Consider the following 57,250-nt stretch of genomic DNA (forward strand, 5'->3'; position numbering starts at 1 on the left):
TTGGACCAAAGAGCAAGGTCAATGGTTAATAATCAAGCAGCTTAAGGCAGCGCCATTGGGCTGTAAAGCCAACATTTCATTCTGGCAAGGAGTGTTGAGCTTCACAGCCCAACCAATAAAGTTTCAGGATCAATAGTACTACCCTGGATTTTCAGTGTCTTACGCCGGCTGCTTATCCCGCGAACCAATGTAACCTGTCGCACTGGTACCGCGAATAAACGAGCGATATATTGTTGCAGGGTTTCGTTTGCGCGGCCTTCAACAGGCGGCGCATTGAGTCGGATTTTTAACAAACCGTCATACAACCCAGTGATTTCGGTAGTTTTTGCTCCCGGCTGGACATAAACCTGTAATGTAATTAGCTCTTTATCATGTTGATACCACATTTACTTTCTGCCAGCCGTTTCCCTGATATATTGTAAATGCTGTCTGGCTGCTTCCTGCTCGGCTTTCCGGCGTGTCGCGCCTTGACCATATGTCGTTTTATTCAGGCTTTTTATCGTACAACTGACCCGGAAAATCTGCTCGTGCTCTTCACCGCTCACCTCAATGAGAATATATTCCGGTAAAGATTTTTTATTTGCCTGCAGATGTTCCTGTAATTGGGTTTTAGCATCTTTCAGATTATCCTGCAATTTAGTATCAGAAAGCCTTGTATGGTAAAGCTTGAGGATTAGCAGACGAGCCTGTTCGATATTGCTATCGAGGAACACAGCAGCGATAACAGCCTCTACCGCATCAGCAAGTATGGATGCACGACGGAAGCCGCCGCTTTTTAGTTCTCCTTGTCCCAGGAAAAGATAATCTCCCAATTGCAATTCCATGGCGATATCAGCCAGCATATCACCTTTTACCAGAAACGACCGCAAACGGCTTAACTGCCCTTCGCTCTCATTGGGAAATTGCTCAAACAGCGCATTAGCAATGACAAAACTCAGTATCGAATCACCTAAAAATTCAAAACGTTCATTATTGATATTACCGGCGCTGCGATGCGTCAGCGCCTGTTTCAGGAGCGATATATTATTAAATTCGTACCCCAGCCGCCGGCATAAACGCTTTAAATCAATTGGAACCAACTTTTACCTCTTGCAATTCATGAAAATCAAATTTCAGGCTTACGTTATAAACCAAAGGCTTAATCACAGTATAATTAAGTTCTATTTTATAACTGCCGTCATCCTGGGGTGTAATTCGGATCTGTTCGGGTTTCAATTCAATGCCATTGACATACAATTGATTCTCCAACTTATTCTTCAGTACCGAGGCATTAACCATACGGTCATCCGTAAAATTGGTTTGATCAAGTGATTGCAAAGCCTTGAGCGAACTTTTAACCTCAAAGTTCTGAATATAAACCGGCACAATCCTCAAAACAACAATAGCGATAATAATAACCGTAGCTGTTGTTAACAACATACCAATCAGAGTAATTCCTTTTTGCTTTCTCATTGTCATATCCTTATGTTACTGACTCATTAGATTTCCTAGTGAATAATCCGGCCTATACCAGACCATCTGACACTATCAGTCGCGCCATTCCAGCTCATCCACACCAGCAGCGCTTTACCACGCAGGTATTCATCATCTACGAACCCCCAATAGCGGCTATCGGCGCTGTCATCCCGGTTATCGCCCATCATAAAATATTTGCCGGCTGGCACTTCAAGATCAAAGTTTTCGGCAGGCAAATCAGGACGAATATAAATATCATGCTCGACACCATTGAGATTTTCCCGGTATTTGGCAACAGCTTTACCTGAACTTTCATCAGTGGTGTACTCAACAAAATTTTGTTTCATTTCCTTGCCATTAATGGTCAGGACTTTATTATGATAGCTGACTTTATCGCCAGGTACGCCGATAACCCGCTTGATATAATCATAAGAAGGATCGGGCGGCCAGCGGAAAATCGCAATCTCGCCAGTTTTTGGATCGCTTACCGGAATCACTTTCTTTTCCCACACAGGCAAACGTAATCCATAGGCAAATTTATTCACAGCCAGAAAGTCGCCGATAAGAAGCGTTGGCTCAAGCGAGCCAGAAGGAATGCGGAAAGGCTCAATCAAAAAAGAGCGCAACAATAACACAAAGAAAAATACCGGGAAAAATGAACGGGAATATTCAATAATTTTTCCAGGCCGTTGATCCTGACCACGCTTTTTCGACCAGAACAGCACATCCAGCAAGTAGATGATACCGCTTACCAGCGAAAGGATTACTAGCACTAAAGCAAAGTTCATATTAATTCCTGTCTGTTATCTTTCGGCTATTTTTTTCGATCGGTTTGAAACACCGCCATAAATGCTTCCTGTGGAATTTCCACATGCCCGACTTGTTTCATTCGTTTTTTACCTGCTTTTTGTTTTTCAAGTAATTTACGTTTGCGGGTGATGTCGCCGCCATAACATTTCGCCGTCACATTTTTACGCAGCGCTTTAACCGTCTGGCGTGCAATGATATGGCTACCCAATGCGGCCTGAATCGCCACATCAAACATCTGACGAGGTATCAATTCACGCAACTTGTCTGCCAACGCCTTACCGCGAGTATGAGCAGTACTGCGGTGGACAATCACGGCCAGGGCGTCAACTTTTTCACCGTTAATCAGTACGTCCATTTTTACCAGATCCGCTTCATCAAAACGCAGGAAGTTATAATCCAGTGAAGCATAACCACGGCTGACAGATTTCAAACGATCAAAGAAATCCGAAACTACTTCGCTCATCGGCAAATCATAGGTAACCGATACCTGCCGGCCGCTGTACATCATACTGACCTGAACGCCTCTGCGCTCGACGCAAAGCGTTATGACCTGACCTAAATAATCATTGGGTACAAGAATATTAGCCCGGACGATGGGTTCGAACATCTGTTTGATTTGCGGACTGGGCGGTAATTGTGACGGGTTATCGATCATTAAGGTTTCACCCTTGGTAGTCACAATTTTATAAACAACTGTCGGCGCTGTAGAAATCAAATCAAGATCGTATTCGCGCTCGAGCCGCTCCTGAATAATTTCCATATGCAGCATACCGAGAAAACCGCAACGGAAACCAAACCCCAGAGCCTCAGATGATTCTGGCTCGTAAAACAGGGATGCGTCATTAAGACTCAATTTGGCCAACGCTTCCCTGAATGCCTCGAAATCATCGGAACTAATCGGGAAAAGACCGGCATAAACTTGCGGTTTCACACGTTGGAAACCAGGTAGCTGAGTATCAGCAGGCGTACGGTCAAGCGTCAGAGTATCACCGACAGGCGCACCCTGAATATCTTTAATACCGGCGATAACATAACCGACTTCGCCTGCTTTAAGTTCGGCAAGACTGGTTCTCTTGGGCGTGAAAATACCAACCTGATCCACTTCATAGGCCCGGCCAGTAGACATTACGCGCATTTTGTCGCCTTTTCGCAGCGTTCCATTAACGATGCGAACCAGCGAGACAACCCCAAGATAGCTATCAAACCATGAATCAATGATAAGGGCTTGTAGCGGCGCAGTAGTATCGCCTGTAGGCGGTGGAATATATTCAACCAATGCCTCCAGCACATCCTGAACACCCAGGCCGCTTTTCGCGCTGGCATGAATGGCATGATGGGCTTCTACGCCGATAATATCCTCTATTTCAGCAACCACACGCTCCGGTTCTGCCTGTGGCAAATCAATTTTATTCAGTACGGGTAAAACTTCCAACCCTTGTTCAATAGCGGTATAACACACGGCTACCGTCTGAGCTTCCACTCCCTGGGCGGCATCCACGACCAGGATAGCGCCCTCGCAGGCAGCGAGTGAACGCGATACTTCGTAACTGAAGTCAACATGCCCCGGGGTATCAATAAAGTTCAGCAAATAGGTTTTGCCGTTTTTGGCTTTGTAATTCAGCGAAACGCTTTGCGCTTTGATGGTAATGCCGCGCTCGCGCTCGATATCCATGGAATCCAGTACCTGATCAGCCATTTCCCGGTCGGAAAGGCCGCCGCAGAATTGAATAAATCGATCAGCCAAAGTCGATTTACCATGATCAATATGGGCAATAATTGAAAAATTACGGATTAAACTTAAATCGCTCAACTTAAAAACCTGCTGGTAAAATTGGCTTATTCTAACGTATTAATCAAGTCACAGAAAGCCTCAATGAAGATTTACTATAGCAAACAATGTAAAGTCTGTACCCAAGCACAACCTGTTTTGCATTTTATGATCTGATTGATCCGTTTATTTTCAAATGAATTATTTTTATGATATAAGGATCCATTAATAATCAATTGTTATAATTAATTACCGAAGATAGATTAACAGGACTGTTGTATGCCAAACCTTACACGCTTTTACATTGGACAAAAAGAAAACTCTCATGCCCAAAGATTCAAAAAAGAACTCGAAGCTCGTGGATTAACCACGTCTGTAGATAAAGTAAACAATCTTATTTATATCGACTTGATTAACACGCCTTTTTCAGCGATCGCAAAGTTCGATAATTCGGAAGAACCTGATACAGGTTATCATGAGCTAAGTTATCAGGATTACGTAATTGCATCTATAAGAACGGGTTCGGATTCCCTTCCGGCAAAAGGGGCTTGCGTCTGTCTTAAAAATATTCAGTTATTACCCAAAAATCTCAAGGATAGCCAGGAAAAAGTTTGTTCGATACCGGCAGAAGAACCAGTAGCAATAAAGCCTGCCACAAAAGGAAGCCCTGGCCTGAGGCGTGCCGGCCTTTTCTTTAAGAGCTTAAAAACATTACCAGAAACAATTTGTAATTTTACGGTTAATATCCGCTAGAATACGTTTGCTGAGGGCTGCTTTTTTGACTACAATGAGGACTTTGTCAAACTACAGGATGCCGCCCCATGCGACGATTAATTACGCTTTGCCTTGCCTTTGCAACATTGCTTTCTGGTTATAATGCCAATGCTGATCAGAATTTTACCCAACGAAAAGATGTTCAGCAATTTATTAATTTTATGGTTACTAAACATGGTTTCCAACGCAAGGATCTGGTTAACACCTTTAATAATGTGCAAGTACAACCGCGGATTATTGAATCGATGGAAAAACCCTATGAAAAAAAAACCTGGGATGTCTATAAACAACTGTTTTTAACCCAGCAACGGGTTCAGGGTGGTATTGAATTCTGGCAGGCAAATCAGAAAGCGTTAATGCAGGCAGAAAAAAAATACCATGTTCCTGCCAATATCATTGTCGCTATTATTGGTGTTGAAACATTATATGGTAAAAATCAGGGGAATTACCGCGTGCTGGATGCGCTATCCACTCTGGCGTTCAATTATCCCAAGCGCGAAGAGTTTTTTAAAAAAGAATTGGCTGAATATCTGATCCTTTGCCGTGAACATAATGTTCAGCCTACGCAATACCTGGGTTCCTATGCCGGAGCAATGGGGAAACCGCAATTCATGCCTAGCAGTTACCGTTATTACGCAGCCGATTTTACCGGTAACCCGAAAAAAGATTTAATGAATGATGATAATGCAGTAATTGCCAGTGTAGCTAACTACTTTCATAAACATGGCTGGATGCCTAATCAGGGTGTTGCACAACCAGCACAGATTTATGGTAGCGGCTACAAAAAAATTAATACTACAAATAAAACAGCCGCTTATGACAAGAAACAATTGGCCGCTGCGGGTGTTAAACCCGTTACTGCTGCAGTTAATCCACCTGAAAAAGCCGGCTTGATTGAATTAATTAACCAGAGCGGTTCTGAATATTGGCTGGCTTATCCCAATTTTTATGTGATTACCCGTTACAACAGCAGCCCACAATATGCCATGGCCGTTTACCTTCTGTCGCAACAGTTGAAAACGCAATGGGCGAGTTCCACGCAAGGGAAAAAATTTGCCTACGCATAATAATTTTTCTCCTGAACCAGGGCCCGGTTCAGGAGCTCCTTCGCTATAATCTGGCTAAAAAGGACGACAGTGACAACTTGTTATATTTTTGCAAAATATCTTACCGAACATTCTTGTCAATGTATTGTTCTGGATAATCAAAATGCCGTAGAACTGACCTTAGCGGATAGGCATTTTGATGAAATCAGACAAATCCAGAACACGGCCCGCACTGTTATTGTCCTTTCTTGCGAACACTTCTCGATCCACAACCCTGAACTACCCTTACTCAATGATAAAAAAGCCGGTACCGTGTTGCCTTTTGCCTTAGAAGAAAACCTGGCGGAAAATCTCGATGACCTGCATTTTGCATTCAGTCGAAATCATTATAAACAGGGGCGTTATCAAGTTGCTGTGTGCAACAAAATTTTTCTGGCGGATATTATTAGTCGTCTGAAAGAAAATAATCTCCGGTTTGATTGCATCACTGTTGACTGGTTTGCACTGGCCGATGGGGAAGGCTGCCTGTCTGGTTCAGGATTACTGATAAATGATCAGACTGGTTTTTGCGGTTATCTAAACCAGGATTTTGTTCCTATCTATTTGAAGACCCGTCCGGAAGATTTAAAAATTTATTCATTTGCCGATACTGATCCTGCGCTGCAAACAACCGGTACAACATCTGAATCAGAAATGTCTGCCAGCTGGATTGCCAAGCGCTTACAATCCCGCCCGCTGCTCAATCTTTGCCGCGGCGAGTTTGCCCATGAGACGGCAACAGGGAATCAGAAAATCTGGTATTATGCCGCCGCCGGAATGATTGGATTATGGCTGCTTGCAGTCATTGCTGTTGATGCCATTAAAATTCATCAGTTGAATAATAAAATAGCTGCTGTTGATCAGCAGATAGCAACGATTTATTATAAATTCTTTCCTGAAGCCAAACAGGTAATCAGCCCGCGCTTTCGCATTGAGCAATTCCTGAAAACACATAACAGCGGCACTGATAACGCGCTCTGGTTGTTATTAAATCAATTATCAGCTGCAAACCAACAAACCCAGTCGGTCATTGAAAAATTACGGTTTCAAAACCAGATTCTGCAAGTCAGTTTAATCGCTAAAGATTTTAATACTCTGGAAACGCTGCAGACTGCCTTGCAAAAAGCACAACTTAAAGTTAAGCAATCACAGGCTGCTTCACGGGATCAGCAGGTAGCCGCAACACTGGAGCTTGGGTTATGATGCAGTATTGGGCAAATCTGAACGAACGTGACCGGGTTGCAGCCATTGTCGGTGTTGCTGTTTTGATTGCCTATTTATTCTATTTGCTAGTTTATTCACCATTAAATAACGCTGTTGCCAGTAAAACCAAAGAACTGCAGGAAAAACAGGTTACCTATAACTGGATGCAACAAGTAAGTACCAGCACAACAACATCCAGGTCATTGATTACAACTACTAATAACAAGCTGCTCACTGTTATCGCCAGTCAGTTGCAGGCTCCTGCTTTTCAGAAATTTCCCAATCAGCTGCAACAAACCAGCCAGGGGGATATTCAGCTTGGCTTTGAAACTGTACCTTATAATCAATTTTTGAAATGGTTATGGGCCTTGGGGAATCAATATGCAATTACGGTGAAAACGTTGGCGATCAATAATACTGGCACGCCGGGATTAGTGAAGGTCACTGCTGTTATTGGGTCATGATGCAGCAGTTTTAAGGAGTGTTGGGCTGCACTTCGTTTAACCCAACCTACCCTTATTATAACAGTGTAGGTTGGGCTGTAAAGCCCAACATTTCATTTATTCAACAATAGATATACTTTTTACAAGAGAGTTATTACACTGGCGCTTTTTTAAATCGGTGTAAAATAATAATGACAAAACCAAAAAAGTGGCTCTCGGATTTACATAATCACCTTAATGGAAGCGTTAGTTGGGATTTTTTAAGCAGAACAGCCACAAAAAATGCTCGCATGGATGAATATAACAAGTTGGTAAAGTTGAAAGAGGATTATCACAAGCTTGCCGCTGAACAACCCGAAGAAGGCTTTGCCAAAAACGTTATAACCCTTATATGGCAGCAATTCGAATTTATTCATCAAATTATTCAGGATTTAAGCGATATCTATGAGGCGGTTTTAGATGTTGTTGAAAATACTGTTGCGGAATACATTGAAATCAGAACAACGCCCAAAAAGCTTAAGGGCGAGTCGAGAGACAAATATATTGATACGTTTGTGGCGGCATTAAATAAAGCAAATGAAACAATAAAAGATAAACAAGCCTTTGGTTTGTTAAGCCTGGACAGAACAGTACATACCCTGGCTGATGCAGAACAATTTATTCACAGAATCCGCGAAAACCGTGCTGTATTACATGGACTGGACATTTCCGGCAACCCGGCTGCTGCAAGAACACTGACCGGAGATCAACTTCACGATGTTGTTCTTCTGGCGCTAAATAGTGATATTCCAATCGCCGTTCATATGGCAGAAACCAAAAGTAAAATAGAAGAAGACGATACGGATTGTGTTTTAATGGCCTTGGAACAATGGAAATTAAAACAACCGGCACAAGTGAAAAACCTGTTCGAAGGTAAAGTCAGATTAGGTCATTGCATTTATTTAACAGAGCAGCAACAAAAGAAAATTGCCGAACTCCAGATTCCAATTGAGATATGCCCTACTTGCCATAGCCGATTAAATTGGCATTTGGAAAAAGACCCCCATCCAGTCAGAGGGGTTTATGATGATATCAGTGATCCTGTTACTATTGGAACCGATGATGAAACGCTATTTTCTGCCACCGCGGAAACCGAAGTAAGGCATGGGATTGGCTTTTTTCATAACAGGAAAGGATTAACTGAAGAGCAGATAATGGTGCATCAAGCAAAATATCGGTTTTGATTTCCAGTGTTAAAAAATAAATTAAGGAGTTTTGGGCTGCACTTATATGACAGTGTAGGTTGGGTCGTTTTGACCCAACATTTCCTTACTCACCAGCTTTTGTTGGGTCAAACGACCCAACCTACCTATTCACTAACATTAGTCTGTACATTTCCCCAGTTCTTAACGCCTGCCCCCTGTTTAATATCATCCGGCAGTGAATTCAGCGCTTCCTGCGCCTCTTCTTTTGAGTTATAGCTGCCATAGAGGCCTTTATAATGCGCCTTACCATTACGGTTATATTTAATTTCAGCCATGCGATCTTTTTTCGGAGCTTTGTAGAGCTGTTTGGCTACATGGGAGGCTTTTTCACTATCGGCAATTTCTATGGTATAACCTTGTGGATTCTGGCTATTAACCCACTGCCGGTCTACATCTTTGGCGGGAGTCGGTGAATGATAGGCGCCGACATGATAGGAATCGGGCACTTTAGCGTTTCGGCCGTATTCCGGCTGCGTCTGATTCGTGTAATCAATGGTGACATTATAGTTTTGGTACTGCATGTCATTATAGTTATAAGGCTGATAAGCAGGATAATTACTACCCATATTATCATCATCAACCATAGTACAACCTGCCATTAAACAAAGGCAAAGTCCAGAGATGAGTGTACGTGTTTTCATACCGTCCTTCCCTCTTTTTGTTTTTATTGGGATATTATAAGTGTAGACGGTTTGGGAATATTTTTTAATTTCTGATACCATCGGATTAATAGTTTTTCAGATCGGGCTTTACCATGTGGACTCATAGACGCTCAGGACAATCAAATCAGCGCGGTGCGCAAGACCATCGTGATCCTTATGAACGTGACAGAACACGGGTAATCCATTGCCCGGCATTCAGACGCTTGCAACGCAAAACCCAGATTCTTGGCACCGATGAAGGCGATTTTCATCGCACCCGGCTAACTCACTCGCTTGAAGTTGCTTCAATAGGCTGCAGCATTGTCCGTAATCTGGCTATTAATCATCAGGAAACTGTTCTTGCAAGCCTGCTGCCTAATGATGATTTAATCAGTGTTATCTGCCTGCTCCATGACATAGGCCACCCGCCCTTTGGACATGGCGGCGAAGTAGCGCTCAATTATATGATGCGTGATCATGGTGGTTTTGAAGGCAATGCCCAGACACTGAGACTGCTTACCAAGGTTGAAAACAGTTATGGCGATTTCGGGCTTGATCTTACTCGCCGCTCCCTGTTAGGGATCCTGAAATACCCGGTAAATCGCGATGCGGTTGTTGCCCCGCAACAATCAAAACCGCTTGATAATATGCACAAGACGATTCGAGTCAATGACTGGTTACCGCCGAAAGCGTATTTTGACAGCGAACAACCAGAAATTGACTGGCTGCTTGCGCCATTTCACGATGCCGATCGCCAGTTATTTCAATCACTTCAAAAACAGCCGGTTGATAAACAGCATGGCAAAGCGGCTTATCATGGTTTTGACTGCTCCATTATGGATGCCGCTGATGATATCGCTTATGGTGTCCATGATTTGGAAGATGCCATTCATTTACGGTTAATTAATCGCGATCAACTGGATAACCATGAATTCCGCCAACTGCTTGAAAACGCTGATTTTGGCAGTAGTCCTGATAAAATACTGAATGCCCTGTTTGCCTCCGAGGCTGGTAAATTGAAACAGGTTATCGGGGAGATGGTTAATTTTTTTATTACCGCGACCCAAATTTCAATTACCAATGAGCAGTTTGAAAACCCGTTACTGAAACATAATATCGTTTTGGAGCCAAGAGCAGCCCTGCTGCTGGATTACTTAAAAAACAGTATCTATAAACATGTTATTGATTCTCAGGAAGCAAGAACGTTTGAATATGGCGGGCAAACAGTGGTACTGCGGTTGTTTGAAGCTATCAGTTCTAATCCGTCAAGTCTGCTGGATAACAAAAACCGCGAATTATACAGCCGGGCCAAAGATGAAAATGCTGCTTTTCGTGTAGTATGTGATTATATTGCAAATATGACTGATGAATACGCATACCGGATGCATGAAAGATTATTTGGATTTAATACCAGAACTATTTTTGAGCGGCTTTGAAAAAAGCCGCCATCCGGTTATGGCGTCCCCAGGGGGATTCGAACCCCCGTTACCGCCGTGAAAGGGCGATGTCCTAGGCCTCTAGACGATGGGGACCTTGGGATGGTCTAACAACTACTACAAACAACACTAAAAAAATAGCCTGAAATGGCGTCCCCAGGGGGATTCGAACCCCCGTTACCGCCGTGAAAGGGCGATGTCCTAGGCCTCTAGACGATGGGGACCTGGAACTATTTTTCTTACCACCACAAAACATCAGTTTAATGGTGGTGGAGCTAGGCGGGATCGAACCGCCGACCTCTTGCATGCCATGCAAGCGCTCTCCCAGCTGAGCTATAGCCCCTCAAAGAGATTGGCAGTTTAATGACAGACCTGTTATCTGTCAAGCAATTTTTAAAAAAATAACACTTTACATGGAATGTCAGAATTTACAGCCTAAATTTTATTAAAATAACCGTAGGTTGAGCCGTTTGACCAACATTTCCTTTATTCACCATCTTTTTGTTGGGTCAAACGACCCAAACTACCGCCATTGATCAAACATCAGGAAATTAATAGCATAGACGATATGTTCAAATAATGTTATAATAGTACTTTATTATTACATATTATTAATTAATAACTTAAACAGAGTACGGTAATAAGTTTCTTTTAAAATTATCTAAGTTAACGAGAACTAGACAATGAAAATTACAGACTTAAAGACATTTTTCAATCTAATAGACCAAAATAGCCCCGAACTTCTTAAGCCCAATAATATACATTTATTTATACATGAAGGCTACGTATCTCCTGAAGATTGCAAAGGTATTACAAAGGCTTTAAGCGATTTTCCCAGCAACTCTTCCCTAGATTTACATTTGGATTTTTCGTATTATCCCGCTATTCAATCCATTGCTATTGCCATTGCAGCGGGGTTGGAAAAAGGTAAATATCCTGCAGGATTGAAGATTAATCTGGATAATGAATCGTGTAAAAACGCATGTGCAATTGCATTAGCACAAGCCTTAGAATCGGGAAATTGTCGGCTTCCTTTATCGATTTTTCTTAGGTACGTCTTTGATGAAGGCGTAAAAGCATTAGTAAAAGCATTAACTAGTGGAAAATGCCCAAATGGTTTACACCTTAATATAAGCGCTGGTATAGGGAAAGAAGATTTAAAAGAGCTTGTTGCTGCTATACAAAACCCGCAATGCCCACAAAATTTGAGCTTAAGGCTAAATTGTTCTCATGATGATGCGGCAAAAACACTAGCGTCTGCATTCCAAAGCGGAAAGTGTCAACGAGGCCTTCATGTCGAACTTATAAATTATCATAATACTGCTACAATCATGGCTGAAGTTTTTGAGAGTGGGCAATTACCGCCGGGGTTTCACTTCAAGTTTTCTAAGGAATCAAATGCAGGTGCAGCATTGCTTGCTAATACATTAGAGAAAGCCTTCATTGAAAAGAAGTTGCCTGCTGGTTTTGGGATTAGTTTTGATTCGCTACATTCTCCTCACATTGAAATAAGCAATCGTATCAAGAACGTGCTAAAAGCAAACGAAGCATGGCATGCTGCACAAGCTTGTATTACCCTTCAGCAAGGTTATAGACAAATTGAGTGCCTGCTTTTCATCTTAAATCAGGATGTTTTAAATACTATTTACTCCTATATTATTTTTTCAAGTATCCAACCATTTTTCGAACGTGAAGAAAAGAGAATAAGAACTAGCGAATGTTGTGTTGCGTATTCATATGAATTCCCTTATGAAAAAGTGGAGAAAGAACAAAAAATTTTTATTAACAAGCTTCAAACCTTATTTTTCAAACCGAAATTGCTTGAATCCGGACAAGATTCTCATTCACCTGATAAAGTTGAAAAAGGGCAACATGAGGAAAGACCGGAATGCTGATACAAAAAAATTACTTCCCTTTTTAAGTACTGAAACATCACATTTCGTGACTCCCCACGTCATCCCGAGTGCAGCGAGGGATCTCCCTTGCGCTGTTATCGCTTTCTTGCAACATTCGCAATATTTAACTCCTGCCTAAAGTGTTTCTATAATTTGTTCGTAGTCTTTCATGGGGCTATTTGATCATAAACACATAATTTTCAAGCGCTTTTTACATTAATTTAGTACGTGCCGTTTGTTGGAGATCCCTCGCTGCACTCGGGATGACGTGAATTAAAGCGTGTTAAGAGTAGTTCTTCTTTGTTGCACTTGAACAATCATTGATCTCAGTGAGCATATTTAATATAATGCAATCTATTAACTACTTATATAGAGAACTCATTATGGCTACCTGGAAGGGCGATCTTGATTCAACGTATTATCTATTCTATCAGGGCAAAAACACTTTTCAGACTCAGGCGGCAAACTATACCGGGAATCAGACTGTTATCACTACCACAGGAGAAGCTGTTCGTTATAACCAACCATCGATTTTAGCTTTTCCCCCCAACCGTTTGTGGCTTTATCCTGAAATCAACGAAATAAACAGAGAATCAAAGTTCAGCCTGACGCGGATTAAATTATGGCTTAAAAACATTCAAATAAGAAACCGCAAGCCTGATGATTACCAACCACCCTATCCAATTAATGAAAGCGGCCGTGTTAAAAATTTCAGCGTTAATCCTGCGCTGGCCTCTCTGGGTCAGAAGACTGATATCAGCAACCACGCCCGCAAAGCGAACGCTTTGTCCGCTGCAGTCGGACCAGATAAAAAAACTGTCTATTATGGTGTTTCACGCGGCGGCTCTACTACCTTTGTATCATTGGCCATGAATCGCTATCCGGCTGCGTTATGCGTTCTTGAAGGCGCGCCAGCATCGATTAGCGGATTGTTTAAAGTCTATTTCTCACGCTGGCTAGGCAAGCTTCTTTATAATAAATTCATTGCTTACCTTTTTCTGGGCAGACAACATGTAGCAGAAAAAAATCAACAGGCACGAGCGCAAGTAGAACAATTTCCGTTAGATGTACCATTAGTTATTGTATCCTCGCGTAACGATGGTATTGTTGCTCATAAAAGCAGCTTTAGTCTGGCGTTACGGGTAGCCAATCATCGGATTCAGGCGATTGAAAATGGCGCAACTAATGTTCAGCCAGTTTATTTTCTGCAACTGGATAAGGCAGGACATAATTCTTATTTTGATACCAGAACCTATGATGGTATTCGCTACCAGAACTTTTTACATGCGGTCTATAGAAAACATAATTTACCTTATGTTGAGGAGTATGCCGATCGGGGTGAATGCGAGTTTATAACGTCTGAGTTAACTCAGGGTGTTTTAAGGCCGCAAGTTATTCTACAAAGAGAGTTCTGGCAAAATCGGGAAGAGCGGAAAGCGACTCGTAACAAAGCGTATGACTCCCTCCATGCGAAAAATGTTACTCTCCCGCTTCGAGCCATCAGCATGGCTGCTGAAATGCCTTTATTCGCCAAACATCGAAGTTGTCTGTCGTTTTTTAATCGGACGGCGACGCAGAAAAACCTGGATAGGCTGGGCGAAAAGATGGCTGCGCTGCCACGATTAGGTTAAGGAGTTGTTGGGCTTTACAGCCCAACCTACAAAAATTATCCGGCATAAAGCTGGTTTTTAACCAGGCAGTTTCATTTCCGGATAGAAATTGCACCACATCCGCTCACAATAGCTATACAGATTTTTATGTTTTAATACAGAGGCCTTCAACTGATCTTCAAACGGCTGCCAGACAATATTAGCCAGGAATGCAAAAGCCGATGCATCAATACTGGTTGGCTCATCACCCATAAAATAGGATTGCTCGCCCAGAATGACAGCCAGTGCATCAACTGCCGCTGCAGTCATAGCAGCTATTTCTTCGGCAGTATGACGCCCTGTTCCCTGCACAAATAATGCTTGAAGCATTTTTTTACGGACTGCTTTCGGTACAAAAAGCTTCGCCAGCGCAGGCAATCTTGAAAAATAAGCTGGCTTTACGTAAGCCCATCCTGTTTCCGTATACCAGCGCGAGTAGAGAATCAGCCAGTATAACCGCTCGCTTAGCATAGCGTCCAACACCACTGCAGAGGCTTTCTGCTGTTCGGTTAAGCCTTTATCAAGGCTGTCGCCAAATTTCTGTTTCAAAAACTGAATAATTAATTCACTGTCAGCAACCGGCTGACCATCAATTTTAATATAAGGAAATTTACCCTTTGGACTTTTGCGCGGATCCATTACGTAACGGTTTTCATAGGGCAATTCGACCATTCGCAGGTAAGTTTCGATTTTCATGCAAAACGGGCTGGCATTGGGTAATCCCCACACACTGGGAAATTGATAGAGAGTGATCATGAAACGTTCCTTTGCGATCATACAAAAGGAGTAATTATACGAAAGGCAGGCATTTCTGCAATTGCCTTTTTCAATTACAACCATGCATCCTTTTAAAAAAAGCATTTGCATTTCTATATTGATTCTGTTTTAATCCGGCTCTGGATACGTAAGTCATCTTTTTTAACCAAAGTGACTACGGAAAAATAATACGTATCCCGGATTAAGCAAACAACAAAAAATGATATGGAAATGGATTATGTCTGACGATTTCGCGATATTTCTATCCAGGCAACTGCTTTGGCAGGCCCTGATTATTTCTTCACCGATAATTCTTTCTGCCTTGCTTTGCGGATTGTTGATTTCCATTCTTCAGGTTGTCACCCAAATTCAGGATTCGGCAATCAGCGCTATTCCCAAAATTACTGTCGTTATTTTAATGCTGATGCTTTGCGGCGGCTGGATGCTGCATTCGCTGATTGAGTTTGCCCGTACTGTTTTCTCAACCATTCCGGAGGCAGTGCGGTGATTAAACTGTCTGTGCCTATGCTGACTACGTTTTTTTTAATTGCTATCCGCACCAGTCCGTTGTTATTGTTCTCTCCCATTCAGGCATTTACAGCCTTGCCTGTCATGGTAAGGCTGTTATTACTGATGATTCTGAGCTTGTTTATCGCCCATAACAGCCCGCTGGCTGAACCGCTGGTTGAGCATACGGCTTTAATCATTGCAGGCATCATTGAGTTCTGCAATGGCTTACTGTTAACGCTTTGCTTGCATGCCGCTCTGGCAGTCTTCCAGATCGCTGGCCAGTTAATCGATGAGCAGATGGGCCTTAACGCACTGGCAATTTTAAATCCGGCTGACCACAGTTATGACTCAATAACCGGCAAATTGCTGCTCTTGTTAGCAACAATAATATTTTTTGCCAGCAATGGCCATCATCACATGTTAAAAACCGTTATGGCTTCGTTTCAAGCCATTCCACCCGGAACACTGGCTATGTTTAATGGCTTTAATGCCGTCATCAGGCAATTTGGTTTAATGTTTTATCTTGGTTTTTTACTGACCGTACCGTTATTTGCCAGCCTGGCAGTGATTGAACTTGCAGGCAGTATTCTGGCTCGCAGCGCTCCGCAATTAAGTGCATGGTTCCTGACTCTGCCCGTTAAAATCCTGTTTGGGTTTGTCGCTTTAAGTATAGTGCTCAGCAGTTTTAAACCATTTGCAGCCAAAGTCTTTTCGTTCTGTTATCAAAGCTGGCAAAGGATATTGTCATGAGCGAAAAAACAGAAAAAGCCACACCCTATAAATTAAAAAAGGCTAAGGAACAAGGCCAGGTAAGCAAAAGCCCCGAACTGACAGTCTGCCTGTTTTTATTGACATTGCTTATCGTTATGGCTGCGCTTTGGCCAGCCACATTGGAACAGGTAAAAAAACTTGCCAGTCAGCCGCTGTTACTGGCAGTCCAGATGAATTTTACTGCTGATAACATCAGTCATTTTTTCCAGTTTACCCTCAATCAGTTATTGGCGCTCTGGCTGCCGCTGGCGCTCATCGGCTTGCTGATTATTATCCTTGCAACTACAGGCCAGATCGGTTTCGTCTGGACAGTAAAACCTCTGGTACCTGACTTCAGGCGGCTTAATCCGATCAGCGGTTTTAAACGCTTTTTTTCGCTAAAACTACTGTTTGATGCTGGCAAAAATATTTTAAAAATTGCCGCCGTTTCCCTGGTTCTGGCTGCGAACCTCAATCATCAGATTATTACTGCAATCACAGCGGATTACACAACGCCTGAACATCTGCTGTTGACCTTTACCCACTTTGTTTCCCGCATTTTTCTGCAGATTGTCGTTGTGCTTTTAACCCTGTCAGTAGTTGACAAGCTCTACACTCGCCGTAAATTTGCCAAAGATAATCGAATGAGCAAACAGGAGGTCAAGGACGAATATCGTCAGCGGGAAGGCGATCCCAAAATCAAATCCAGGATTCGCCAGTTACAGAAACAGCTTAGACAGAAAACGGCTTCTCTGGAGCGGGTCAGAAGTGCGGATGTTGTTATTGCCAACCCAACTCATCTGGCGATCGCGCTTAAATATGATCAGGGAACAATGCCCTCACCACAGATTGTATGTAAGGCACAAGGAAAGATGGTCAGGCAGGTAAAACAGATTGCCGCCCGTAACCAGATTCCGATTATTGAAAATAAATTGTTTGCACGTGCGCTTTTTGCATCCACTGATCTTAATCAATATATCAGAGAAGAGCATTTTCCGGTTGCCGCCATGATATTTCGTGAAATTTACCAGCAGAGGGCTAGCCGATGATGCGTAAAAGCAGAGTTTTTGCCCAAAACAGCGAAGTGCTGATGGTTGCTTTTGCAACCGGTATTTTACTGATTTTATTTATCCCCATTCCGGCAGGATTGCTGGATTTACTGCTGATTATCAATTTCAGCTGGGCGCTCACAATTCTGTTGCTGACTTTCTATACGGACAAGCCGCTCAGCTTTTCAACCTTCCCTGCCCTGTTGCTGATTTCAACCCTGTTTCGGCTTGCGCTTAACGTTTCTGCCACCCGGCTTATTCTGGCTGACGCCAATGCGGGTAAGGTCATCAGCGCGATCGGCCATTATGTCATTCATGAGAATTACATAATGGGGCTAGTCGTCTTTATGATACTGATTATTGTGCAATACGTTGTCGTCACTAATGGCGCCCAGCGTGTCGCCGAAGTAGCCGCCCGCTTTACTCTGGACAGTATGCCGGGTAAGCAAATGAGTATCGATGCCGATTTAAATATGGGGCTGATTTCACAGGATGAAGCCAGAACCCGGCGTGCCCAGATTGAGCGTGAAGCCAACTTTTATGGCGCGATGGATGGCGCCAGCAAATTTGTCAAAGGCGATGCTATTGCCGGTATCCTGATCATTGTTGTTGATCTGGTAGGCGGTCTTGCTATTGGTATGACACAAAAAGGCTTGAGCCTGTCCGACTCGGTGCACACCTATTCCCTGTTGACGGTAGGCGACGGCCTGATTACCCAGATTCCGGCACTGGTTATTGCTATGGCAACCGGCATTATTGTCACCCGGGCGGCAACCGATGCTCAACTGGGCAGCGAAGTAGCCCGCCAGCTAACTTCGTATCCTAAAAGTCTGTTTATGATTTGCTTTTGCCTGGCAGGATTATTATGTTTGAAAGGGATGCCGGCACTGCCTATTCTTTCTGTTCTGGCTGTGTTTCTGTTATTGGCATTAACAGCCGGAAAAGGACAAAAGCAAACTGATGCGGTTGACGAGGCGGAACAGGATCTGTACCAGAAAATTCGCATTTATCCGATAGAAATCCAATTAAATCCTGTTTTGTGGCAAGAGCTTAAGCCACATGAATCACAGTTGTTACAATTGATTCAGCAATTGCGTGAACGGATAGCCTGCGAACTTGGTCTGGTCATTCCCGAAGTCAAACTGGCTGCTGATAAGAAACTGGCCTATCCTTTTTATGGTCTTTATATCCATGGCAATAATCACGGCTTCAATCAGCTTCATCTTGACAAAGTGCTTGCGCTCAAACCTACTCGCAGCCAAAACGCAAAAAACACTGGACTCAGCGGCATAGAAGTCCGTGATCCGGGTTACGGACTACCGGCAATCTGGATAGAATCCGCCAGTACCGAAGCCGCAAAAGCCTCGGGTTATACCCTTACTGAACCGCTGCTGGTTCTGATAACCCATTTAAATGATGTGTTGCAAACCAGTCTGCCAGAACTGCTAACCCGTAACGAAACTGAAACCCTGTTAAATCAGGAAACCGTTTCCGCTCTGCGTGATGAATTGATTCCCGCCTTGCTGCCGTTAAGCCATATCCAGCGTATTTTACAAAACCTGCTGCAAGAACGGGTATCAATCCGTTACCTGTCCCAAATTCTTGAAACCTTACTCGAGCACGGCAAAAGCACACAAGATCCAGGTCAATTGACTGAATTGGTCCGGACACGGCTGGCGCCGTCTATTTGCCAGAAACTGCTGGTTAATTCAAACAGCCTGCCAGTTCTGACTCTGACGCCTGCGCTCGAACAAAAATTAAGCCAGCATCTGGTGAATGACAGCCTGGCCATTGAACCGGCTCTGACCGAAAGTTTTATCACCGCCCTCGCCCTACAGGTTGAAAAAATGCTAAGTGATCGCAAACGGCCGGTTCTACTGTGTTCGTCACTGCTGAGGCGGCAAATCAGGCAACTTACTCAGCGGATTATTCCGCATTTAACCGTACTTGGAATGAATGAGATACCACTGAATATCCAGGTTGAATCATATAGCGTTGTAAAATAAGGAAGAAACATGTTGGATGCCATAACCTCGACTCAAATTGCCTTGTTACAGGATCAATACCGATTACAGTCAATAAGCCAGGATATCAGTAATATGCAGACTCCGGGCTACAAAAAGCAGTTTGTCACAGCCGTTGCTTTTGACGAACTGGTGTCGGTTAATGCCATGGCGGTCAATCAGCAGCTCAGGCTTGATCAGAGTAATGTCCAGGGTACATTTAACCAGTCAAACCGGCCAACCGATCTTGCTCTCGCGGGCGATGGCTATTTTGAGGTTCAAACCAGTGAGGGAATTTATTACACTCGCCGCGGCGATTTTATTGTTAATTCTCATGGCGAATTAGCCACAGCAACTGGCGCCGTATTGCTTGGCAAAGGCGGCGCCATCCGCGTTGATGATAATCAGTTTACGATCGATAGCCAGGGAACAGTGATTATCGACAGCCAGAAAGTAGAACAACTCAATCTGGTGAAATTTAACGGCCCCAAACAACTGGACTACCAGGGTGAAGGATTATTTGCCGCCAATCAATCTCCTTTGGCTGATTCTTCTACCCGGGTTTTACAGGGTTACCTTGAGCAATCCAACATCAAATCAAGTGATGCCATGCTGGAGATGGTACAAACCGCACGGCATTTTGAATCAGCGCAACGGGTAATGCGCACAGCAGATTCCCTGCTGGCCACAGGGATTAATCAACTGGGAGAAGGAAATGTCTGACGCACTTGCTATTGCAGCCAGCGGCTTGAAAGCCGAAGAGTTTTACATTGATAAAATTGCTAATGATTTAGCCAATTTAAACACTGCAAATTATAAGGCGACCCAAATTATCTTTGAAGATGTGCTCTACCAGAATATTGCTGGCAGCAATCCGGTTTTTGATAGCCAGCATAGCAGCAAAATTGGCCTGGGTACTGCCATTCACAAAACAAACAAGGATTTTAGCGTTGGGCCACTAAAACCGTCGAAAAACTGGAGCGATGTTGCAATTAACGGCGCCGGATTTTTTCAGGTTTTAGATAATGACGGCAATATTATCTATACCCGTAACTCAAATTTACGTACAGATGAAGATCATTATCTGGCCACACAGGATGGTTTGCGCCTTGCAGATAATATCCAGATTCCTGAAGATGCAAGCGACATCCAAATCAATGACAAAGGCGAGATTACTGCCATTTTGCCTGACGATCCTGAACCGCAATTACTTGGTTCAATCCAGCTTGCCCGTTTTCTGGCTCCCGAGACGCTCGACCCCGTTGGCGGCGGGCTTTATAAAGCAACCGAACAATCAGGAGATGCCATTATTGATGTTCCGGGCAGCAATGGTTTTGGCACCTTGGCGCAACGTCAGATAGAAGGCTCAAATGTTGATATGGTGCACTCGTTAATGCAGCTTACTATGGCACAGCGCATCTACCAGTTAAATGCCAAAGCCGTACAGATTGCTGATGAGCTGGAAAAAATAACCAATGAAATCCGTTCTTAATATAGTGTTTATGATTATGAATTATTCAGCTAGCGCATCAGCAGATTGTCCAAAAACCACGCAAATACTGATTGAACAGGCCCGGAAGGCGTTAATAACCAGATTACAGGCGGAGGTACGCTGATGAGAATACTGCTCTTGGTCTGCGGATTTTTAGTAATTCAACAAAGCTGGTCGGTCAGCCTGTTCAATGAAGCAGTTTACCGCCCGCTCATCGCCGATCGCCGCGCCAGCATGCCCGGCGATTTGCTAACCGTCATTGTCATGGAAACCTCTAACGCGCAAACCAGCGCCGATCTGGCGTCCAATAAGCAAATCGAAACCGCATTGGAGGCAGGTTATAACAAAGACCAGTATAAAGTGAACTTTGGCCTGGAGGGGAGTGGACGCGCCGGCGCTAAAACCGGTCGAAACGGCAAGATTAAAGCCTCATTGACCGTCCGAATTAAAGATTTGCTGCCTAATGGCAATTATCTGATTGAAGGCCGGCAAACGATTCAGATCAATGGCGAGCAGCAGACTATCCTGCTTGCCGGCATTGTCCGGGGCGAGGATATCACCCCGCAAAATACCGTGTTATCGACTCGTATTGCCGATGCCAGCATTACCTATGCCGGCGACGGCTCTGTATCGGATGCCCAGCGCCGTAATTATGTTTACAAGCTCTTGTCGTTTATGGGGTTGGTGTGATGAAAACCGTTGTTTCGTTTTTTATGCTATTGACCCTGTTTGGCGTCATCGCAACCAGCCATGCGGCGGTCAGGATAAAATCTGTTGCCCGCCTGTCAGGACTGCAGGAAAATCCCATTACCGGCTATGGACTGATTATCGGGCTTGCCGGTTCGGGTGATTCGCGCCGTAATAAGGATACAACCCAGGCAATTGCCAATTTGCTGCAGACATTCGGCGTCAATATTAATCCCAAGGATATTAATAGCCGCAATACTGCCACCGTCATTGTCACAGCTAACCTTCAGCCTTATGCGCATCAGGGCGATAAACTTGATATTAATGTCGCTTCTTTGGGCGATGCAAAAAGTCTGCTGGGCGGTACTTTGCTGATTACGCCGCTTAAAGGTACGGATAACCGGGTTTATGCGTTGGCGCAAGGTTCGGTATCAATCGGTGGTTTCAAATATGATATGTTCGGTAATGTCGTTCAGAAAAATCATCCAACTACCGGATTAATCCCTGGCGGCGCCATTGTCCAGCAAACACTATATAATGATATCAGCGATAAAGGCGGCGAATTAAATCTGATCCTGAACCAGCCGGATTTCACTACTGCCGACCATATTGAACAGGCAGTTAATAAGCAATTCGGTAACCATACCGCCCTTGCGCGCAGTGCCCAAATCATTGAAATCCATCCGCCGAAACTGGCGCGGCAGCACTATATTCGCTTTATCAGTCAATTGGAAAATATCACCATTACCCCTGATAACCTGCCCACGGTTGTGGTTAATGAACGTACCGGCGTCGTTGTTGCCGGTGCAGATGTCAGGATTGATGCAGTGACCATTTCGCATGGCAATCTGCAAATCGCTATTGCCACTGATTACAACGTCTCACAACCGGCTTTGGTAGCGGCCACTGGCAGACAGGTTAAATCAGTAGTTGTTCCAGCGACTAATATCACGGTCAAAGAACCGATCGCCAATTCAGTAAAACTGGCTCAGGGAGCAACAATTGCTGATTTGATTGCGGCATTGACCAAGGCACAGACTTCAACCCGCGACATCATTACCATTTTGCAAAGTTTGAAACGTGCGGGCGCTTTACATGCTGAATTAATCATCCAATAAGGAAAAAACGATGACTATTAGTCCAACAACTGAATTAATTTCCCTGGCGCTAGATGCGGCGATTATGCGGCAAACTGCCATTGCTAATAATATTGCCAATGCCAATACCCAAGGCTACCAGACCATCGAAGTTAATTTTGAGCAACAACTGGCTCAACTGGATGATAAAACTCTGATGTCCGCCACGCCGTTTTATCAATTAAGCCCTAATCAAACATCCATTGATCAGCAAATGGCGCTCAATATCAAAAATGCCACTCAATTCAGAGTACTGCTCAAAGGATTAAATCATCAATTAGCCATTATGAAATTAGCCGTACAGGGGAATCAGGCATGAATTATGATCAAATTTACGCCATAGCTGCCCAAGGTATGGATCTGGAAAAACTGCGGATAGATATTGTCGCCAATAATATTGCTAATCAGCATACCATTCAAAATAAAGACGGCAGTGGTTTTACTCCATTGCAGGTTCAGGCTGTTGCCAAGCCATTTGCTGATTATCTTAATAATATTGAAACTGGCGGTTTAGCCGAGATCAATGTAACCGCACAAGGCTTGCCGCCAAACAAAGTCTATCAGCCTGGACATCCTCTTGCCGACAAACAAGGCTACCTGACCTATCCGGGTATCAGCACAGTCGATGAAATGACAACTCTGCTACGTGCCTCACGCGCTTATGAAGCGAACATTCGAATCTTTAATACTGCCCACAGCATGTATTTACAGACATTAACAATTGGGGAAGAACGATGATGATAGATCCCATCTCAACCAGTCATTTTGCCAATGAAATAAAAAGCCCTGAAGCCTTAAGCGCGCAAAAAACATCATTCAGCCGCTGGCTGACTGATATCGCGGCCAGTACCAATGACAAACTGTTGGCAGCGGACTCGGCATTACAGCAAGCAGCAAGCGGGCAAGCGCCCAATCTGCACCGCACCATGTTGGCTCTGGAAGAGGCAAAATTGTCATTTCAGTTTCTTGAACAAATCCGTAACCGGTTGCTATCGGCTTATCAAGACGTTTTAAGAGAGCAGATTTAAAGTGAATTATTTATATCAATTACAAAACTGGCTCAAGACGCAAAGCAGGCAACAGCAATTGCTGTTGGCAGGCGGCCTGGGCTTTATTCTGCTATTAACCAGCGCGTTAATTTATTGGGTTGTAAAACCCTCTTACGGCATATTGTTCAATCGGCTGGATAACCGTGATGCCAGCCAGATCCTGACTCGGCTGGAGCAGGAAGGAATTGCTTATCAGGTCAGAAATCACAGTCAGGAAATTCTGATTGATAAAAATCTGATTGATAAAACGCGGATTAAATTAATGGCCAGCGGAATGCAATTAAGCAGTAATGTGGGATTTGAGCTTTTTGACAAATCTGATTTCGGCATGACGGATTTTTCGCAGAAAATTAATTACCAGCGCGCATTACAAGGCGAGCTTGAGCGGACAATCAACAGCCTTGATGAAGTCCGGCAATCACGAGTCCATCTGGTTATTCCGGAAAACCATCTGTTTGAACAGGAGAATAATAAACCGCATGCGGCAGTTAATCTGCATTTAATCCGCACAATATCGCCGCAACAGGTTAAAAGCATCCAGAGCCTGATCGCCGCAAGCGTTGCCCGCCTGTCACAAACAGATGTCGTCATTGTTGATCAAAACGGCAATACACTGACAGCCACAGAAGAGGATGACGGGCTCAATCATTTTCACGCTAAAAAACAACTGGAAGAATACCTCGCCAGCAAAACCATGCACATGCTCAACCAGATTTTTACCCATGACCATGCGATTGTAAAAATCGATGCCACCCTGAACTACGATCAATTCAAACGTGATCTTGTCAAACCGCAAAATAGCGGCATTGTCACCCATGAAAAAGAAACCCGGCATGCGCAAAATGCCAAACCGGCCAAAACACCGACGACTGAAGACATTACCCGCGAAAAGAGCTATCAGTTCGGGCGTGAAAAGCAACAGTTTATCCGTGCAAATGGAACTATCAGGCGATTAACCATCAGCGTGGTAGTTCCTGAACGCTGCACGGCAGAGAGGATTCGCCAGATTGAACGGCTGGTCAAATCAGTCACCGGTTTTGATGCCCAACGCGGCGACAGCATTACCGTTGAAGCGTTATTGGCCGATCAGCAGCCTGAGCCTGAAACAACAATCCTGCCAGCTATAACTGAAAAAAAATCTTCGCAACCGGCCATACTGATTGGCGTTACCGGTTTATTTGCACTGGCCGGCGCAGCTCTTTTCCTGCGCTGGCGTGCCCGAATGCGCCGCCAGCAGCTGCTGCATGAATTGCAACAATGGTTGATTGAACATGGCTAAATCATTTAAACAACTCATTTTAAATATTGCCCGTTTAAACAAAGGCGATCAAAAGTGGCTGATCAACCGGCTTTCCCCGGAACAGAAAGCACAGTTTGAAGCGCTTGATGGCAGGCAGTTACTGCAACAGGCAAAAAAGTTCCGGCAAGTAGAGATGCCCGCCAATTTGCCTGTAACAGCCGTGGAGCCACTGCCGCCCTACTGCAATTCACTGGCTGATAATCCGCCGTTATTCTGTGCCATTATTCTTGAACAGGGCAATTTTCCCTGGATTGAGCATTTCCTGCAAGCGCACGATCCTGAACAGGCTATCCTGGATTGCCTGCAAACACGGATAGTGGCCATAAAGCCGGATACAAAAAAAGCATTATTTGCTCATTGGCAAAAATCAAATACCTTTGAGCAGTTTCTGGCAGGGCAAAATCATGGCTGATATTTATAAAAACAGCATCATCAGTGATGAAATCATTGTGCTTGGAAGTACCGAATCAAATCCGGTATCTGAAACTGATGATATTGCGGGGGAACAAGTCGCCGAAGCGAATAGCGAAATCAGAGAACAAGCCCGGGAAGCAGGTTACAACATCGGTTTTCAACAGGGTTATGACGAGGGGCTTCAGCAAGCGGAACAAGCTACCGCTGTCCATCAGCATCAGCTTCAGCAATTGCTTGACGCCATACCCGAGGCAATCCGGCAAAACCGCGAACATTTAACTGGCGAGATAGCCGATATCGTTCTGGCGGTTTGCCAGCAATATTTTATCCGCCAACAACATACCAGGGAAACAATAAGCCAGCAGGTCAGTCAGGCATTAAGCCAGATTAACCAACAACAATCGATTGAAATTTGTCTGCATCCGCAGGATCTGGCACTGCTTAAACAGGGTGAAATCACGCTTGATTTAAGCCGCCATAAAAATGTCCGGCTCAGCGCGGATGACGCCCTCAGGCTTGGCGGATGTGTTATCCGAAGCGAGCATGGCTTGTTTGATGCCGGAATTGAGCGTCAGATTGAGCGCTTAAAACAGCTTTTACTCCAGATTAAGCAGCGAGGGCCGCATGAAGAATTGGCTTGATAACCTGCAGGCGATAGAGCGCTTTGGCGAAATTGAGCAGTGCATCGGATTAAAACTGGTTGCGAATGGCCCGCCGCAATGTTTTGTTGGCGAGCGGTGTGAAATCCTCAATGAAGCCAATAAGGTTATGACAACTGCAGAAGTCATTGGGTTTGCGGCTGGTAAAGTTTATCTGATGCCTTTTACTCAGGCGCCTGTGCGTATGGGATTTAAGGTCCGCGCCAGTAATCAGGCAGTGACCATTTCAATCAGCGATGCATTAATTGGTAAGGTGATTAACGCCGCCGGCGAGCTGCTCGACGGCTTTTTACCAAGGTACTCTGGCATACAGCTGCCTCTTCATACAAACCATATCAATCCGCTTGCCAGGGCGCCGGTAACAGAACAGTTATTTACCGGTATCAATATTATCGACAGCCTTCTTCCACTTGGCAAAGGACAGCGAGTCGGGCTTTTTGCCGGCAGCGGAGTCGGCAAATCGGTTTTACTCGGTATGATCGCAAGGCGGATTAACAGTGATATTAATGTCATTGCCCTGGTTGGCGAACGCGGCCGTGAAGTGAATGATTTTATCAGTAGCCTGGACAGTCAGACCCTTGCCAAATCGATCATTGTCGTTGCCTGCAGTGATGATTTTGCGTTAATGCGCCGTCAGGCCGTTTATACCGCAACGGCCATAGCGGAATATTTTTGTAAACAAGGTAAAGCGGTAATGTTAATGATGGATTCGATTACCCGTTTTGCCATGGCACAACGTGAAATTGCCTTAAGCCTCGGCGAGCCGCCGACTACACGCGGTTACACGCCTTCGGTATTTGCCATGTTACCGGGAATTGTAGAACGTGCCGGGAATCTTACCGGGCAGGGCAGTATTACCGCACTGTACACAGTGCTGGTTGAAGGGGATGATTTTAATGAGCCAATCGCGGATACCATGCGCTCCTTGCTGGATGGCCATATAGTCCTCACCCGTGAACTGGCTCAACGCGGACATTATCCGGCGATTGATCCCTTGCAGAGCATTTCGCGCCTGAGCCAGCAGATTTTAACTCCGGAAAAACAGCAGCTTAATAAGAAAATTCTCAATTTGCTTACAATTTATCGTCAAAACCGTGACTTGGTTGAACTTGGTGTTTATAATCAGGGCACCAACCCGAAATTGGATTACGCCCTACAGCGTATTGATAACTTGCAGAACTTATTTTGCCAGAATATCGATGAGTCACTGCCATATGACACTTTGATTCAGCGTCTGCAGGAGGTATTACAATGAACAAAACGCTTGCTGCCCTAAAAACACGAATTGATTGGCAGCTTAATGAGGTTAAGCAGCAACAGGCGGTTTTGAATGAGGAAATAACCGTCCTTGATGAGCAAATGCAGGTTAATGCCGGCCAAATCAGCGAGGCCTGTGCCAGCCCGGTTTATCTGTTACCGGAACAGGAAATCGCACGGCTTAATTTTGTCATTCGTCAACAGCAGTTGCAGGATGAATTAACCCGGAAAAAAGATCAGTTAATGACACAACAGGAGATTTTACGGCAAAAGCAAACCCGTTTGGGTACTGAATTAAAAATGTTGGAAAAATATCTGGAACAGAAAGCAAAAGAACACGCAAAAAATCAGGAAAAAGAACAGCAAAATTTTATCGATGAATGGGCAATACAAAGGAATTAAACATGGAATTTACAAACAGTCCTCTCGTACCGCAGGCTAACGGGTATGGCCAGCGGTCATCGGCCAGAAACCAGACCGGCGGTGAATATTATTTAACGCGCCAGCGCCAGCTGCAGCAATCAGCGCTGACATTTGATTCTGTACTTTCAGAAACCATAAAATTCAGCAGTCAATTGAAAGAAACATTGCTCAATAAAACGAATGTGACCCCGACAGCCATTGATCATATTCATACCACGCAAATCAGTCATACTATTGCGTCTGCTCCTGCTTACCCTTGCCCACTTAACAACTTGACCTGGGTTCAGCCAGAACAGAGCAGTTGGCAAATCCAAAATGAAACACCCCAAATTTATACGCAGCAAAACTCAAAACCCATAGCGGATTCAATACCAGAACCTCTGCCGGTTGATAAACTTATTCTGTTGTCCAACCAGCCTGTCTATAAAAACCATCAGCTCCACTGCCATGACGGCCAGGTTGAAATTGCTTTAAATACCAAAAATCTTACCCGCAGCGAAACTCAGAGCCTTAAATATCTGTTAAGGCAATGGCTGGCTAATAGCGGATTGAAATTAAAGCGGATCATGATAAATGGAGTAAAACAATGACTGATGCAATCGCCCCTTCAACCGGTATTGAGCAAGCTGATTATATGCAGCTTTTTATGCAGGAATTGACTTATCAGGATCCGCTGAAGCCAATTGACAATCGAGAGTTTATGGCGCAGATGGCCCAATTTTCCCTGTTACAGCAAGTACAGGAAATCAACGAAGCAACCCGTTATGTTCCCGGCATGCTTATGGGAATTCAGGCATTATCGCTTCTGGGTAAACAGGTAATTTTGCGCGATACCAAAGCCTCTGGCCAGGTCCAGTCTGTCAGCTTTAAAGAAGCCCAACCATTACTTATGGTAAAGATGGACAATGATAAAATCGAACCCAGGCCATTGAAAGATATCGAAGAAGTCAAATAAGGAATAAAACATGTCATCTTCAACCTACTATACCAGCCTTTCGGGGATGTTGGCGGCCAGTTATGGTCTGCAGAATTGCTCTAACAATGTCGCCAACATGGACAATGCCGGCTATAAACGCAGTGATGTTTTTTATTCAGCGCTTGGTCAGGGCGACAATCCATATGGCCTTGGCGGCGGCGTAACCATCGGCGGAAAATCAGTCAATTTCAGTGCTGGCAATTATCAGGAAACCGGAAATGTTTCCGATCTGGCAATTGTCGGTAACGGTTTTTTTATTGTCCGGCTGCCAAACGGCGAATTACAATACACCCGCAACGGCTCCTTTGGTTTTAACAACGATGGCCTGATGATTGAGAAACGCAGCGGCGGTCTGGTGCAAGGCTATGATAAGAATGGTTGTCTGGTACCGCTCAGCAATAAAGGGCCTGAGATTTGCTCTGGTAAAGCAACAAATTATGTTCAGCTTAAGGGTGAGTTGGCTTTTGAAGCCAATCCCGAGTATAAGCCGGATGAGCAGACCAGCGATGAAGGTCCATATACCGCAATCACTTTTACCGTAGGCAATATTTTTGATTCGCAAGGTAACGCCAATAGCGTAACTGTCACCCTGACCTCCCCCAAACTCCCGACAGGCAACTCGGGTAATGTTGATATTCCGGGTGCTTTACCAACTAATGCAGATACATGGAATGTTGAAATCAAAAGCAGTGACGGCAAAATACTTGAGACTGACACACGTACAATTCAATTTACCATTAACAGCGAAATGGGAATACCCGATAAAATCAACAATAAAATCCTGTTTTCTCTTAATGGCGAACAAGTTGAACTGAATTTCGGCAGCCCGGAAAATGATGTTAACAATTCACTCCGGCTCTATAAGAAAACCCCGACTGAACACACCATGACAACCGTAAATACCGTTAAACAGAATGGCTACAAAATGGGCAAGCAGAATGATTTCAGCATCAATGATGACGGCTTGTTGATTTACCATTATGACAATGGGCAAAAACTGAATGGCATCCATCTCGCCCTCGCCGGTTTTGATGACATGGCCAATAATCTGGTTCAGACCGACAATAACATGTTTCGTGCGAAAAGCGACTCGGGCAGATATATTGGCCGTGCCAATCAACATGCTTTAGGAGCCATCCAATCCAAAAAACTGGAATCATCGAATGTCGATTCAACCACAGAATTCGCCAATATTGTGGTGTTGCAACGTATGTTCCAGGCCTGCTCGCAAATTATGGATATCGATAAACAATTACTCGAAGAACTGGAGAAGAAATGAATGGAATACCCCAGGCAAAAGCCTATCGCTTAATCAACAGCCATGAGCTAAATCAGCTTAACCAGTATTTTGCCGCCCGGCTGCAAATCTGGAATGAGCAATACGCTCTGTTTGCGCTTGGCTGTCATTTAAGTGTCCAGCCGAAGCCGGAATTAACCGGAGCCAAACCGTTAATCGCCAGAAACGATGGCGATATGCTTGCCTTGATCGATAGCGAAGACTGGTCAACGCTGCAATATTGCCTGTTTGGCGATAACGCTGGCTGCTTCACTGCCATCAGCCGAAAAATGTTTATTAACCTGCTTGAGTACCTGACTGAAGCGGTTGAAATTGATTTGCAATCCCAGGCCATTGATTATCAGGATTGGTTCTACCCGGGCGCACCGACACTGATGCTGACTTTAACCAGTGCGGTTCAATCATTAAATCTTCATTTTCATCCATTATGGGTATTGAATCGATTGCCGAAATTCAAAGCGGATAAAACACCGCCGGATTTGAACAGCGCCCTTAATGAACAGAAATTGCAGCTAGCGGTGGAATTACTGCCATTAAAATTACCAATGCAATCAATCATGCGTCTGCAGGTTGGCGATGTCATTAAGACAGACCACCCTTTAGTCAAACCGCTATTGTTAAAAGGCCAGCATCAACCTGTCTGCCAGGTCCGGGCAGGCCAGATCCAAAGCCAGAAATCAATCCAGATAACGAGGGAACTATGACCGTCACCATAAAAAAAATCGCATTAGCAGAACAACAACCTGCCAATAATGAAGGAACAGCAGTTAATGCCAATTACCTTGATCTGATCGGTAATATAGAAATTGAATGTTTTGTCCGGCTAGGTACATTGAACCTGACTATCGCAGAATTAAAACAGTTAAAAGAAGATCAGTTATTCACCCTGGCGCAAAAAACCAGCGAACCGGTGGATCTGGTTCTTAACAATCAGGTGATTGCCCGCGGCGAACTAATGAGTTGTGAAGAGTGTTTCGCGCTTAAAATCACTGAGGTAAGCGCATGAACAAAATCTGGTGGCTCATAGCCCTGTTCTTTATCCGTTTGCCCACAGCTTTTGCCGATGGACAAGCAGCGGCGTTTAAACAGCCTGTTACTCCAAAACCGATGTATCTGGTTACCGTTTTACTGCTTTTGGTGATTGCCCTCGCCTTTGCCAGAAAAAATAAAACCTTTGCCATTTCAAAGTCAGACTGTCAGCTTGTCGAAAAAAAATACCTTGGCAATAAAACCATAGTTTACATTATTGAATATCAGCAACAACGTTTTCTGCTGGCATCGACAACTCAGTCATTAGCAATTCAGCCGCTGAGTTATGAGGTTTGTCATGAAACGAAATAGCCTTTTTATTTTGCTTGTTTTGTTTCCGGTTATCAGTTGTGCGGCCAGCATCGACTCCATGCTTGGGGCAGTTCATTTTGATCAGGACAATATTGCGCCCGCACTCAAAATTTTTGGCTTGCTTACGGTTTTAAGCCTGGCGCCCAGCCTGCTTATGATGCTGACCTCATTCACCCGGGTGATTGTTGTGCTCTCAATGTTGCGCACCGCTCTCGGTTTGCAACAAACACCGCCTAATAATGTTTTAATCAGCCTGGCTTTGTTTTTAACGCTGTATATCATGATGCCTGTTGCCAAAATCATTTATGATGAGGCTTACATCCCTTACCAGCAGAAAAAAATCACCAGCACTGCCGCCCTGGAGAAAGCGGCCGAGCCATTAAAAAAATTTTTAATGCGGCAAACGCGTGAAAAAGACTTGCAGCTTATTATACAATTGGCTCATGAACCCCAACCCATGCGGCCTGAACAGGTCAGTTTTTATCAGTTGGTGCCAGCGTTTATGCTAAGCGAACTGCAAAGCGCATTTCAGATTGGCTTTATGATCTTTCTGCCCTTTTTACTGGTAGATATGATCGTTTCAGGTATTCTGGTGACCATGGGCATGATGATGATGCCGCCGGCGACTATCGCCTTGCCGATAAAAATATTGCTATTTGTGTTAATTGACGGGTGGGACCTGATAGTGCAGGCGCTTGTCGGCAGTTTTCATAATTGATTTAAAGAGTAATAAAATGGATAAATCGATATTACAACAAAAACTTGAACTTCACCTGCTCTATCTGGAACAGGATGAAAATAATCCTAACCTGCATTTAAGCATCAGCGGTTATTACCGCGCACTGGGCAATCTGGAATCCGCACAACATCATCTTGAGCAAGCAAAAACGCTGTCTGGCCTGCCATTCTGGAAACATGAGGGAGTATTAGCGCTTGATAGCCAGCATTTTGAACAGGCAATTAAAGCATTTGAACATGCCCTCGCTGAAGAAGATAATGCCAACAATCGCTATAATCTGGCATTTGGTCTGTACTTGCATGGTGAAGCAGAACAGGCACTGGCAGTTATCAACCAGATCCCGGAACAACAAAAGCATGAATCTGGCGAATTTTTGCGAGCAAGGATTTTATATGCCCTGCGATTTATGAAAGAAGCCATTTTTGTTCTGGAAAGCCTATATAACCCTGAAGATGCAGCAATTATAGGATTACTGGCAATTCTGCATTTTGATAACGGTAATGCCGAAAAAGCGCATAAGTATTCGGAACAGGCCCTCGCCCTGAATCCTGAAAACTTTGAAGCAACGCTCACTTCAGTTTTATTACGGACGCTGGACAAACAGGCAACGGCCAGTGAAGTTGAAGAATTGATCGTAAGCTACCCGCAAGAAAGCCGCCTCTGGTTTGCTCTTGGCACAATATATATGACCAACATGAAGCTTCCGGCAGCTGAAAAAGCCTTTCTTCAAGCCGCGAAATATCATCCCGAATTTTACGATAACTGGATTAGTCTGGGCTGGTGTTATTTGCTGCAAGATAATATTACTCAGGCAAAAAACGCTTACGGAAATGCGCTTAAGCTGTCAGATGCCGCTGACGGCTGGGGAGGGCTTGCAGTGGTGCACGCCTTAACCGGCAATTTTGCTGACGCAGAATCAGCAATTCAGAAAACAAGAACCAGCGATCTGCACTGCTTTCTGGCAGCCATTGCTGAAGTCATTATTAATCTCCAGACTAATAAGCAACAATGCGGCGCGCTGTTTAACCAGACATTTCCTGAGTCAGCAAGCACTATGCAGTTTCTACTCAGCCAGGCCGTGAACAGTTTAAATCCCTCGGATAAAACGCTGCATTAACAAGCTGTAGGTTGGGTCGTTTGACCCAACAAAAGATCCATGTCAAGTTCAATCATACGATCAACTTGACCCATTATTAAACAAAGATTACAATCAGGAACTGCTTTGTACAGAGAAGGAAGAATACCATGATAAAATTTATGCCTAAACACAGAAAAACTGTTGCTGACATCCTCAGAAATCTCCGTAATTTTCTCTTTCATACTTTCCCTGCTGATCGTATTGATCCTGTTTCTCATACTATGAATGGCAGTGATCATGAATACGGGCATAGAATGCCGGAGCTTAAAGAAAGAACTGCAATGTTCAGAAAAAACAATGCTACACTGATTAGCTCTTTTTTAGGTCTACCAAATGCGAAAATTGATCGCTATGAACAAAGTTTTTTAAATATCGGGAAAAATTTTATTGGGTGGCAACCTAACAAAAGTACAGCCAGGCTGGTTTTCAATGCGGTGTTTATGATCCCGTTAAACACAGTTCTTACACCGTTGAAATTTGCTCTGAATGTTATGAAGCTGTTCACTGAAGTGGCCCCGGTGGTTATACAAAACCTGTTTGCCTATCTCGCAGAAAAAGCCATACGACTGAGTCGTTACCTGGTAAACCGCAGTGCGCTTTTATTGCCTTTAGCCGCAATCTCATTTGTTACCTGGATGGCATTTGTCGGTGCAACTTATTATTTCGGCGCGCTCCATATCATAGGGCGCAGCCTTACCTCACCTATCGATTCAATTCGTGATACCTGGCATTCCAATACCAAAACCTGGACCAGATTTCTTTATACTACGCTCCATATAATATTGATTGCGAATGTTTATGCGGTAGCCCTGCCTGTTGCCATTGCCTGGCTGCCTGCTGTTCTGCCGGTACTGACACCCGCTGTGACTGCAATTATAAACGGCTCGCTTTCAGCCGGACTTCTGATTGGAGCAGGTTTTGCAACCATTGGCGTCCTTGGCAACTTGCTGGTTAACCGATTCAGAAACTGGTGGCATAGCAACACGGCAGTCTCTGATATTGAGCCCGATAATGAACTTCCTTCATCTGAGATTGAGAATAATTATCATCAGCCGTCTCACCAGTCTCAGCACCATGGCCATGAGCATCACTTTACTATGGGTAGAGATCCTAGCACTCCTGACTTTGTCCCTGGTTATCCTGCACCGCTCACCATGCTAAATACCAGTGCGCCTCAAGAACCAGTGACCGTAGCGTCTGTTAGTCAAAGCCAACCACCGTTTCATGGATCAGGACTTTTCCATCCTGCTTACAGTAATCCTGGATCTGGCGCTCCTGGCGCTAATCCTATGTCTGATGCATTTGATTATGTGAATCAGGCTCAACCGCCGGCTCAGCCTCGATAACTAACCTCCATATCGGATTGCGGCTTTTCGCAATCCGTTATTTGTTCTAAAACTGTCCTTACACTTACAATACTGTATAATTATTTGACAAATAAAGCTGTAAATCGTTATAATAGCGCCATTCTTTTCATCAAATACAGGCAGCATTGTTATGGCTAGGCAGAGAGGGGTAAACTTTAAAGAAACATGGAACAAGATAAAAAAACATGTCTATAAAACCTACTCCGCTACTGGCGTTGACTATCTGGAAGAAACCGTTAATGGAAAATCAGCCGGGTTTAAACGAGCCTGTAAAAAAATTGAGTCGCCATTAACCTTGATTAGCTCTTTTTTTGGATTGCCCAATAAACCGCTACAAGGTTATGAGCAAAGCTTTAAAAATCTGTACCGGAACTTTATCGGTTGGAAACCCAGAACAGCAAACTGGAAATTATTTTTTTATGCCGTATTTAATATTCCAGTCAACCTGCTGCTTACTCCTATCAGATTTACCCTGAATGTCGCCAGACTGGTGACTGAAGTATTGCCGATGACGCTTAAACATTTGGTGCCCTATGTGGGCACAAAACTTGCCAGGCTGTCCATTCACACCGCCTCCGCCTACCGTGCGCTCACTGAAGTCGCAGAGGGCTTTTACCACCTTCATATGGATGATAATAATGGCCTGATTGCAGTGCTAGCCGGTAAACTGGGCTGGTTATTACTGCAACCGATTATTGGGCTTTTAATTGCTTCTACCTTCTTGTTAGAATTCACGGCCGTAGCGATAACACTCGTACAATACCCTTTGCAGGCAGTTTACTTTGTTGGCCGCAGTATTACATCCCCTGTTGAGGCGTTACGTAATACCTGGAAACAAGCGAGCAGCAAGGGCCTGGTAGTCGGCATTCTCCTTACCAGTTTACACGCTATGTTTATTTTGGTGCTTTATACCATGACATTTCCGTTTATTGGTAAATTTCTGGCGGCCCATGTGCTGCCCTATCTGGCGACTCACCTGCCTGCAGGCATCGTTTCAGCCGCTAACGCAATCGCCCATTTTCTCTCGCCGATATTTTTATTTATCGGCAAATTCACCTCGCCGATTGTTAATATTTTAACTTTCTCGTTATTTCATGCTCTTGGAGTTGATGCAGTGATTGCATCTGCAGCGCCTGCCGCCGCTGGTCTGGCAGCGGTAGCCGCTCTGATTGTGGCAGGAACAACGGCTGTTATCAGTTACCTGTCTGGACGTGGGCAAACAGCACAGAATGAGCAGGAAAATAACACTGCCGCTCAGCAAGCGCAAGAAGTTGGCAACAGCAATAATGCCATGGAACGTCTTGGATTGGGAAACAGGCCGGCGCTTGAGCAGAACGATGACTTGGGTATACCGCCAGCTCATCATCCGTCACCGTTAGCCGTAAGACAGGTGCCAGAGCCAGCGCCAGCAGTTTTACCCCAAGCTCCTACGATTTAATCAAATTACCGTAGGTTGAGCTGTAAAGCCCAACACGCCATTTTTCAACAGCAATAACTTTGATCGCTGCTTGCATCAAAGATACACTGGTTGGCAAACATCCTTGTTGGGTCAAACGACCTAACCTACGTTTTTTTGATCTGGTAGCGGGTACTTCTTCCTCCGCCGGGTAGTTTTTCAATACAGCCTTTTTCCAGTAAATCAGCCAAATGTCTTGTTGCTGTTGCTTTACTGACTCTGGCAATTTTTCTATATTGTGCCGCGCTGATTCCCTGTTCAAAACCGCGCTCTCCTTCATCAAACATACGATTAAGCACTTTGACCTGCTCGATTGACAGATCAGCTCCCTGAAAAATTTGCCAAAAACGGCTTTTTGCAAGGGTGCGATCAATTTTACAGATAGCGGTTTCTATACTATTTTCCAGAATGTTAAAAAACCAGCATAACCAAGGAGTTATATTGGTAGTATTGCGCTGACTTTTTTCCAATATCTGATAATAATCATTACGATTAGCAAGGATAGTCGCTGACATCGCATATAAACGAATACTCTGCCGATCATCCTGGGCTAATGCCAAATCCGTCAGTGCACGCGTAATCCGCCCATTTCCATCATCGAATGGGTGCAGAGTTACAAACCAGAAATGACAAATTGCTGCCCGCAATAAGGGATCTAATGTTGGCTCTGCACCGCTCTTGTTAAACCAGTCAATGAACGTATTTAACTCTTGCTCTAACTGCTCTCTCGGCGGCGCTTCAAAATGCACTGTTGGCCTGTCAATACGCCCGGAAACAACTTGCATAGGCTCTTCATCTCGTAATTGCCCTGCTTGTACTGAATAGAAAAGAGATGTTGTGTTCTCAGGGAACAGCCAGTAATGCCATTGTTGTAAGCGTGCTAGCGACAATGGCATATTCAAATTATCAATGGCATCCAACATCATTTTGGCCAACCCCTCCGAACGTTCAGTCGTTGGATACGGTTGGTTTAAATGCAAACCGATTCGTTTTGCCAGTGACGAGCGTACAGATTGGACGTTTAACTGTTCTCCCTCAATAGCAGACGAAGCAATAATATTTTGAAGCAGGGTATCAAGCGCTGACTCAAGAGAAATATTATCAGCTATAGCGCCTGTTTTACCCAGAAGAATACCTTGTTTCAGACGAACGGCTCGCAGAAGGGGTTGGATAAGGTTATCTTGCCAATGAAATTTCGGCCAATCAGCCTGCTGCCAGATCCATTCTGTTTGTGTAGTAATCATGAGTGAATCTCTTTTGTGAGCCGATTAATGATTATATTCGGCTCATTATTTGAGTTTAATAATAGATATAATCGGCTCAATTAGCAAGCCAATTCTGGGAGCGTCAGGATGACTTCATGCGTGTTTGCAAAAAGCCTTTAAAGGATAGGAGTTACCCGCTCTGAACTTTCAAGGCATCTGAATGCGCGATAGAAACCTTGATTACGCTTCGCTGCATCAAGGCTACTATCTATTTATTCAACGAAGCCCAGGCCGGTTTTCCACCTTAATGCTTTTTAATCCTTCACGAAAAGTAGGATATTTTAGCTTAATCTTGAGTTCTTCTTTTATTTTTTGATTCGAAATACGGCGGTTATCGGAATAGAACTCCTTTAACCTGGGCGATAAAGCAGCTTCTTCAAAATTAATCAGCGGTAATGGCTCCCTGTGAAGTAATGCGGCTGCATAGGCATCAATCACATGCGAGGGCGCTGGCTCATCATCCGCTATGTTATAGATTGACAAAGGGTGAATATGAGTCATTGAAGCAAGAAGCACCGAAACAATATCATCAACATGGATACGGGAAAACACATGCCCTTGTTTATAAATACTGTCTTGCTTGCCCGAAACAAGCCGTTCCAGTGCATTTCTTCCTGGCCCATAAATACCAGCGAGCCTGAAAATATGAAGCGGCAAATGCCATTTATCAGCAAACGAAAGCCACCGTTGTTCTGCCTCCATCCGCGCCAACGCCGTTGCGCTTTCAGGAAAACACGGGCTGTTTTCATTAACCCATTTGCCCTGATGATCGCCATAAACGCCGGTAGAGGAAAGATATCCTAACCACTGAATATGGGTGCTACGCCGTTTAATCAAATCGGCATAATGATGCAAAACGATATCGCCAATCTCAGCCGCCGGCGGAATAGTTACCAGAATATGGCTGGCCTGATTAATATGCTGTTCGATATCAGGATCAAAAAAATCAATCAAAGTAACCGTCTCTAAATGAGCAGCTGCCGGTTTTTCAAGATTACGAGTGGTTCCAATAATGCTGAAACCCTGCTGTTCAAGTACAGGCGCTAAAGCCCGAGCGGTATACCCCAGACCAAAAATCAAAAACGAAGCCGCCATATTAACTCCCTCTTTTCAATTGATGATAGTAACTCAGTGCTCTGTTTCTGGCCTCATTATGATCGATAATCGGTTCCGGATAGTGGGTATTCGACATAATAGCTTTATTAATCCAGGGCTGATGGATATACTGATTATCAACACCGGCAAGCTCTGGAATCCATTGCCGGATATAGTGTCCATTTGGATCAAATTTCTGACTTTGCAAAACCGGATTAAAAATACGGAAATAAGGGGCGGCATCGGCACCACACCCCGCCACCCATTGCCAACTTGCGCTATTGTTAGCCAAATCGGCATCAACCAACGTATCCAAAAACCAGTCGGCGCCCACCCGCCAATCAATGAGCAGCCCCTTGGTCAGAAATGACGCGACTACCATACGAATACGATTATGCATATAGCCTGTTACCCACAATTCCCGCATTCCGGCATCAATGAGCGGATAACCTGTCATTCCTTTTTGCCAGCGAATTAAAGACGCTTTATCATCGCGCCAGGGAAAGTGATCAAATTCACTTCTGAAATTATCCTGGGCTAATTGGGGAAAGTGGTACAACAGATAAGTCGAAAATTCCCGCCACCCCAGCTCTGATAAAAAATGCTCTGTTGATTGCAAATCACAGTCACGCTCCAATTGTGCCAGCTCAACTGCCCGCCAGATAGTCCAGGGACTTATTTCGCCAAAATGCAAATGCGGCGATAAATGGGAGGTCGCATTTTTTGCCGGAAAATCGCGATTTGTCTTATAGTTTTGCAGATGGCTGGCAATAAACTGATCCAGCTTTTTTTGCGCGCCTTGCTCACCGGGCAGCCAGTATTCAGCAAATCGTGCAGCCCAATCAAGCTTGGGCAACAGCTTCCATTGGTCCAGCTTATCACTCGCAACCGTCATTCCCTTGGGGTGATTTGACAACCTCATGGCAGGAGGAATGTGAAGCATTTGCCGGCAATTTTTCCAATAGGCGGTAAATACTTTAAAATAATCGCCGCTTTTGTTTTTAATCGTCCAGGGCTCATTCAACAGATTGCCATTTGAGCTCTGCACCAGAATCCCCTCTTCTATCAGTGCCGCTTTGATTTTTTTATCGCGCTCTATGGCTAACGGTTCATAACAACGGTTCCAATACACGGCATCAACAGATAACTGCTTAACCAATGCAAGAATAATATCGAAGGGCTTCCCTTTTCGAAGCACTAAAGACAAGTCATGTTTAGCTAACGAGTTACTTAAAGAAACCAGACTATGATGGAGCCACCAGGCTTGCGCCCGTCCTGAAACACTGGTTTTTTGATCAAAAATATAGAGAGGGATTACATAATCATGTTGAGAGCAGGCATGAATAAATGCCGGGTTATCCGATAACCTCAAATCATGTCGAAACCAAACCAGTGCTATTGTCATAAAAGGCTTCTATTTTCCTGTGCATAAAAAAGTAGCATATCATAACAAGGGTTACTCCCCGCGTCATCCCGAGCGCAGCGAGGGATCTCCCTTCAGAGGCAGAATCTCTAGCATAACGCTGGAGATCCCTCGCTGCGCTCGGGATGACGGGGGGAGTTACTAACAAGGCTTAAATTTTTAACTCCTTTGTTTCACCTTCGCTCTCACTTTCATCACTGGCTTCCTCTTCAACATCCGACTCGGGCGTGTGATATTGCAGCTCCTGAGGTTCCTCTATTTCAGAAGCAGGCTCAGGGGCTGGCGCCTCTTTTTCCTGTTTCTCCTCTTCAGCGGCTGGTGCGGGATTAACAGTTGGCTGGCGTTCTTGCTCCTGCAGGCAAATTGTCGCGGTGCTGGTTAATTTCGCTTTGCCTTTTAGCTCCAGCTCGATGTCATTTAACTCGTCATGATCATGGGCAATCTGCTGCTCAATTTTACGCTGATGATTGGCAATTTCTTTGCTTTCCATCCGAGCTTCATATCCCAGTACTGCAATCGCGGCGGCTGCCACCACAACACCGGCGGCAGCAATTCCGATTACGGCGGCAAATGGCACGCCCGCCCCTGGAAACACAAAGGCAAAAGCAACAACCGCCAGAGCAAAACCTGCAAATGAAGCTGAAACCGCCAGCCCTTTCACCAACCGCTTTTCATTAGACCAGCGTTTCGATGGAACGGCTTTAGCACCGCTTAATTTCTCGACATCAAATTCAGCAAACCCGGTTAAATCCGGGTTCGCTTCATCATGCGTTGCTTCAGAATAAAACTGATAACTGTCTTTGACAAAATCGACCACGCTATACCCTAATACCACTGCACCCACGACGATACCCGGTACCAGCAAAGCAGGAAAAGCCGTACCCAGTACGGTCGCAGCAGTAACCAGACCCATTCCTGTACCCATCCAGCCTGCTTCGCCCAGCAGTTTATTACGATCCAGCGCTTTTCGCAGATAGCGAAACCTGGTTTGGCGTAACTGATTAATGGTTGCTTCGATTTCAGCAAACGCCGCCAATTGCTCTTTATTATCATCAATTGCAAGTTTTCTCTTAAAATTGCTCAGTAATTCCAACAACTGCTTTTCGTGCATGAGATAAGTTTCCTGCTCATCGGCATGCAACATTTGTTTCAGGCAGTCTTCACTCTTTTTAGCAACAATCTGCCCCAACAGTGTGGCTTCCGAAGAAATATATTTTTCAGGCAACTTGTTAATAACAGCCTGTAACTGTTTTTGTATATTAACCGCGGTTGTCAGCTCTTTGCGAAGATAGCGTTTTCTTCGGTTTGCATTATCGGGCATAGATTTATCAAAAAATGGTAGTTTCTTTCTTTATTATATCAGTATAATTAAATTGCTCATAACCAGCAGGATGCCTGGCCTATGTTTTTACCATTATTACTATCGTTTTTGTTTACAGTTCTCATGATACCGGCAGGCTGGGCAAAACCGGTCAAGGATGTTACGGTCACGCTGTTTGAATGGAATTACAATTCAGTCGCTAATGAATGCCAGACAACGCTTGGTCCAGCCGGTTATGGGTTTGTACAAGTCTCACCGCCGCAAGAGCACATCCAGGGTACTGCCTGGTGGACTTCCTATCAACCGGTAAGCTATAAAATTGCCGGACGCCTCGGTGATCGTAACGCTTTTATAAAAATGATTAACGTATGTCACAATGCCGGCGTCAAAGTCATTGTTGATGCAGTTATAAATCACATGTCTACCGGTGCCGGCAATGGCGTCGGTACTGGCGGCAGCCTTTACGCCAAATACCAATATCCGGGATATTATCAATCCTGGGATTTTCATAGCTGCCGCAATCCGGTTACCGACTACGGCAATCGCGAGAATATCCAGCAATGCGAGCTGGAGAACCTTGCTGATCTCGATACCGGAAGTTCCTATGTCCGCACAACAATTGCCCATTACCTCAACGAATTAATTACCGCCGGGGCTGACGGCTTTCGAATAGACGCTGCCAAACATATTGCGGCTGATGATCTGGCGGCGATTAAATCACAATTAACCAATCCTGAAATATACTGGGTACAGGAAGTCATCCAGGGTAATAATGAACCTGTACAGCCCAGTGAATACCTTTCTCTTGGTCCAGTCGATGAGTTCCGCTATGGCCGTGATCTCAAACGTGTCTTTGAGCAGGAAAAACTGACTTATCTGGGTAATTTTGGCGAATATTGGGATTATTTACCCACACAGAAAGCGCGTGTATTTATTGATAACTGGGACACTGAGCGTAATGACTCGACTTTAAATTACCGCAGCGGCGCCAATTATACCCTGGCGAATGTATTTATGCTGGCTTATCCGTATGGTGCACCCAATATTTATTCCGGTTATGAATTTGATAATTATGATCAAGGCCCTCCCCTGCGCGGTAAAATGAATGCCTGTTATAAGAACGGTTGGAAATGTCAGCACCGATGGCCGCAGATTCTTAATATGGTTGCATTCCATAATGCCGTGGCTGGTTTACCCATAACAAACTGGTGGAGTAACAATAACAATGCCATTGCCTTTGGCCGTGGAGATATCGGGTTTGTGGCGATTAACCATGAACCATTTCCCATTACCGTAACCTTTCAGACCTCGTTGCCGGCAGGCGTCTATTGCGATATCCAGCACAGCGATCCCATGCATGATGAACGCTGTACCGGAACCCTGTTTCTGATCAATAGCCGAGGGCAGTTTACTGCAACTATTGACGCAAATGATGCAATTGCGTTTTATCGATCGTAATGACCCTGGTTTTTTAGTGATAATAATTTTTCCTTAAGGATCATTATTTATAATTAGAGCAATCTTTTTGTACTCTGGTTGTCGCTATGCCTAAAACAATAATCATGCTCGGGACTGGCACCGCCCTGACCCGCAAGCCTAATAAGTTCTACCCCAAAGGCGAATTATTTAGCCAGATTCCAGGGTTTCTCAAATCAACACCTATAGAAGAAGATGATGATATCAATTCGGAAGATCATCTCAAACAGAAAGTAGAACCTTATATTAGCGATACCCTTACTATTATTAAAGGACCCGATACCGGCGCTTTTGAAGTCGGCGATCGCATTGCCCGCGGTGTACGCCATGCCCTTGAAGCGATTAGCAAAGGTGAAATACCGATCAATATTATGGGCCACAGCCGTGGGGGTGTAGAAGCCATACTGATAGCGCATGAATTGAAACGGATTAAGGAAGGATTCGCGCAACTTGCTGCCCAACGCTCGATTCAGGAAAAGCTGCTTGGCAAGGAAGTTGCCGAAAAATTTGAAAAAGCCGGGCGTAAACAATTATTCGGAAACACTCCCTACAGCTATATTAAAACAGCCTTCGATCTCCAAAAGGCTGATTTTGCAGGACTGGATATAGAAGGCATCGGCAAGCATATCAAAAATGCCCGAGTTAACTTACAGGTACTAGACCCTGTTCCTGGCGGCAGCCTCCTGGGGCTCAGACTAGCCAGATGGTATCCTGATCCACGTTTTTATATTATTCCTGACATCGTTGAGGATTTTGAGATATATGTTAAAGAAAATGAACACTCTCGCTGTTTCAAGGCTATTATTCCGCTCCCTGAATCACCAGAAAAAACCCGATTCAACTTATCAACCCTCCCCGGCCATCATGGCACTGGCTCTGGTAATTTCAACGATCAGCAAGGCAATCCGCTGCCAACCCATTTAAAAGATAAAAAAACAGATGGGGTGCAAAAGTTCTTACTTTTAAAAATCATTGATTTTTTAAAGCGCCATAATAGTGAATTTAAAGCTATTGATGACGTTAAACTGGCGAATGATGAACTGACAGCGCTTGTTAAAAGTGCACTGGAAAAGGGTACTGACACTCTGAAACTGGAAGTTTGTAATGAAATCGCTAACAATATCGAAGGGTATCAGTATTTTGACAATACCAGCTATCAATGGCTTGGTCAGGAACAATCGATACAATCGTTTTTCTGGGCTCGCGAGGTTGACCGCATTGTCCATTATGGAAAGCACACTGACTCAAAATTGCGCCAGATTATCCCACCGATTGCCGGTAAAAAACTGATCAACAGAGAACATGCAGAATTGATGCTGTTAAATAAATTTAAGTTTAAAGCTGATACAAGCGTTGACAGACAGCCTGAAGAGGCAATAAAAAGTTTTACCAATCAACTGATCGCTGCCTGCAAGGATCAATATGCCAAATCAAACACCGAGAACCTTGCTGCCTCATTAGGACAAAATCAGCTTAAGGGGCTGCTGACTGACCCAAGCGGCCCGGAATTGATCAATACTGTATTAGGCATGATCATAGATCAATTGAGCCAGGATTACTTGCAAGGGAAATTATCCCATAAACAGGCCTTGTTAACCGCCATTGAAGAATCTTTTAATAATTTCAGACAGACTGAAGCCAATAAAGAAGCTGATCCGAATCAGCTGCGCCAGTTCCGTCAGACTTTGGAACATGGGTTAAAAAATACCATAACCAATCAATTAACCAATCTGACAACCAATACAGACGCACTGTGCCAGAAATTACAGGTTACCTCGCAGGATATCATTAGCAGTTTTTCAAAATCGCTCGCAGAATTTTTTACACAAAAACCAGATTCAGAACAACTAGAGCGCTTCCTGAAAAAATTAAATGAACAAATTAAAGTACTCCAGGATAAGCAGCCCGATAAATTGTTTGTCGATATTTTCAAATTCCTGGATGCAATTTCGCTTGATGCCAAAGATGAGGAAAATCTTAAAACTCAACAAACTATACTATCGAATCTTGGATTTGATCCTGCCATCGCTAATGACTTATGTCTTGACGATCAGGACAAAACAGCGCTGGTTCAAGAGTTACAGCAATTATGTGTCGAGACCGAACTTGCGCTGGATGAAATTACTGAACAACGGCCTCTTGAAAAAATCGGCAATACCTTTGACCTGTTTGTTCAGCTCAGCGAGTATGAGCAAGCCCTTAATGACTTTCCTCGCGTCATTCCAGACCTCCCCTATAATGAGATCCGAAACGATACTCTCGCCCGCAAGCAATTGCTGCTTAACCAGACGGCAGAATACCTTGTCAGTCAAGCAATCAGGCTTGAGCAATTTGCAAGCGACATGCACAGGATGGTTAGCGCAAATTCTGCTACCGCAGATCAAGTGACTAAAGATTATCTTCTTGATTTTGCCAAATGCTTTATCAAACATGTTTCTGCGCTTGCGGTTATTAAAGGCGCAACAGATCCAGTACATGAAAAACTAAAAAATGAAATCGCCGCTCTGAAACAGCAGTTTGAAGAACTGAGTAATAAAGACAAACGCAGCGAACAACTGTTGGCAGACAATACAGCCGCCATTAATAAACTGACGGCAGAACTGGCAGAAGCTCGAAAAACCAATACTCAGCAGCAGAGCCGGCTTGAACAGGAAGTTCGCAAACAAGAAGAACAACTTGCTGTGATTGAAAAGAACAGAACTGAAATTGAAGCATTGAAAACTACAATTAATGACTATAGCAATACGGTTAAAACACAACAGCAAAAAATTCAGCAAAATAACACTGCCTCCACTGAGCAGATTGAAAAATTGAATGCACGTATCACAGCCTTAGAAACCCAATTAAGAGAACAACAGTTACAAAATCAGCAGCTTGGTAATCAGCAGCATAAGCTCCAACTGGAACATGATGCACTGCAACAGCAACATCAAACCCTGAGGCAGCAGCACTCTGCATTGCAGGAAAAAAATCTGAATACTGAACAGAATCTTTCAACTCTGAAAGAACAATACACTGAATTGCAATCAGCTGAAAATCAGCAGAAAGAAACAAATGCTGATTTAAATGCCAGGCTAAGTGCCCAACAGTTACAAAATCAGCAACTGAATAGCCAACAGCAAAAGCTTCAACAGGAATATGGCGCACTGCAGCAACAACATGACAACCTGAGGCAGCAGCACTCTGCATTGCAGGAGCAAAATCAGAATACTGAACAGAATCTTTCAACTCTGAAAGAACAATACACTGAATTGCAATCAGCTGAAAGTCAGCAGAAAGAAACAAATGCTGATTTAAATGCCAGGCTAAATACACAACAGTTACAAAATCAGCAACTGAATAGCCAACAGCAAAACTTACAACAAGCCTATAGTGCACTGCAGCAAACATATGACGATCTGAAATTGCAATATACCCGGTTGCAGGAACAACATGCTGATTTAGAAACTGCTCAAAACCAACTGATTTCTGAACACAATGCCCAGACCGAAAATCTGACAACACAGATTCAGACCTATGAAGCGCAAATCACAGCTCTTAAACATGCTGCCGCTCAAAATCAACAAACCATTGCAGATCTGCAGCAGCAACAAACAACTACTGCTCAGGAACTGAATAGCACGCGTCAGACAAACCAGAGTCAAGAGAGTCTGTTACAACAAGTACAAGCGCAAAATGTTGCGCTGCAAAATACCAATAATCAATATCTGGATAAAATTGCCGCAATAAAGAAACAATTGCAGGATCCAAAACAAGCAATTGCTTTGCAATTGATTCACGAAAAATTACAACCGGAAACCGAAAGTTATTTTATTCATCTTGTTGGTGAGGCCAAAAAATTATTTCCTGCAATTAAAAATATCAATACCGAAAAAATGGCCTTTCAAGACTTAAAAGCTCGCGTCAATGACTATTGTGCTAATCTGCCAACCGATTTAACCAACCCACAACAAAAGGTTATTGATAAAATTAAAGTCGTTGCCAGCTTACATAACTGTTTAATCGATGATGCCGCCGAATACCTGCCTGCCAAACGCGCCCGCAAATTCTATACACAGCTTGATAATAGTAATGGCACGCTCCGCAAACACCGTGACCCAATGTGGCAACGGTATCTGTGGAATACCATTGCGGTAGCCACTGTAATACCAGGACTTTTATTAGGTTTATACTCCCTGGCAGTCAAGCGACATTCTACTGCGACATTCTGGCAGTCAGAGGGCGAGCAATTTATTGAGCAGGTTAAGGGCGAAAAACAAAATCTTGTTTCACCAGTTAAATAACGGCAAAATCCAGAGCAATTACAATCTCTGCAGTAAGCCCTTTTTGTTTAAAAGCCTTTTGCAAACCCTCAGATGCCAGGGATGGCATCTGGGAGCGTCAGGACGACTTCATGCGTGTTTGCAAAAGGCTTTTAAACGAAAGGGCTTACTCGCACTGAACTTGCCAACCGGATAAACCTTATCAAGCCCGCTCAAGATTAAACGACATGACCTGCTCTATTCTCTCCTGCCCTAACGCAATCATCAACAAGCGATCAATACCAAGAGCCACGCCGCTACAGGAAGGTAAACCATGCTCCAGCGCTGCCAGCAGAAATTTGTCAGCCTCCACAGGAGCCATGCCTTTTTCCTGGCGTAACGCAATGTCCTGCTGAAAACGCGCTGCTTGCGCCTGCATCTCAGTCAGTTCGTGAAAACCATTGGCAAGTTCAATGCCCTTAAAGTAAATCTCAAAACGCTCGGCGAGTTGATTATTGACCTTTGCCAGCGCCGCCTGCGATTGGGGAAAATCATACACTGCAAGCGGAGCTGCCTGTTCAGCATAAGCCGGTTCAATAACATGACTCATTAATAGAAACAAATATTGATCGCGATCCGTTTCATCTTCGGGAATCACATAATCAAGCTGATAGCGGATTAAAAGTTGCCGCAACTCGGTAATTGTTGCGGTATGAGGATTAAGCTGGCATTGCTCTTCAAAAACCTGGCGATAACTCTTACGGATTATCGGCGGACAGCGTAGCACCAATTGCAACAGAGCATCCATTTCATCCATCAGTTGATGATGGTTAATACCCAGCTGATACCATTCCAGCATGGTAAATTCCGGATTATGCCAACGCCCCAGTTCATCATCACGAAAGGATTTTCCAATCTGAAAAATAGGGCCGCTTCCTGCGGCCAGCAGGCGTTTCATGTGATATTCCGGCGAAGTCTGCAGACAATAAAGTTCGCCGCGAAAACTGGCTTTGATATTACTGAGATACACATCGGTAATACCATAATGAGCCATAATGGGCGTTTCAACTTCCAGATAGCCCCTGCCGTTAAAAAAATCGCGGATTTGCGCAAGAATTCGGGCGCGCTGTTTTAAAAGCGGAATAGCCGCTGAAGGTTGCCAATGAACAGCTGTCATGATTAATAAAAAATTCCTAGCTCCAGACGCGCAGCCTCTGTCATGCGCTCCTGCGTCCATATCGGTTCCCATACTAATTCAACCGTACAGTCGCTGACATCTTCGAGCTGATTGACGGCCTGCTCAACGGTTCCTGGAAAAGTCTGGGCAACCGGACAACCAGGGCTGGTCAGCGTCATTTGAATATGAACATGCTGCTCTTCATTAATGGCGATATCATAAATTAATCCCAGATCATAAATATTGACCGGGATTTCAGGGTCGAAAACGGTTTTCAGCGCAGCAATAACCAGTTCTTTCAATGCGTCATTATTTTGCTGCTTTTTCTTTAATCCAAACATCGCCGCTACTCCGTACAGACTGTCGTGTCATTTTTGGTTAAAGCCGCATGCAAAGTATGCCAGGCCAAGGTTGCGCATTTAACCCGGGCAGGATAAGCCCTGACGCCGGCAAGTACTGCCAGCTTGTCCAGCGAACCCAGCTGGCTATCGTCCTCAGCAGTGACCATATTGTGAAAACGTTCAAACATCGCTTCAGCTTCTTCAACGGTCTTTCCGCGTATGGCCTCAGTCATCAATGAAGCAGACGCCTGCGATATTGCGCAGCCGCAACCAACAAAACTCAGATCAGTAATCTGGTCATTATTCATTTTAACATAAAGGGTGAGCTTATCGCCGCACAACGGATTAAACCCGTTAGCCTGTTTATTGGCATCCTCCATGGCATAATGATTTCGCGGATTACGGTTGTGATCAATAATAATTTCCTGGTAGAGCTCGCGTAATTCAAGACTCATGCGAATACCTCTTTTACTTTATGCAGCATCTGCATACAGCGATCAATTTCCGCTGTCGTGTTATAAAAAGACAAGGAAATCCGGGTTGTTGCCGCCACATCAAAAAAATTCATTAACGGCATGGCACAGTGATGGCCGCTGCGAATGGCGATGCCTTCGCTGTCCAGAATAGTACCGATGTCATGAGCATGGATAGTACCATGCACAAAAGAAAGTACCGGTACCTTTTCATGTGCCGTACCAACAATATTAAATCCTTTCACCGCCTTCAACGAAGCGGTTGCGTAATCAAGTAAATGGGCTTCATACGCCGCAATCGCGGCCATATCCAGCGATCCCAGATAGTCAATCGCAGCGCCCAGGCCGATAACACCGGCGATATCCGGTGTTCCAGCTTCAAATTTATGGGGTAAAGGCGCGTATTCAGTGGCATCCAGGGTAACATAATTAATCATTTCACCGCCGCCCTGATAAGGAGGCATACTATCCAGCAATGATTCTTTACCCCAAAGCACGCCTATTCCGGTTGGGCCATACATTTTATGCCCGGAAAACGCGTAAAAATCACAGTCCAATGCCTGAACATCTATCGGCAAATGCGCTGTCGACTGTGCGCCGTCAAGCAATACTAATGCCCCATGAGCATGCGCCATTTCAATCATCTGCTTAACCGGATTAATTGTTCCCAATGCATTGGAAGCATAACAAATCGAAACAAATCGGGTTTTGTCAGACAGGCTGCGTTCAAATTCTTCCAATATCACGTCGCCATCAAGTGAAACAGGCGCTACTTTTAAAACTGCACCGGTTCTATTGCACACCATTTGCCAGGGTACAATATTGGAATGATGTTCCATATGAGTAATAAGAATTTCCTCGCCCGGTAAAATACGGGGAGCAACCATACTTTGCGCAACCAGATTAATCCCTTCCGTTGTTCCGCGAGTGAAAATACACTCTTGCGGTTTGGCAGCGTTAATAAAACGTTGTACCTTTTTACGGGCCGCTTCAAACTGATTAGTCGCTCTGGCGCTTAAGGCATGAACGCCGCGGTGAACATTGGAATTATCCTGCTGGTAATACTGGTCGATTGCCTCAATCACCATTTTGGGCTTTTGGGTGGTTGCGGCATTGTCAAAATACACTAACGGATAACCATTAACTATCTGATCCAGGATTGGAAAATCTTTACGTATGGCTTCAACATTTAAAATATCCGATGCGCTCATAGTCATGTCATCCTTCCAATTGCTGATTAATCAGATCCGCCATCCAGCCAGCCATATAGGCATCCGGCACCAGCCGCAAATTATCAGCGGCAAACGCGCTTACCAGAAACTGGCTCGCTTCATGGCGGCCAATTCCCCGTGTCGCCAGATAAAACAGGGCGTCTTCATCCAACTGGCCAACCGTCGCACCGTGTGAACACACCACGTCATCGGCATAAATTTCAAGCTGCGGTTTTGTATCTATCTCGGCTTTGGCCGACAGTAACAGATTTTTATTCTGCTGTGCTGCCTGCGTCTTCTGCGCGTCACGTGCGACTACAACCTTGCCGTTAAAAACCGCTTTTGAACTGCCATTTAAAATACCCTTGTAATCCTGCGTGCTTTGGCAATTAGCAACCTCATGATAAACCGTAGTATGGTGATCAACGTGCTGACCGTTAGCCGGCATATAAACACCATTTAATAAACATTGCGCCTTACCTCCCTGCAGTCTGAAACTGGCGTCGCTTCTGACCAGACGCCCGCCGAGGCTCAATGAATGACTATCAAACTGGCTGGCGCTATCCTGCTTCACGGCCAAATGGCCGATATGAAATGCAGCCTTGCTTTCGCGCTGAATTTTATAATGAATAATTTTGGCATCAGGCGCAGTATGAACCTCTGTTACCGTGTTGGTAAAATATCGGCAAGCGGGTGCGCCTTGATAGCTTTCAATAATCGTAGCTTTACTGCCTGTTTCGGCAATAATCACATGACGGGCATAAACCGCCTGATCTTCTTTGTCCTGCCAGTGCGCCAGGACAATCGGATCGTCAACACAGGCATTTTCAGGCAGATAAATAAAAATACCGGTGCGGAGCGCCGCCAGATTCAGGGCATGGAAACCGTGCTCCTGAGTCAATAACTGGTTCAGGTAAGGCTTAAGCAATTCTTCATGCTCAACCGCCGCCTGTATTAATGGCTTGACGATCACGCCTGCCGGCAAATTAGCTAACTGTTGCGCACCAGGCATTATTTCACCGTTAGCAATCACCACTTCCTGCTCAAAGGGCAGATCAGTTTTAATCTGACCGCCGGCGTATCCGCTGGCTGCTGTTGCAAAATGATGCTGCAGAAATGGATCCACTGTTGTGTATTTCCAGTCCTCCTGATGTCGGCCTGGAAAACCACAGCGTTTAAACTCATTCAGCGCTTTGGTCTGCAGCTCAGCTAACCAGGCGACCGGCAAGCGGGCGGCATTTGCCTGCTGTTGATAAAAATCCAGGATTTCGCTCATGCCTGTTCAGTCTCCTCAAGCCAGCTATAGCCTTTCTTTTCCAGCTCCAGTGCAAGCGACTTGTCGCCGGATTTGATAATTTTGCCATTAGCCAATACGTGGATATAATCAGGTTCAATATAATCAAGCAGCCGTTGATAGTGCGTTACCATCAGAATAGCCCGCTCAGGCGATCGCATTGCGTTGACGCCCTGGGCAATAATTCTGAGCGCATCAATATCCAGCCCTGAATCGGTTTCGTCAAGAATGGCAAGCTTGGGCTCAAGCGCTGCCATCTGCAAAATCTCATTGCGTTTCTTTTCCCCGCCAGAAAATCCTTCATTAATACTGCGGTATAAAAAGCTTTCATCCATATCCAGCAACTGGCATTTCTCACGAATAAAGCTTAAAAATTCAATCGCATCCATTGGATTTTTGCCCTGTCCTTTACGAACAGCGTTAACTGATGCTTTGAGGAAGTTAATATTGGTAACGCCCGGAATTTCAACCGGATACTGGAAGGACATGAAAATGCCGGCCTGAGCGCGTTGTTCCGGCGCTAATGGCGACAGATCATTACCCTCATAAATAATTTCGCCGCCAGTGACCGCATAGGCAGGATGACCGGAAAGCACTTTGGATAAAGTGCTTTTCCCGGAACCATTAGGCCCCATAATCGCATGCACTTCACCAGCGTTTACCTGCAGGTCAATACCTTTCAGGATTGGCTGGCCATTAATTTCAACATTTAATTGATTGATTGTTAACATATTAACCTACTGCCCCTTCCAGACTGATACCCAGTAGTTTGGTTGCTTCTACCGCAAACTCCATGGGTAATTCTTTTAATACCTGTTTACAAAAGCCATTCACAATCATCGATACCGCGTCTTCGGTTTCGATTCCCCTTTGCTGGCAATAAAATAATTGCTCTTCGCTGATTTTCGAAGTCGTTGCCTCATGTTCGAGTTTCGCAGTTGGGTTTTTCACCTCAATATAGGGAAAAGTATGCGCCGAGCATTTGTCGCCCATCAACATTGAGTCGCACTGGGTAAAATTACGGGCATTGGTTGCCGTTGGCGCTATTCTTACCAGCCCTCGATACGCATTATGCGAGCGGCCGGCGCTGATGCCCTTGGCAATAATGGTGGATCGGGTGTTTTTACCAATATGAATCATTTTGGTTCCGGTATCGGCTTGCTGGTAATTATTAGTCAGCGCAACCGAATAAAACTCGCCCACTGAGTCGTCGCCCTGCAGAATAACACTGGGATATTTCCAGGTTATTGCTGAACCGGTTTCAATCTGAGTCCAGGAGATTTTTGAGCGTTTACCTTTGCAGGCGCCGCGTTTGGTCACAAAATTATAAATACCGCCTTTACCGTCTTTATCACCCGGGTACCAGTTTTGCACGGTTGAATACTTGATTTGGGCGCCATCAAGGGCGACTAGTTCCACAACTGCGGCGTGCAACTGATTTTCATCCCGCATGGGCGCAGTACAGCCTTCAAGATAGGAAACATAACTGTCGCTATCGGCAATAATCAGGGTACGCTCAAACTGACCGGTAGACGCGGCATTAATGCGGAAATATGTTGATAATTCCATAGGGCAACGCACACCTTTGGGAATATACACAAAAGAACCGTCGCTAAATACCGCCGAGTTAAGGGCAGCATAAAAATTATCTCGGTAAGGCACGACTGATCCCAGGTATTGTTTCACCAGCTCAGGATATTTATGCACTGCTTCCGAAATTGGGCAGAATATGACGCCTGCCTCTGCCAGCTTGGCTTTAAAGGTGGTCGCTACCGAAACACTGTCAAACACCGCATCAACAGCAACGCCAGCCAGCATTTCCTGCTCTTTCAGCGGAATTCCGAGTTTTTCATAGGTTCTGAGCAGTTCCGGATCGACTTCATCCAGGCTTTTAGGCGCATTTTTCAAGTTTTTAGGCGCTGAATAATAAGCAATAGCCTGATAATCAATAGGCGGATAATGAACACTCGACCATTCCGGGTGCGGCATGGTTTTCCAGTATTCAAACGCTTTTAAACGCCATTCCAATAAAAATTCAGGCTCGCCTTTAATGGCAGAAAGACGGCGGATAACCTCTTCATCCAGACCAGGCTCGAATGTCTCTACTTCAATATCAGTAACGAAGCCGTGCTGATAATCCCTCTCTAACAGGGAATTGATTTGCTCATTGCTTTTAGCCATGTTTAACTCCACTTGCCAATTGCCTGATGCGTTCTATCTCAACTGCCGGCATATTCGGCCGAGCCAGTTTTTCCAGGCTTACGCTGTCTAATGCTGCTTCGATTGCCCGTCCGATTAACCGCCAGTTACCCTGCACGTGACAAACACTCTGCAAAGAACACTCATTCGGCTGCAAACTGCATTCAGTCAGACCGCGTTGCTCGTCCAGCGCATAAATAATCTGCGTAACCGAGATTTCGCTGGCTTGCCGTTGTAACTTATAACCACCAGCGGCTCCACGAACGGAAACCAACAAACCGGCATTAGTCAGCTTTTTTAATAATTTACTTACCGTAGGTACAGTCAGATGCGTATTTTGGGCGATATCACGCGCGCTGCTTAAGGTGTGCGGATGCTTGGCAAGATACACCATTACTACTGTGCCATAATCGGCCAATTTATTTATGCGCAGCATACCATCCCCGGCTTAAATAATCTAGTACTAAAAAGGTCTTATTTATAATATAGTACCAAATAAGTTCTATTTTGTAAAAATGGCGTATTATAATGATTTAATTATTAACAAACAACAGCCGATTGCTTTTTTTTCTTTGAACCGGACAATTTTGCAGGTTGAATCGTTCCGACCCAATATTACCAATCTACAATCAATTGACAATTTAGCCGCATTCCGTATAATTTCTAATCTTTTTCAGGGATAATTTATGAAAGCAATATCCAAACTACTCAGCCTTCTGGTCATTCCTTTTGTATTATTGAATCATACCGCCTTTGCCGAACCCGCGAATTTATCACTATTAACCCATGAAGTTCAGAACTATCATGACTCAGGTCAGTATGACAGAGAACTGGCTGCCGTTATTAAACGCGCACGTCATTACATTGATAAACAGGCAACATTAAACCAGCAAAGCAAACATCCTAAAAAGCTCGCCCTGGTTCTTGATATTGATGAAACCAGCCTCAGCAATTATTGCTACATGCAAAAGCGCGGTTTTTACCCGACCCGCGAGCAATTACAAGCTGAAATGTCAGCTGCCGACGCACCAGCAATCAAGCCTATGCTGGCGCTGTATAAAGAAGCCATGAAACATGGGGTCAAAGTCTTTTTTGTCACTGGCCGCCCCGTTTCAGTACTGGAAGCGACCAAAACCAATCTGGTTCGTGCAGGTTACACTAACTGGGCAGGGCTTTATTTAAAACCCGATAATTACCATGCCCGTTCAATTATTCCTTTCAAAGCCAGCAGCAGAGCGTTGATTAGCAAACAGGGTTACACCATTGTAGCAACAATTGGCGATCAGTACAGTGATCTGATGGGCGGATATGCACAAAAAGAATTTAAGCTGCCTAATCCTTACTATTTTTTGCCTTAAAAAACTATCATCCTGATTGTAACCTGGGTGTAACGCAGTGAAACCCGGGTTACGGCCTTAATACCTACATCTGTACATTCCTGCTAAAGCACGGAATATCATCGTCTTCTGGCGGGAAGGGATCACCGTTAAAACCGGATATCCAAAATACTATTGCTGCAAACACTGTACAACTGATAATTTTCCCAAACTCCATTTACATTCTCCTTATCAAAATCAGAGTGTTGGGCTTTACAGCCCAATCCAGACTGGTTTGATTATACGTGTTTGAGCTGTAAAGCCCAACACTCGGTCAGAGTTGTGCAATCAAAGCTCAAGAAATTATAAAAACAAAAAGACTTTTTATTGACTTGTTTACGCAATAATTGTACCATGCCTGAGTCTTATTGGATCAAGTAAGCTTTTTGTTGATCAAAAATAGTTATATGGAGTAGTACATAATGCCCAAGTTTATCCATGCTGAGCAGAAGATCGTTCGAGTGGGTCTTGATTATCGACAATTCTGCGCCCTTACCACTGACTTTGCTCTATCCTTAAATTTTTCTTCTGAAAATGATGCTATTGAGTATTTAAATTCATTTCCGTGTTTACAGGACTGGTTGCATGGTAAAAATATTCTCACTACTGATGGTTTGATAGAAAACATTACTATCCCCGGATTACTTTACTACTTCGAAAAGATTCTCGATAAACGTTTTCCCAGACTTAGCTGTCTGTTATGGAATGGAAATACGCTATTAAATGTATTGTATGCGCACGATAATGTTCAAGCGCTTTCAATGGAGCCAGCCAATCCAACCTCAATACAGCTTTTCTTTAGAGTCAATGAGACACGAACTCTCCTCTGGCAAGGTACTCCTGCACTGCAAAAATGGTTTTATTTTGATCAGATAAAGTCATCATGGGTAGTGAGAAGAATCAATAACGTTGAACAGGCACTATATAATATTTTTAATCATATTATCTTTAAGGAAAACCTTTCTCCCCGATTCTGGGATATTCCCCTGATTAATGATGTATTAAGCGGCTACCCCATTCCAACTATTATCAATAGCCCTAATCGGTATAAACTTACCAAAGAGCAAAATTCAGGAATGCTTTTTTGTGCTTTGAGAGAAGGATATTCAGAATTTCTTTGGTATTTATGGCGGAATAATCCAGAACTTCAAGCTGAGTTTAGCGATCAATTTCTCAGTTTTCATGACTGCAGGGATATAGAACACTATAAGGGCAAACTTATAAGTATAACGCAAATTTTTATGCTTGCGCTTGTGAATAATTTCCAACCATTAGCGGAAATAATCTGGAATCAATTCTTTCTCTATTTTCTAGGTAAACCTCACCTTAACTGTACTATTCCGTATGATTATCAATTGCAGATTTTTGCGCTGTCTGCCACCAGAAATGAATTAGAATTTACCCTTCAACTATGGCCTTATCACGCCGATTTGTGTCTTAAACACTATCAGGATAAACCGGATTTATACGGCACAATCAGCACTGTCTTTCTGACGCTTCTTGGTTGTTTCCCACATGAACATACCTCATTGCATGCAAAACTTAATAACATATTGCACGATATATGGACAAGCAATAAGCTATGGTTAATAAATGGCATAAACAGCTTGCCGGCTCCAACCCTTAAGATTGTGCTTGATCAATTGATGGCTCATCAGATGTGCCTGAAATTTACTAAAGAGATTATCATGCAAATTACAAAAATAACTCCCCTTGAATATATTCGCGCAAAATACAAGGGAGAGACATGGATAGAAGACCGGATTAAAGAATTGAGAAAAGTTTCTTGTCTGAATGGTTTGTTTACTCCAAAAGCGATCCCACCATCAGTAGCGGCGCCTGCTGACGGTTTATCTACTGCAGAGTACGAACGTTTAAACCAGATGTTGTATGATAATACGCCTTCTGGCCACCTTTAATCAGATTTAGAGTAAAATACGATGCCCCAATTTATTTTTCCCGAGCAAAACAGTATCACAATTCCCATGACCGCTGAAGGTTTTGGGACTATTAAAAACGCTTTTTACAAATTACTCCAATCGCAGCCAGAAAAAGGGGTTCTCCGATGTTATGAATCACATAAGTTTTTATCTTATTGGCTGCAAGGGTATACCATTATTACTAGCGATCAAAGCGAACAAAAAATTTCAATCCAG

58 protein-coding genes and 3 tRNA genes (1 of these 61 cut by a window edge) are annotated in these 57,250 nt (G+C 44.2%); 39 read left to right on the forward strand and 22 right to left on the reverse strand.

Going from position 1 to position 57,250, the window contains the following annotated elements; all coding sequences use genetic code 11:
• Positions 1–101: 101 nt before the first annotated feature.
• The 5 genes from ACFORL_RS10280 to lepA are packed head-to-tail and all read right to left on the reverse strand — an operon-like array spanning position 102 to position 4,075.
• The gene (locus ACFORL_RS10280) at positions 102–386 is read right to left on the reverse strand and encodes a DUF167 domain-containing protein (RefSeq protein WP_382343700.1); all 285 of its coding nucleotides are present in this window, start codon (positions 384–386) and stop codon (positions 102–104) included.
• Positions 387–1,079: a ribonuclease III gene (gene rnc / locus ACFORL_RS10285; protein WP_382343702.1), complete on the reverse strand. Its 693-nt coding sequence runs from the start codon at positions 1,077–1,079 to the stop codon at positions 387–389.
• Positions 1,066–1,452, reverse strand: coding sequence for a DUF4845 domain-containing protein (locus tag ACFORL_RS10290; RefSeq protein WP_382343704.1), 387 nt, complete (start codon positions 1,450–1,452; stop codon positions 1,066–1,068). Before ACFORL_RS10290 ends, rnc begins: the two co-directional genes overlap by 14 nt.
• A gap of 35 nt (positions 1,453–1,487) precedes the next feature.
• On the reverse strand, positions 1,488–2,243 hold the full coding sequence (gene lepB / locus ACFORL_RS10295; protein WP_382343706.1) for a signal peptidase I: 756 nt from the start codon (positions 2,241–2,243) through the stop codon (positions 1,488–1,490).
• 26 nt (positions 2,244–2,269) lie between these two features.
• Positions 2,270–4,075, reverse strand: coding sequence for a translation elongation factor 4 (lepA, locus tag ACFORL_RS10300; protein ID WP_382343708.1), 1,806 nt, complete (start codon positions 4,073–4,075; stop codon positions 2,270–2,272).
• 237 nt (positions 4,076–4,312) lie between these two features.
• Here lepA and ACFORL_RS10305 point away from each other — a divergent pair, with 237 nt between their 5' ends.
• From ACFORL_RS10305 to ACFORL_RS10325, 5 genes are all read left to right on the forward strand, one after another.
• Positions 4,313–4,786 (forward strand): hypothetical protein, encoded by a 474-nt coding sequence (locus ACFORL_RS10305; protein ID WP_382343710.1) that lies wholly within the window; start codon positions 4,313–4,315, stop codon positions 4,784–4,786.
• A gap of 68 nt (positions 4,787–4,854) precedes the next feature.
• Complete coding sequence (gene mltB, locus ACFORL_RS10310) at positions 4,855–5,874, forward strand: lytic murein transglycosylase B (protein WP_382343712.1); 1,020 nt, start codon at positions 4,855–4,857, stop codon at positions 5,872–5,874.
• 69 nt (positions 5,875–5,943) lie between these two features.
• On the forward strand, positions 5,944–7,095 hold the full coding sequence (gene gspL / locus ACFORL_RS10315) for a type II secretion system protein GspL (protein ID WP_382343714.1): 1,152 nt from the start codon (positions 5,944–5,946) through the stop codon (positions 7,093–7,095).
• The gene (gspM, locus tag ACFORL_RS10320; RefSeq protein WP_382343716.1) at positions 7,092–7,559 is read left to right on the forward strand and encodes a type II secretion system protein GspM; all 468 of its coding nucleotides are present in this window, start codon (positions 7,092–7,094) and stop codon (positions 7,557–7,559) included. Before gspL ends, gspM begins: the two co-directional genes overlap by 4 nt.
• Before the next feature lie 170 nt (positions 7,560–7,729).
• The gene (locus ACFORL_RS10325; RefSeq protein ID WP_382343718.1) at positions 7,730–8,761 is read left to right on the forward strand and encodes an amidohydrolase family protein; all 1,032 of its coding nucleotides are present in this window, start codon (positions 7,730–7,732) and stop codon (positions 8,759–8,761) included.
• Positions 8,762–8,886: 125 nt separating this feature from the next.
• Here ACFORL_RS10325 and ACFORL_RS10330 read toward each other — a convergent pair whose 3' ends face one another.
• Entirely contained in the window at positions 8,887–9,423 is a 537-nt protein-coding gene (locus ACFORL_RS10330) for an SPOR domain-containing protein (RefSeq protein WP_382343720.1), read from the reverse strand.
• A gap of 113 nt (positions 9,424–9,536) precedes the next feature.
• Here ACFORL_RS10330 and ACFORL_RS10335 point away from each other — a divergent pair, with 113 nt between their 5' ends.
• Entirely contained in the window at positions 9,537–10,859 is a 1,323-nt protein-coding gene (locus ACFORL_RS10335; protein WP_382343722.1) for an anti-phage deoxyguanosine triphosphatase, read from the forward strand.
• Between the two features lie 20 nt (positions 10,860–10,879).
• On the opposite strand, the gene ACFORL_RS10340 is transcribed toward ACFORL_RS10335, so the two are convergent.
• The 3 genes from ACFORL_RS10340 to ACFORL_RS10350 all read right to left on the reverse strand — a co-directional run bounded on the left by ACFORL_RS10340 (position 10,880) and on the right by ACFORL_RS10350 (position 11,202).
• A tRNA-Glu gene (locus ACFORL_RS10340) sits at positions 10,880–10,955 on the reverse strand.
• 52 nt (positions 10,956–11,007) lie between these two features.
• A tRNA-Glu gene (locus tag ACFORL_RS10345) sits at positions 11,008–11,083 on the reverse strand.
• Between the two features lie 43 nt (positions 11,084–11,126).
• A tRNA-Ala gene (locus tag ACFORL_RS10350) sits at positions 11,127–11,202 on the reverse strand.
• 340 nt (positions 11,203–11,542) lie between these two features.
• On the opposite strand from ACFORL_RS10350, the gene ACFORL_RS10355 reads away from it, so the two are divergent.
• Together ACFORL_RS10355 and ACFORL_RS10360 are read left to right on the forward strand one after the other, a co-directional pair.
• Positions 11,543–12,754: a hypothetical protein gene (locus ACFORL_RS10355; RefSeq protein WP_382343724.1), complete on the forward strand. Its 1,212-nt coding sequence runs from the start codon at positions 11,543–11,545 to the stop codon at positions 12,752–12,754.
• 383 nt (positions 12,755–13,137) lie between these two features.
• On the forward strand, positions 13,138–14,385 hold the full coding sequence (locus tag ACFORL_RS10360) for a hypothetical protein (protein ID WP_382343726.1): 1,248 nt from the start codon (positions 13,138–13,140) through the stop codon (positions 14,383–14,385).
• A gap of 57 nt (positions 14,386–14,442) precedes the next feature.
• Here the strand turns inward: ACFORL_RS10360 and ACFORL_RS10365 are convergent, their stop codons facing one another.
• Positions 14,443–15,159 (reverse strand): glutathione S-transferase family protein, encoded by a 717-nt coding sequence (locus ACFORL_RS10365; RefSeq protein WP_382343728.1) that lies wholly within the window; start codon positions 15,157–15,159, stop codon positions 14,443–14,445.
• A gap of 238 nt (positions 15,160–15,397) precedes the next feature.
• Between ACFORL_RS10365 and ACFORL_RS10370 the strand changes: the two genes are divergently transcribed.
• The 26 genes from ACFORL_RS10370 to ACFORL_RS10495 all read left to right on the forward strand — a co-directional run bounded on the left by ACFORL_RS10370 (position 15,398) and on the right by ACFORL_RS10495 (position 36,184).
• A complete protein-coding gene (locus tag ACFORL_RS10370) occupies positions 15,398–15,667 on the forward strand; it encodes a flagellar biosynthetic protein FliQ (RefSeq protein ID WP_382343730.1) in 270 nt (89 codons plus the stop codon).
• Positions 15,664–16,419: a flagellar biosynthetic protein FliR gene (locus ACFORL_RS10375; RefSeq protein WP_382343731.1), complete on the forward strand. Its 756-nt coding sequence runs from the start codon at positions 15,664–15,666 to the stop codon at positions 16,417–16,419. Before ACFORL_RS10370 ends, ACFORL_RS10375 begins: the two co-directional genes overlap by 4 nt.
• Entirely contained in the window at positions 16,416–17,468 is a 1,053-nt protein-coding gene (locus ACFORL_RS10380; RefSeq protein WP_382343733.1) for an EscU/YscU/HrcU family type III secretion system export apparatus switch protein, read from the forward strand. Before ACFORL_RS10375 ends, ACFORL_RS10380 begins: the two co-directional genes overlap by 4 nt.
• Positions 17,465–19,474: a flagellar biosynthesis protein FlhA gene (locus ACFORL_RS10385; protein WP_382343734.1), complete on the forward strand. Its 2,010-nt coding sequence runs from the start codon at positions 17,465–17,467 to the stop codon at positions 19,472–19,474. Before ACFORL_RS10380 ends, ACFORL_RS10385 begins: the two co-directional genes overlap by 4 nt.
• A gap of 9 nt (positions 19,475–19,483) precedes the next feature.
• A complete protein-coding gene (locus ACFORL_RS10390) occupies positions 19,484–20,194 on the forward strand; it encodes a flagellar hook-basal body protein (protein ID WP_382343736.1) in 711 nt (236 codons plus the stop codon).
• Positions 20,187–20,963, forward strand: coding sequence for a flagellar hook-basal body protein (locus ACFORL_RS10395; protein WP_382343738.1), 777 nt, complete (start codon positions 20,187–20,189; stop codon positions 20,961–20,963). The genes ACFORL_RS10390 and ACFORL_RS10395 overlap by 8 nt, the downstream gene beginning before the upstream one ends.
• A 123-nt stretch (positions 20,964–21,086) precedes the next feature.
• The gene (locus ACFORL_RS10400; RefSeq protein ID WP_382343740.1) at positions 21,087–21,653 is read left to right on the forward strand and encodes a flagellar basal body L-ring protein FlgH; all 567 of its coding nucleotides are present in this window, start codon (positions 21,087–21,089) and stop codon (positions 21,651–21,653) included.
• A complete protein-coding gene (locus ACFORL_RS10405) occupies positions 21,653–22,768 on the forward strand; it encodes a flagellar basal body P-ring protein FlgI (protein WP_382343933.1) in 1,116 nt (371 codons plus the stop codon). The genes ACFORL_RS10400 and ACFORL_RS10405 overlap by 1 nt, the downstream gene beginning before the upstream one ends.
• A 10-nt stretch (positions 22,769–22,778) precedes the next feature.
• A complete protein-coding gene (locus ACFORL_RS10410; protein WP_382343742.1) occupies positions 22,779–23,105 on the forward strand; it encodes a flagellar basal body protein in 327 nt (108 codons plus the stop codon).
• The gene (gene flgC / locus ACFORL_RS10415; RefSeq protein WP_382343744.1) at positions 23,102–23,524 is read left to right on the forward strand and encodes a flagellar basal body rod protein FlgC; all 423 of its coding nucleotides are present in this window, start codon (positions 23,102–23,104) and stop codon (positions 23,522–23,524) included. The genes ACFORL_RS10410 and flgC overlap by 4 nt, the downstream gene beginning before the upstream one ends.
• Complete coding sequence (gene fliE / locus ACFORL_RS10420) at positions 23,521–23,814, forward strand: flagellar hook-basal body complex protein FliE (RefSeq protein ID WP_382343746.1); 294 nt, start codon at positions 23,521–23,523, stop codon at positions 23,812–23,814. The genes flgC and fliE overlap by 4 nt, the downstream gene beginning before the upstream one ends.
• Position 23,815: 1 nt before the next feature.
• On the forward strand, positions 23,816–25,114 hold the full coding sequence (gene fliF, locus ACFORL_RS10425) for a flagellar basal-body MS-ring/collar protein FliF (protein WP_382343748.1): 1,299 nt from the start codon (positions 23,816–23,818) through the stop codon (positions 25,112–25,114).
• Positions 25,107–25,547 (forward strand): hypothetical protein, encoded by a 441-nt coding sequence (locus ACFORL_RS10430; protein WP_382343750.1) that lies wholly within the window; start codon positions 25,107–25,109, stop codon positions 25,545–25,547. Before fliF ends, ACFORL_RS10430 begins: the two co-directional genes overlap by 8 nt.
• Positions 25,540–26,190 carry a FliH/SctL family protein gene (locus ACFORL_RS10435; protein WP_382343752.1) on the forward strand — a complete coding sequence of 217 codons (651 nt, stop codon included), beginning with the start codon at positions 25,540–25,542 and terminating at the stop codon, positions 26,188–26,190. The genes ACFORL_RS10430 and ACFORL_RS10435 overlap by 8 nt, the downstream gene beginning before the upstream one ends.
• Positions 26,174–27,463: a FliI/YscN family ATPase gene (locus ACFORL_RS10440; RefSeq protein WP_382343754.1), complete on the forward strand. Its 1,290-nt coding sequence runs from the start codon at positions 26,174–26,176 to the stop codon at positions 27,461–27,463. Before ACFORL_RS10435 ends, ACFORL_RS10440 begins: the two co-directional genes overlap by 17 nt.
• Positions 27,460–27,867: a hypothetical protein gene (locus tag ACFORL_RS10445; RefSeq protein WP_382343756.1), complete on the forward strand. Its 408-nt coding sequence runs from the start codon at positions 27,460–27,462 to the stop codon at positions 27,865–27,867. The genes ACFORL_RS10440 and ACFORL_RS10445 overlap by 4 nt, the downstream gene beginning before the upstream one ends.
• Before the next feature lie 2 nt (positions 27,868–27,869).
• On the forward strand, positions 27,870–28,478 hold the full coding sequence (locus tag ACFORL_RS10450; protein WP_382343757.1) for a hypothetical protein: 609 nt from the start codon (positions 27,870–27,872) through the stop codon (positions 28,476–28,478).
• Positions 28,475–28,843 (forward strand): flagellar hook capping FlgD N-terminal domain-containing protein, encoded by a 369-nt coding sequence (locus ACFORL_RS10455; protein ID WP_382343759.1) that lies wholly within the window; start codon positions 28,475–28,477, stop codon positions 28,841–28,843. The genes ACFORL_RS10450 and ACFORL_RS10455 overlap by 4 nt, the downstream gene beginning before the upstream one ends.
• A 10-nt stretch (positions 28,844–28,853) precedes the next feature.
• Positions 28,854–30,143 carry a flagellar hook-basal body complex protein gene (locus ACFORL_RS10460; RefSeq protein WP_382343761.1) on the forward strand — a complete coding sequence of 430 codons (1,290 nt, stop codon included), beginning with the start codon at positions 28,854–28,856 and terminating at the stop codon, positions 30,141–30,143.
• On the forward strand, positions 30,140–30,865 hold the full coding sequence (locus ACFORL_RS10465) for a FliM/FliN family flagellar motor C-terminal domain-containing protein (protein ID WP_382343763.1): 726 nt from the start codon (positions 30,140–30,142) through the stop codon (positions 30,863–30,865). The genes ACFORL_RS10460 and ACFORL_RS10465 overlap by 4 nt, the downstream gene beginning before the upstream one ends.
• The gene (locus ACFORL_RS10470; RefSeq protein ID WP_382343764.1) at positions 30,862–31,167 is read left to right on the forward strand and encodes a FliM/FliN family flagellar motor switch protein; all 306 of its coding nucleotides are present in this window, start codon (positions 30,862–30,864) and stop codon (positions 31,165–31,167) included. The genes ACFORL_RS10465 and ACFORL_RS10470 overlap by 4 nt, the downstream gene beginning before the upstream one ends.
• Positions 31,164–31,502: a hypothetical protein gene (locus tag ACFORL_RS10475; RefSeq protein ID WP_382343766.1), complete on the forward strand. Its 339-nt coding sequence runs from the start codon at positions 31,164–31,166 to the stop codon at positions 31,500–31,502. Before ACFORL_RS10470 ends, ACFORL_RS10475 begins: the two co-directional genes overlap by 4 nt.
• Positions 31,489–32,220, forward strand: coding sequence for a flagellar type III secretion system pore protein FliP (gene fliP / locus ACFORL_RS10480; protein ID WP_382343768.1), 732 nt, complete (start codon positions 31,489–31,491; stop codon positions 32,218–32,220). The genes ACFORL_RS10475 and fliP overlap by 14 nt, the downstream gene beginning before the upstream one ends.
• 16 nt (positions 32,221–32,236) lie before the next feature.
• Positions 32,237–33,358 (forward strand): tetratricopeptide repeat protein, encoded by a 1,122-nt coding sequence (locus ACFORL_RS10485; RefSeq protein WP_382343770.1) that lies wholly within the window; start codon positions 32,237–32,239, stop codon positions 33,356–33,358.
• A 140-nt stretch (positions 33,359–33,498) separates the two neighbouring features.
• Entirely contained in the window at positions 33,499–34,725 is a 1,227-nt protein-coding gene (locus tag ACFORL_RS10490; protein WP_382343772.1) for a hypothetical protein, read from the forward strand.
• 151 nt (positions 34,726–34,876) lie between these two features.
• On the forward strand, positions 34,877–36,184 hold the full coding sequence (locus tag ACFORL_RS10495) for a hypothetical protein (protein ID WP_382343774.1): 1,308 nt from the start codon (positions 34,877–34,879) through the stop codon (positions 36,182–36,184).
• Between the two features lie 125 nt (positions 36,185–36,309).
• On the opposite strand, the gene ACFORL_RS10500 is transcribed toward ACFORL_RS10495, so the two are convergent.
• The 4 genes from ACFORL_RS10500 to ACFORL_RS10515 form a co-directional block, all read right to left on the reverse strand.
• Entirely contained in the window at positions 36,310–37,446 is a 1,137-nt protein-coding gene (locus tag ACFORL_RS10500; protein ID WP_382343776.1) for a Fic family protein, read from the reverse strand.
• A 237-nt stretch (positions 37,447–37,683) separates the two neighbouring features.
• Complete coding sequence (locus tag ACFORL_RS10505; protein WP_382343777.1) at positions 37,684–38,562, reverse strand: SDR family oxidoreductase; 879 nt, start codon at positions 38,560–38,562, stop codon at positions 37,684–37,686.
• 1 nt (position 38,563) lies between these two features.
• Positions 38,564–39,967, reverse strand: coding sequence for a cryptochrome/photolyase family protein (locus ACFORL_RS10510; protein ID WP_382343778.1), 1,404 nt, complete (start codon positions 39,965–39,967; stop codon positions 38,564–38,566).
• 169 nt (positions 39,968–40,136) lie between these two features.
• Positions 40,137–41,306 (reverse strand): hypothetical protein, encoded by a 1,170-nt coding sequence (locus ACFORL_RS10515; protein WP_382343780.1) that lies wholly within the window; start codon positions 41,304–41,306, stop codon positions 40,137–40,139.
• Positions 41,307–41,387: 81 nt separating this feature from the next.
• Between ACFORL_RS10515 and ACFORL_RS10520 the strand changes: the two genes are divergently transcribed.
• Positions 41,388–42,764: an alpha-amylase gene (locus ACFORL_RS10520; RefSeq protein ID WP_382343782.1), complete on the forward strand. Its 1,377-nt coding sequence runs from the start codon at positions 41,388–41,390 to the stop codon at positions 42,762–42,764.
• Between the two features lie 86 nt (positions 42,765–42,850).
• Positions 42,851–47,065 (forward strand): hypothetical protein, encoded by a 4,215-nt coding sequence (locus ACFORL_RS10525; protein ID WP_382343783.1) that lies wholly within the window; start codon positions 42,851–42,853, stop codon positions 47,063–47,065.
• A gap of 181 nt (positions 47,066–47,246) precedes the next feature.
• Here ACFORL_RS10525 and epmA read toward each other — a convergent pair whose 3' ends face one another.
• Genes epmA through ACFORL_RS10565 form a run of 8 tightly spaced genes read right to left on the reverse strand, consistent with a single transcriptional unit; the run spans position 47,247 to position 54,154 of the window.
• The gene (gene epmA / locus ACFORL_RS10530; RefSeq protein WP_382343784.1) at positions 47,247–48,200 is read right to left on the reverse strand and encodes an elongation factor P--(R)-beta-lysine ligase; all 954 of its coding nucleotides are present in this window, start codon (positions 48,198–48,200) and stop codon (positions 47,247–47,249) included.
• 2 nt (positions 48,201–48,202) lie between these two features.
• Complete coding sequence (locus tag ACFORL_RS10535; RefSeq protein ID WP_382343786.1) at positions 48,203–48,541, reverse strand: SUF system Fe-S cluster assembly protein; 339 nt, start codon at positions 48,539–48,541, stop codon at positions 48,203–48,205.
• Between the two features lie 5 nt (positions 48,542–48,546).
• A complete protein-coding gene (gene sufU, locus ACFORL_RS10540) occupies positions 48,547–48,996 on the reverse strand; it encodes a Fe-S cluster assembly sulfur transfer protein SufU (RefSeq protein ID WP_382343788.1) in 450 nt (149 codons plus the stop codon).
• Positions 48,993–50,225, reverse strand: a complete 1,233-nt coding sequence (locus tag ACFORL_RS10545; protein WP_382343790.1) for a SufS family cysteine desulfurase — start codon at positions 50,223–50,225, stop codon at positions 48,993–48,995. Before ACFORL_RS10545 ends, sufU begins: the two co-directional genes overlap by 4 nt.
• Before the next feature lie 7 nt (positions 50,226–50,232).
• Complete coding sequence (sufD, locus tag ACFORL_RS10550) at positions 50,233–51,501, reverse strand: Fe-S cluster assembly protein SufD (protein WP_382343792.1); 1,269 nt, start codon at positions 51,499–51,501, stop codon at positions 50,233–50,235.
• Positions 51,498–52,250 (reverse strand): Fe-S cluster assembly ATPase SufC, encoded by a 753-nt coding sequence (gene sufC, locus ACFORL_RS10555; RefSeq protein WP_382343794.1) that lies wholly within the window; start codon positions 52,248–52,250, stop codon positions 51,498–51,500. Before sufC ends, sufD begins: the two co-directional genes overlap by 4 nt.
• A 1-nt stretch (position 52,251) precedes the next feature.
• On the reverse strand, positions 52,252–53,700 hold the full coding sequence (gene sufB, locus ACFORL_RS10560) for a Fe-S cluster assembly protein SufB (RefSeq protein ID WP_382343795.1): 1,449 nt from the start codon (positions 53,698–53,700) through the stop codon (positions 52,252–52,254).
• Positions 53,693–54,154 carry an SUF system Fe-S cluster assembly regulator gene (locus ACFORL_RS10565; RefSeq protein ID WP_382343797.1) on the reverse strand — a complete coding sequence of 154 codons (462 nt, stop codon included), beginning with the start codon at positions 54,152–54,154 and terminating at the stop codon, positions 53,693–53,695. Before ACFORL_RS10565 ends, sufB begins: the two co-directional genes overlap by 8 nt.
• Positions 54,155–54,404: 250 nt before the next feature.
• On the opposite strand from ACFORL_RS10565, the gene ACFORL_RS10570 reads away from it, so the two are divergent.
• The 3 genes from ACFORL_RS10570 to ACFORL_RS10580 all read left to right on the forward strand — a co-directional run.
• Positions 54,405–55,076, forward strand: a complete 672-nt coding sequence (locus tag ACFORL_RS10570) for an HAD family acid phosphatase (protein WP_382343799.1) — start codon at positions 54,405–54,407, stop codon at positions 55,074–55,076.
• Between the two features lie 440 nt (positions 55,077–55,516).
• Entirely contained in the window at positions 55,517–57,013 is a 1,497-nt protein-coding gene (locus ACFORL_RS10575) for a hypothetical protein (RefSeq protein WP_382343801.1), read from the forward strand.
• Between the two features lie 21 nt (positions 57,014–57,034).
• Positions 57,035–57,250, forward strand: partial view of a hypothetical protein gene (locus tag ACFORL_RS10580; RefSeq protein ID WP_382343803.1) — the 5' portion only. It continues 1,239 nt past the right edge of the window; only the first 216 of its 1,455 coding nucleotides appear in the window; it begins with the start codon at positions 57,035–57,037; its stop codon lies off the right edge, out of view.

The organism is Legionella dresdenensis (genome assembly GCF_042649825.1).
GTDB lineage: Bacteria > Pseudomonadota > Gammaproteobacteria > Legionellales > Legionellaceae > Legionella_C > Legionella_C dresdenensis.

What these genes read in the sequence shown, in the direction of transcription:
- ACFORL_RS10450 (WP_382343757.1), top strand. Translation starts at nt 27,870, where the DNA reads ATGGAATTTACAAACAGTCCTCTCGTACCGCAGGCTAACGGGTATGGC.
- ACFORL_RS10365 (WP_382343728.1), bottom strand. Translation starts at nt 15,159, where the DNA reads ATGATCACTCTCTATCAATTTCCCAGTGTGTGGGGATTACCCAATGCC.
- ACFORL_RS10455 (WP_382343759.1), top strand. Translation starts at nt 28,475, where the DNA reads ATGACTGATGCAATCGCCCCTTCAACCGGTATTGAGCAAGCTGATTAT.
- ACFORL_RS10355 (WP_382343724.1), top strand. Translation starts at nt 11,543, where the DNA reads ATGAAAATTACAGACTTAAAGACATTTTTCAATCTAATAGACCAAAAT.
- ACFORL_RS10440 (WP_382343754.1), top strand. Translation starts at nt 26,174, where the DNA reads ATGAAGAATTGGCTTGATAACCTGCAGGCGATAGAGCGCTTTGGCGAA.
- ACFORL_RS10460 (WP_382343761.1), top strand. Translation starts at nt 28,854, where the DNA reads ATGTCATCTTCAACCTACTATACCAGCCTTTCGGGGATGTTGGCGGCC.
- ACFORL_RS10280 (WP_382343700.1), bottom strand. Translation starts at nt 386, where the DNA reads ATGTGGTATCAACATGATAAAGAGCTAATTACATTACAGGTTTATGTC.
- ACFORL_RS10465 (WP_382343763.1), top strand. Translation starts at nt 30,140, where the DNA reads ATGAATGGAATACCCCAGGCAAAAGCCTATCGCTTAATCAACAGCCAT.
- gspM (WP_382343716.1), top strand. Translation starts at nt 7,092, where the DNA reads ATGATGCAGTATTGGGCAAATCTGAACGAACGTGACCGGGTTGCAGCC.
- ACFORL_RS10405 (WP_382343933.1), top strand. Translation starts at nt 21,653, where the DNA reads ATGAAAACCGTTGTTTCGTTTTTTATGCTATTGACCCTGTTTGGCGTC.
- ACFORL_RS10360 (WP_382343726.1), top strand. Translation starts at nt 13,138, where the DNA reads ATGGCTACCTGGAAGGGCGATCTTGATTCAACGTATTATCTATTCTAT.
- ACFORL_RS10305 (WP_382343710.1), top strand. Translation starts at nt 4,313, where the DNA reads ATGCCAAACCTTACACGCTTTTACATTGGACAAAAAGAAAACTCTCAT.
- ACFORL_RS10435 (WP_382343752.1), top strand. Translation starts at nt 25,540, where the DNA reads ATGGCTGATATTTATAAAAACAGCATCATCAGTGATGAAATCATTGTG.
- ACFORL_RS10290 (WP_382343704.1), bottom strand. Translation starts at nt 1,452, where the DNA reads ATGAGAAAGCAAAAAGGAATTACTCTGATTGGTATGTTGTTAACAACA.
- ACFORL_RS10570 (WP_382343799.1), top strand. Translation starts at nt 54,405, where the DNA reads ATGAAAGCAATATCCAAACTACTCAGCCTTCTGGTCATTCCTTTTGTA.
- ACFORL_RS10505 (WP_382343777.1), bottom strand. Translation starts at nt 38,562, where the DNA reads ATGGCGGCTTCGTTTTTGATTTTTGGTCTGGGGTATACCGCTCGGGCT.
- ACFORL_RS10445 (WP_382343756.1), top strand. Translation starts at nt 27,460, where the DNA reads ATGAACAAAACGCTTGCTGCCCTAAAAACACGAATTGATTGGCAGCTT.
- ACFORL_RS10565 (WP_382343797.1), bottom strand. Translation starts at nt 54,154, where the DNA reads ATGCTGCGCATAAATAAATTGGCCGATTATGGCACAGTAGTAATGGTG.
- ACFORL_RS10370 (WP_382343730.1), top strand. Translation starts at nt 15,398, where the DNA reads ATGTCTGACGATTTCGCGATATTTCTATCCAGGCAACTGCTTTGGCAG.
- ACFORL_RS10495 (WP_382343774.1), top strand. Translation starts at nt 34,877, where the DNA reads ATGGCTAGGCAGAGAGGGGTAAACTTTAAAGAAACATGGAACAAGATA.
- ACFORL_RS10490 (WP_382343772.1), top strand. Translation starts at nt 33,499, where the DNA reads ATGCCTAAACACAGAAAAACTGTTGCTGACATCCTCAGAAATCTCCGT.
- epmA (WP_382343784.1), bottom strand. Translation starts at nt 48,200, where the DNA reads ATGACAGCTGTTCATTGGCAACCTTCAGCGGCTATTCCGCTTTTAAAA.
- ACFORL_RS10520 (WP_382343782.1), top strand. Translation starts at nt 41,388, where the DNA reads ATGTTTTTACCATTATTACTATCGTTTTTGTTTACAGTTCTCATGATA.
- sufB (WP_382343795.1), bottom strand. Translation starts at nt 53,700, where the DNA reads ATGGCTAAAAGCAATGAGCAAATCAATTCCCTGTTAGAGAGGGATTAT.
- ACFORL_RS10390 (WP_382343736.1), top strand. Translation starts at nt 19,484, where the DNA reads ATGTTGGATGCCATAACCTCGACTCAAATTGCCTTGTTACAGGATCAA.
- ACFORL_RS10535 (WP_382343786.1), bottom strand. Translation starts at nt 48,541, where the DNA reads ATGTTTGGATTAAAGAAAAAGCAGCAAAATAATGACGCATTGAAAGAA.
- ACFORL_RS10330 (WP_382343720.1), bottom strand. Translation starts at nt 9,423, where the DNA reads ATGAAAACACGTACACTCATCTCTGGACTTTGCCTTTGTTTAATGGCA.
- ACFORL_RS10430 (WP_382343750.1), top strand. Translation starts at nt 25,107, where the DNA reads ATGGCTAAATCATTTAAACAACTCATTTTAAATATTGCCCGTTTAAAC.
- ACFORL_RS10400 (WP_382343740.1), top strand. Translation starts at nt 21,087, where the DNA reads ATGAGAATACTGCTCTTGGTCTGCGGATTTTTAGTAATTCAACAAAGC.
- ACFORL_RS10485 (WP_382343770.1), top strand. Translation starts at nt 32,237, where the DNA reads ATGGATAAATCGATATTACAACAAAAACTTGAACTTCACCTGCTCTAT.
- ACFORL_RS10395 (WP_382343738.1), top strand. Translation starts at nt 20,187, where the DNA reads ATGTCTGACGCACTTGCTATTGCAGCCAGCGGCTTGAAAGCCGAAGAG.
- ACFORL_RS10335 (WP_382343722.1), top strand. Translation starts at nt 9,537, where the DNA reads ATGTGGACTCATAGACGCTCAGGACAATCAAATCAGCGCGGTGCGCAA.
- ACFORL_RS10510 (WP_382343778.1), bottom strand. Translation starts at nt 39,967, where the DNA reads ATGACAATAGCACTGGTTTGGTTTCGACATGATTTGAGGTTATCGGAT.
- mltB (WP_382343712.1), top strand. Translation starts at nt 4,855, where the DNA reads ATGCGACGATTAATTACGCTTTGCCTTGCCTTTGCAACATTGCTTTCT.
- ACFORL_RS10515 (WP_382343780.1), bottom strand. Translation starts at nt 41,306, where the DNA reads ATGCCCGATAATGCAAACCGAAGAAAACGCTATCTTCGCAAAGAGCTG.
- ACFORL_RS10500 (WP_382343776.1), bottom strand. Translation starts at nt 37,446, where the DNA reads ATGATTACTACACAAACAGAATGGATCTGGCAGCAGGCTGATTGGCCG.
- flgC (WP_382343744.1), top strand. Translation starts at nt 23,102, where the DNA reads ATGAATTATGATCAAATTTACGCCATAGCTGCCCAAGGTATGGATCTG.
- ACFORL_RS10475 (WP_382343766.1), top strand. Translation starts at nt 31,164, where the DNA reads ATGAACAAAATCTGGTGGCTCATAGCCCTGTTCTTTATCCGTTTGCCC.
- sufD (WP_382343792.1), bottom strand. Translation starts at nt 51,501, where the DNA reads ATGAGCGAAATCCTGGATTTTTATCAACAGCAGGCAAATGCCGCCCGC.
- ACFORL_RS10470 (WP_382343764.1), top strand. Translation starts at nt 30,862, where the DNA reads ATGACCGTCACCATAAAAAAAATCGCATTAGCAGAACAACAACCTGCC.
- ACFORL_RS10325 (WP_382343718.1), top strand. Translation starts at nt 7,730, where the DNA reads ATGACAAAACCAAAAAAGTGGCTCTCGGATTTACATAATCACCTTAAT.
- sufU (WP_382343788.1), bottom strand. Translation starts at nt 48,996, where the DNA reads ATGAGTCTTGAATTACGCGAGCTCTACCAGGAAATTATTATTGATCAC.
- ACFORL_RS10525 (WP_382343783.1), top strand. Translation starts at nt 42,851, where the DNA reads ATGCCTAAAACAATAATCATGCTCGGGACTGGCACCGCCCTGACCCGC.
- ACFORL_RS10545 (WP_382343790.1), bottom strand. Translation starts at nt 50,225, where the DNA reads ATGAGCGCATCGGATATTTTAAATGTTGAAGCCATACGTAAAGATTTT.
- ACFORL_RS10410 (WP_382343742.1), top strand. Translation starts at nt 22,779, where the DNA reads ATGACTATTAGTCCAACAACTGAATTAATTTCCCTGGCGCTAGATGCG.
- ACFORL_RS10380 (WP_382343733.1), top strand. Translation starts at nt 16,416, where the DNA reads ATGAGCGAAAAAACAGAAAAAGCCACACCCTATAAATTAAAAAAGGCT.
- ACFORL_RS10575 (WP_382343801.1), top strand. Translation starts at nt 55,517, where the DNA reads ATGCCCAAGTTTATCCATGCTGAGCAGAAGATCGTTCGAGTGGGTCTT.
- fliP (WP_382343768.1), top strand. Translation starts at nt 31,489, where the DNA reads ATGAAACGAAATAGCCTTTTTATTTTGCTTGTTTTGTTTCCGGTTATC.
- fliE (WP_382343746.1), top strand. Translation starts at nt 23,521, where the DNA reads ATGATGATAGATCCCATCTCAACCAGTCATTTTGCCAATGAAATAAAA.
- ACFORL_RS10385 (WP_382343734.1), top strand. Translation starts at nt 17,465, where the DNA reads ATGATGCGTAAAAGCAGAGTTTTTGCCCAAAACAGCGAAGTGCTGATG.
- lepB (WP_382343706.1), bottom strand. Translation starts at nt 2,243, where the DNA reads ATGAACTTTGCTTTAGTGCTAGTAATCCTTTCGCTGGTAAGCGGTATC.
- sufC (WP_382343794.1), bottom strand. Translation starts at nt 52,250, where the DNA reads ATGTTAACAATCAATCAATTAAATGTTGAAATTAATGGCCAGCCAATC.